54 protein-coding genes and 1 riboswitch (1 of these 55 only partly in view) are annotated in these 57671 nt (G+C 41.3%); of the genes, 34 read left to right on the top strand and 20 right to left on the bottom strand.

Annotation, left to right across the window (positions count from 1 at the left end; all coding sequences use genetic code 11):
- Positions 1 to 462, bottom strand: the 5' portion of a protein-coding gene (modE, locus tag G6Q48_RS10685; RefSeq protein WP_166266349.1) for a molybdenum-dependent transcriptional regulator. It extends 327 nt beyond the left edge of the window; only the first 462 of its 789 coding nucleotides appear in the window; its start codon is at positions 460 to 462; the stop codon falls past the left edge of the window.
- Between the two features lie 218 nt (positions 463 to 680).
- On the opposite strand from modE, the gene G6Q48_RS10690 reads away from it, so the two are divergent.
- Positions 681 to 833, top strand: coding sequence for an AcrZ family multidrug efflux pump-associated protein (locus tag G6Q48_RS10690; protein ID WP_004256731.1), 153 nt, complete (start codon positions 681 to 683; stop codon positions 831 to 833).
- 53 nt (positions 834 to 886) lie between these two features.
- Here the strand turns inward: G6Q48_RS10690 and G6Q48_RS10695 are convergent, their stop codons facing one another.
- Positions 887 to 1912 carry an ElaD/SseL family deubiquitinase gene (locus G6Q48_RS10695; RefSeq protein ID WP_166266352.1) on the bottom strand — a complete coding sequence of 342 codons (1026 nt, stop codon included), beginning with the start codon at positions 1910 to 1912 and terminating at the stop codon, positions 887 to 889.
- 274 nt (positions 1913 to 2186) lie between these two features.
- Here G6Q48_RS10695 and modA point away from each other — a divergent pair, with 274 nt between their 5' ends.
- Genes modA through modC form a run of 3 tightly spaced genes read left to right on the top strand, consistent with a single transcriptional unit; the run spans position 2187 to position 4747 of the window.
- On the top strand, positions 2187 to 2963 hold the full coding sequence (gene modA, locus G6Q48_RS10700) for a molybdate ABC transporter substrate-binding protein (protein ID WP_166266355.1): 777 nt from the start codon (positions 2187 to 2189) through the stop codon (positions 2961 to 2963).
- Between the two features lie 25 nt (positions 2964 to 2988).
- Entirely contained in the window at positions 2989 to 3678 is a 690-nt protein-coding gene (gene modB / locus G6Q48_RS10705; protein ID WP_004256724.1) for a molybdate ABC transporter permease subunit, read from the top strand.
- Position 3679: 1 nt separating this feature from the next.
- Positions 3680 to 4747, top strand: coding sequence for a molybdenum ABC transporter ATP-binding protein ModC (modC, locus tag G6Q48_RS10710; protein WP_102138350.1), 1068 nt, complete (start codon positions 3680 to 3682; stop codon positions 4745 to 4747).
- 209 nt (positions 4748 to 4956) lie between these two features.
- Here the strand turns inward: modC and G6Q48_RS10715 are convergent, their stop codons facing one another.
- The gene (locus tag G6Q48_RS10715) at positions 4957 to 5775 is read right to left on the bottom strand and encodes a pyridoxal phosphatase (RefSeq protein WP_166266358.1); all 819 of its coding nucleotides are present in this window, start codon (positions 5773 to 5775) and stop codon (positions 4957 to 4959) included.
- 851 nt (positions 5776 to 6626) lie between these two features.
- Between G6Q48_RS10715 and G6Q48_RS10720 the strand changes: the two genes are divergently transcribed.
- The 3 genes from G6Q48_RS10720 to pgl all read left to right on the top strand — a co-directional run bounded on the left by G6Q48_RS10720 (position 6627) and on the right by pgl (position 8984).
- Complete coding sequence (locus tag G6Q48_RS10720; protein WP_166266361.1) at positions 6627 to 7055, top strand: NUDIX domain-containing protein; 429 nt, start codon at positions 6627 to 6629, stop codon at positions 7053 to 7055.
- 31 nt (positions 7056 to 7086) lie between these two features.
- Positions 7087 to 7881 carry an inositol monophosphatase family protein gene (locus G6Q48_RS10725; protein ID WP_102138354.1) on the top strand — a complete coding sequence of 265 codons (795 nt, stop codon included), beginning with the start codon at positions 7087 to 7089 and terminating at the stop codon, positions 7879 to 7881.
- Between the two features lie 116 nt (positions 7882 to 7997).
- Positions 7998 to 8984, top strand: a complete 987-nt coding sequence (gene pgl / locus G6Q48_RS10730; RefSeq protein ID WP_166266364.1) for a 6-phosphogluconolactonase — start codon at positions 7998 to 8000, stop codon at positions 8982 to 8984.
- 163 nt (positions 8985 to 9147) lie between these two features.
- On the opposite strand, the gene bioA is transcribed toward pgl, so the two are convergent.
- Complete coding sequence (gene bioA, locus G6Q48_RS10735) at positions 9148 to 10416, bottom strand: adenosylmethionine--8-amino-7-oxononanoate transaminase (protein ID WP_102138356.1); 1269 nt, start codon at positions 10414 to 10416, stop codon at positions 9148 to 9150.
- Between the two features lie 93 nt (positions 10417 to 10509).
- Between bioA and bioB the strand changes: the two genes are divergently transcribed.
- The 5 genes from bioB (at position 10510) to uvrB (ending at position 16782) form a co-directional block, all read left to right on the top strand.
- A complete protein-coding gene (bioB, locus tag G6Q48_RS10740) occupies positions 10510 to 11547 on the top strand; it encodes a biotin synthase BioB (protein ID WP_102138357.1) in 1038 nt (345 codons plus the stop codon).
- Complete coding sequence (gene bioF / locus G6Q48_RS10745; protein WP_166266367.1) at positions 11547 to 12704, top strand: 8-amino-7-oxononanoate synthase; 1158 nt, start codon at positions 11547 to 11549, stop codon at positions 12702 to 12704. The genes bioB and bioF overlap by 1 nt, the downstream gene beginning before the upstream one ends.
- Positions 12682 to 13467: a malonyl-ACP O-methyltransferase BioC gene (bioC, locus tag G6Q48_RS10750; protein ID WP_166266370.1), complete on the top strand. Its 786-nt coding sequence runs from the start codon at positions 12682 to 12684 to the stop codon at positions 13465 to 13467. Before bioF ends, bioC begins: the two co-directional genes overlap by 23 nt.
- Positions 13460 to 14137, top strand: a complete 678-nt coding sequence (bioD, locus tag G6Q48_RS10755) for a dethiobiotin synthase (RefSeq protein ID WP_166266373.1) — start codon at positions 13460 to 13462, stop codon at positions 14135 to 14137. Before bioC ends, bioD begins: the two co-directional genes overlap by 8 nt.
- A gap of 626 nt (positions 14138 to 14763) precedes the next feature.
- A complete protein-coding gene (uvrB, locus tag G6Q48_RS10760) occupies positions 14764 to 16782 on the top strand; it encodes an excinuclease ABC subunit UvrB (RefSeq protein WP_102138361.1) in 2019 nt (672 codons plus the stop codon).
- Positions 16783 to 16986: 204 nt separating this feature from the next.
- Here uvrB and G6Q48_RS10765 read toward each other — a convergent pair whose 3' ends face one another.
- Entirely contained in the window at positions 16987 to 17895 is a 909-nt protein-coding gene (locus G6Q48_RS10765) for a gluconeogenesis factor YvcK family protein (protein WP_004909155.1), read from the bottom strand.
- 292 nt (positions 17896 to 18187) lie between these two features.
- On the opposite strand from G6Q48_RS10765, the gene G6Q48_RS10770 reads away from it, so the two are divergent.
- The 8 genes from G6Q48_RS10770 (at position 18188) to G6Q48_RS10805 (ending at position 26013) form a co-directional block, all read left to right on the top strand.
- A complete protein-coding gene (locus G6Q48_RS10770) occupies positions 18188 to 18685 on the top strand; it encodes an RNA polymerase sigma factor (protein WP_102138362.1) in 498 nt (165 codons plus the stop codon).
- A 2-nt stretch (positions 18686 to 18687) separates the two neighbouring features.
- A complete protein-coding gene (locus G6Q48_RS10775) occupies positions 18688 to 19629 on the top strand; it encodes a FecR domain-containing protein (protein ID WP_166266376.1) in 942 nt (313 codons plus the stop codon).
- A gap of 134 nt (positions 19630 to 19763) precedes the next feature.
- On the top strand, positions 19764 to 22430 hold the full coding sequence (locus G6Q48_RS10780) for a TonB-dependent hemoglobin/transferrin/lactoferrin family receptor (protein WP_166266379.1): 2667 nt from the start codon (positions 19764 to 19766) through the stop codon (positions 22428 to 22430).
- Between the two features lie 431 nt (positions 22431 to 22861).
- Positions 22862 to 23001: riboswitch (molybdenum cofactor riboswitch) on the top strand.
- A complete protein-coding gene (gene moaA / locus G6Q48_RS10785; RefSeq protein ID WP_102138365.1) occupies positions 22991 to 23971 on the top strand; it encodes a GTP 3',8-cyclase MoaA in 981 nt (326 codons plus the stop codon). Its footprint overlaps the riboswitch before it by 11 nt.
- Positions 23972 to 23996: 25 nt before the next feature.
- Positions 23997 to 24473: a cyclic pyranopterin monophosphate synthase MoaC gene (gene moaC, locus G6Q48_RS10790; RefSeq protein WP_094962424.1), complete on the top strand. Its 477-nt coding sequence runs from the start codon at positions 23997 to 23999 to the stop codon at positions 24471 to 24473.
- Positions 24473 to 24718 (top strand): molybdopterin synthase sulfur carrier subunit, encoded by a 246-nt coding sequence (gene moaD / locus G6Q48_RS10795; protein ID WP_102138367.1) that lies wholly within the window; start codon positions 24473 to 24475, stop codon positions 24716 to 24718. Before moaC ends, moaD begins: the two co-directional genes overlap by 1 nt.
- Position 24719: 1 nt before the next feature.
- On the top strand, positions 24720 to 25172 hold the full coding sequence (moaE, locus tag G6Q48_RS10800) for a molybdopterin synthase catalytic subunit MoaE (RefSeq protein WP_166266382.1): 453 nt from the start codon (positions 24720 to 24722) through the stop codon (positions 25170 to 25172).
- Positions 25173 to 25305: 133 nt separating this feature from the next.
- Positions 25306 to 26013 (top strand): Bax inhibitor-1/YccA family protein, encoded by a 708-nt coding sequence (locus G6Q48_RS10805; RefSeq protein ID WP_004256664.1) that lies wholly within the window; start codon positions 25306 to 25308, stop codon positions 26011 to 26013.
- 212 nt (positions 26014 to 26225) lie between these two features.
- On the opposite strand, the gene G6Q48_RS10810 is transcribed toward G6Q48_RS10805, so the two are convergent.
- The 5 genes from G6Q48_RS10810 to cecR all read right to left on the bottom strand — a co-directional run bounded on the left by G6Q48_RS10810 (position 26226) and on the right by cecR (position 32073).
- On the bottom strand, positions 26226 to 27332 hold the full coding sequence (locus G6Q48_RS10810) for an ABC transporter permease (protein ID WP_166266385.1): 1107 nt from the start codon (positions 27330 to 27332) through the stop codon (positions 26226 to 26228).
- Positions 27333 to 27341: 9 nt separating this feature from the next.
- Complete coding sequence (locus G6Q48_RS10815) at positions 27342 to 28481, bottom strand: ABC transporter permease (RefSeq protein ID WP_102138370.1); 1140 nt, start codon at positions 28479 to 28481, stop codon at positions 27342 to 27344.
- Positions 28478 to 30217, bottom strand: a complete 1740-nt coding sequence (locus G6Q48_RS10820; protein ID WP_166266388.1) for an ATP-binding cassette domain-containing protein — start codon at positions 30215 to 30217, stop codon at positions 28478 to 28480. The genes G6Q48_RS10815 and G6Q48_RS10820 overlap by 4 nt, the downstream gene beginning before the upstream one ends.
- 9 nt (positions 30218 to 30226) lie before the next feature.
- Entirely contained in the window at positions 30227 to 31222 is a 996-nt protein-coding gene (gene hlyD, locus G6Q48_RS10825) for a secretion protein HlyD (RefSeq protein ID WP_166266390.1), read from the bottom strand.
- Between the two features lie 152 nt (positions 31223 to 31374).
- Entirely contained in the window at positions 31375 to 32073 is a 699-nt protein-coding gene (gene cecR / locus G6Q48_RS10830; RefSeq protein ID WP_195698358.1) for a transcriptional regulator CecR, read from the bottom strand.
- A gap of 282 nt (positions 32074 to 32355) precedes the next feature.
- Here cecR and rhlE point away from each other — a divergent pair, with 282 nt between their 5' ends.
- From rhlE to G6Q48_RS10845, 3 genes are all read left to right on the top strand, one after another.
- The gene (rhlE, locus tag G6Q48_RS10835; protein WP_166266396.1) at positions 32356 to 33693 is read left to right on the top strand and encodes an ATP-dependent RNA helicase RhlE; all 1338 of its coding nucleotides are present in this window, start codon (positions 32356 to 32358) and stop codon (positions 33691 to 33693) included.
- Between the two features lie 168 nt (positions 33694 to 33861).
- Complete coding sequence (dusC, locus tag G6Q48_RS10840) at positions 33862 to 34803, top strand: tRNA dihydrouridine(16) synthase DusC (protein ID WP_102138375.1); 942 nt, start codon at positions 33862 to 33864, stop codon at positions 34801 to 34803.
- Between the two features lie 161 nt (positions 34804 to 34964).
- Positions 34965 to 35213 carry a GlsB/YeaQ/YmgE family stress response membrane protein gene (locus G6Q48_RS10845; RefSeq protein WP_004256598.1) on the top strand — a complete coding sequence of 83 codons (249 nt, stop codon included), beginning with the start codon at positions 34965 to 34967 and terminating at the stop codon, positions 35211 to 35213.
- An 81-nt stretch (positions 35214 to 35294) separates the two neighbouring features.
- On the opposite strand, the gene sseA is transcribed toward G6Q48_RS10845, so the two are convergent.
- Positions 35295 to 36134: a 3-mercaptopyruvate sulfurtransferase gene (sseA, locus tag G6Q48_RS10850; protein WP_166266399.1), complete on the bottom strand. Its 840-nt coding sequence runs from the start codon at positions 36132 to 36134 to the stop codon at positions 35295 to 35297.
- Between the two features lie 38 nt (positions 36135 to 36172).
- Complete coding sequence (locus G6Q48_RS10855; RefSeq protein WP_004256593.1) at positions 36173 to 36334, bottom strand: hypothetical protein; 162 nt, start codon at positions 36332 to 36334, stop codon at positions 36173 to 36175.
- 258 nt (positions 36335 to 36592) lie between these two features.
- Between G6Q48_RS10855 and dinG the strand changes: the two genes are divergently transcribed.
- Positions 36593 to 38701: an ATP-dependent DNA helicase DinG gene (gene dinG / locus G6Q48_RS10860; protein ID WP_166266402.1), complete on the top strand. Its 2109-nt coding sequence runs from the start codon at positions 36593 to 36595 to the stop codon at positions 38699 to 38701.
- Between the two features lie 128 nt (positions 38702 to 38829).
- On the opposite strand, the gene dps is transcribed toward dinG, so the two are convergent.
- Both dps and rhtA read right to left on the bottom strand, forming a co-directional pair.
- A complete protein-coding gene (gene dps / locus G6Q48_RS10865) occupies positions 38830 to 39333 on the bottom strand; it encodes a DNA starvation/stationary phase protection protein Dps (RefSeq protein WP_102138378.1) in 504 nt (167 codons plus the stop codon).
- A gap of 338 nt (positions 39334 to 39671) precedes the next feature.
- Entirely contained in the window at positions 39672 to 40559 is an 888-nt protein-coding gene (gene rhtA / locus G6Q48_RS10870) for a threonine/homoserine exporter RhtA (RefSeq protein ID WP_102138379.1), read from the bottom strand.
- A gap of 313 nt (positions 40560 to 40872) precedes the next feature.
- Between rhtA and G6Q48_RS10875 the strand changes: the two genes are divergently transcribed.
- The 3 genes from G6Q48_RS10875 to G6Q48_RS10885 all read left to right on the top strand — a co-directional run bounded on the left by G6Q48_RS10875 (position 40873) and on the right by G6Q48_RS10885 (position 43769).
- The gene (locus G6Q48_RS10875; RefSeq protein WP_166266405.1) at positions 40873 to 41448 is read left to right on the top strand and encodes a TIGR00730 family Rossman fold protein; all 576 of its coding nucleotides are present in this window, start codon (positions 40873 to 40875) and stop codon (positions 41446 to 41448) included.
- Positions 41449 to 41478: 30 nt separating this feature from the next.
- Positions 41479 to 41937, top strand: a complete 459-nt coding sequence (locus tag G6Q48_RS10880; RefSeq protein WP_166266408.1) for a GNAT family N-acetyltransferase — start codon at positions 41479 to 41481, stop codon at positions 41935 to 41937.
- Between the two features lie 233 nt (positions 41938 to 42170).
- Positions 42171 to 43769: an ABC-F family ATPase gene (locus tag G6Q48_RS10885; protein WP_102138382.1), complete on the top strand. Its 1599-nt coding sequence runs from the start codon at positions 42171 to 42173 to the stop codon at positions 43767 to 43769.
- A 66-nt stretch (positions 43770 to 43835) separates the two neighbouring features.
- On the opposite strand, the gene G6Q48_RS10890 is transcribed toward G6Q48_RS10885, so the two are convergent.
- The 3 genes from G6Q48_RS10890 to moeA form a co-directional block, all read right to left on the bottom strand.
- Positions 43836 to 44171, bottom strand: coding sequence for a zinc ribbon domain-containing protein YjdM (locus G6Q48_RS10890; protein WP_004909208.1), 336 nt, complete (start codon positions 44169 to 44171; stop codon positions 43836 to 43838).
- Positions 44172 to 44380: 209 nt separating this feature from the next.
- On the bottom strand, positions 44381 to 45133 hold the full coding sequence (gene moeB / locus G6Q48_RS10895) for a molybdopterin-synthase adenylyltransferase MoeB (RefSeq protein WP_195698362.1): 753 nt from the start codon (positions 45131 to 45133) through the stop codon (positions 44381 to 44383).
- A 5-nt stretch (positions 45134 to 45138) separates the two neighbouring features.
- Entirely contained in the window at positions 45139 to 46380 is a 1242-nt protein-coding gene (gene moeA, locus G6Q48_RS10900) for a molybdopterin molybdotransferase MoeA (RefSeq protein ID WP_166266411.1), read from the bottom strand.
- A gap of 449 nt (positions 46381 to 46829) precedes the next feature.
- Between moeA and folE the strand changes: the two genes are divergently transcribed.
- Together folE and yeiB are read left to right on the top strand one after the other, a co-directional pair.
- Positions 46830 to 47489, top strand: coding sequence for a GTP cyclohydrolase I FolE (gene folE, locus G6Q48_RS10905; protein ID WP_004256561.1), 660 nt, complete (start codon positions 46830 to 46832; stop codon positions 47487 to 47489).
- A 3-nt stretch (positions 47490 to 47492) separates the two neighbouring features.
- Positions 47493 to 48638, top strand: coding sequence for a DUF418 domain-containing protein YeiB (gene yeiB / locus G6Q48_RS10910; RefSeq protein WP_166266414.1), 1146 nt, complete (start codon positions 47493 to 47495; stop codon positions 48636 to 48638).
- Positions 48639 to 48658: 20 nt separating this feature from the next.
- Here yeiB and sanA read toward each other — a convergent pair whose 3' ends face one another.
- Positions 48659 to 49363 (bottom strand): outer membrane permeability protein SanA, encoded by a 705-nt coding sequence (gene sanA / locus G6Q48_RS10915; protein ID WP_004256559.1) that lies wholly within the window; start codon positions 49361 to 49363, stop codon positions 48659 to 48661.
- Positions 49364 to 49730: 367 nt separating this feature from the next.
- Here sanA and G6Q48_RS10920 point away from each other — a divergent pair, with 367 nt between their 5' ends.
- From G6Q48_RS10920 to G6Q48_RS10940, 5 genes are all read left to right on the top strand, one after another.
- A complete protein-coding gene (locus tag G6Q48_RS10920) occupies positions 49731 to 50426 on the top strand; it encodes a sugar-binding protein (RefSeq protein ID WP_166266417.1) in 696 nt (231 codons plus the stop codon).
- A 168-nt stretch (positions 50427 to 50594) separates the two neighbouring features.
- Positions 50595 to 51512: an N-acetylmuramic acid 6-phosphate etherase gene (gene murQ / locus G6Q48_RS10925; protein ID WP_102138387.1), complete on the top strand. Its 918-nt coding sequence runs from the start codon at positions 50595 to 50597 to the stop codon at positions 51510 to 51512.
- 60 nt (positions 51513 to 51572) lie between these two features.
- Positions 51573 to 52934 (top strand): PTS transporter subunit EIIC, encoded by a 1362-nt coding sequence (locus tag G6Q48_RS10930; protein ID WP_102138388.1) that lies wholly within the window; start codon positions 51573 to 51575, stop codon positions 52932 to 52934.
- A gap of 15 nt (positions 52935 to 52949) precedes the next feature.
- The gene (locus G6Q48_RS10935) at positions 52950 to 53795 is read left to right on the top strand and encodes a MurR/RpiR family transcriptional regulator (protein WP_102138389.1); all 846 of its coding nucleotides are present in this window, start codon (positions 52950 to 52952) and stop codon (positions 53793 to 53795) included.
- Entirely contained in the window at positions 53795 to 54577 is a 783-nt protein-coding gene (locus G6Q48_RS10940) for a sulfite exporter TauE/SafE family protein (protein ID WP_102138390.1), read from the top strand. Before G6Q48_RS10935 ends, G6Q48_RS10940 begins: the two co-directional genes overlap by 1 nt.
- Positions 54578 to 54641: 64 nt before the next feature.
- On the opposite strand, the gene G6Q48_RS10945 is transcribed toward G6Q48_RS10940, so the two are convergent.
- Both G6Q48_RS10945 and G6Q48_RS10950 read right to left on the bottom strand, forming a co-directional pair.
- The gene (locus tag G6Q48_RS10945; RefSeq protein WP_166266420.1) at positions 54642 to 55523 is read right to left on the bottom strand and encodes a rhomboid family intramembrane serine protease; all 882 of its coding nucleotides are present in this window, start codon (positions 55521 to 55523) and stop codon (positions 54642 to 54644) included.
- 161 nt (positions 55524 to 55684) lie between these two features.
- Positions 55685 to 57382, bottom strand: coding sequence for an NAD-dependent malic enzyme (locus G6Q48_RS10950; protein WP_102138392.1), 1698 nt, complete (start codon positions 57380 to 57382; stop codon positions 55685 to 55687).
- Positions 57383 to 57671: the final 289 nt, after the last annotated feature.

Here is a 57671-nt window from a genome sequence, read left to right on the forward strand (position 1 = left end):
ACTGTTATCTGATAAGCGAATTTGCACATGTTGCTGAACTTGCATGTGGTCACGGGAAATTAAAGTACCAAAAAATTGGTTACGAGCACTGGTTTGCAATGAAAACCGTGAAATAGCTGCTAATAAGCTGTCTAAAGGGAGATTGTCTTCTTTTAGAACATCAAAGGCTTTTTGTTGGATTTGTGCTAGTAAATCATACAGTTGAAGTAATCTTTCACCGTAATGTGTGAGTGTTGTACCGCCACCGCCTTTACCCCCTGTTGCTCTATCAACAAGGATATCATCAGTGAGTTGATTCATTTCATTGATGGCATCCCAAGCACTTTTATAGCTGATCCCAGCAAGTTTAGCCCCTTGGCTGATAGAGCCTGTCGCTTTAATTTGTTTGAGTAGCGCGATACGGCGAGGATCAGCAAATAAACTGCCCTGTAGTTTCAGTGTGAGTAAAATTTCGGCCTGCATAAATTCCTCCCTTCCGGTGTGGCTGGTGATGACAGACGTAAAAAGCACGTTTAGTATGTCGTTAGTATAATATTTTGTCTAAAATAGTCTCCATTATAACGTAATTGTGCGTTATTATTTTGATTTGATCTATACTCAATGTATTGAGAGTCAAGTTTTCCCTCGTCAGCGTATCTTGTAGGCTGGTGGGTACAGTATCACTGAAGAGGTTTTTTCCTATGTTAGAACTAATTAAAAGTCTGGGTTTTGCCCTGATGATGGTTCCAGTTGTTATGTTTTTGATCATGGGTTTGATCTATGGTTTGGGCGCGTTCTTTAACTTACTGTCTAAAGCACACGTACCTCATCATCATAATACTGAGAATAAGTAACGCTTAGCGAATACTATTCGAATTAATTATAGACCCCTTGATGGTAAATGCTGTCAGGGGGTTTTTCTTTTTGGTTTTAGGCTATCTAGGTAGCTAGAATATAATTGCCTGCGCTTTTGAATATTAAATTGTTGTTGTTCTTCACTGGTTTTCTCTGAAAAAGAGGATTGGAACTGCATTAGGGCTTCAATGGGGTCCGTTGGTGTCTGTTCTGTAAGTTCTTTGATTGCTTGATGAACAAAAAGCCCACATCCATTAGGGACATATTGTTGAATATTCTTTTCAATATAATGAATTTTTTTTGCTCCAGCTAATTCAGCTGCTTGTGCAATTTTCTGTTTAGCTTCCAAGTCGAGCTCGTAAAAAGAATTAAAAACCATCCCCTGTATCTCATTTTTTACCTCATCCTGGTAAAGCACAAATAAGACCCAATGGTTATTATTAATATTGACAGGAAATAGTTCCAGTTGGCTAAGAGGTTGTTGGCTTATAATTTTCTGAGAAACTATGTCATATAATAGGTTTTCATTATTTTGCATGAGGCCAATAGGGCTATTAACCGTTAACATTGTCGAGGATCCCGTTTCTCTCTTATCGGTAGAGCCAATTTCATCGCTTGTTATCATCCGGTTATTACCCCAGAGATCTGATTCATTACCTAACACTGGTGGTAGGTTTTGCGCAAATAAATGGGTTAATTCGATTTTATCGTCGAGTTTTTCTAGGGTTGAGCCAATGATATACAACAGTTTAGAAGGGTGTTTAAAAGCCTCTCTATGGTGTTTGGATTGATACAGAACCTGACTGGTTTTTTGTATTTCTTTATCGATTCCTTTTACTGCGGAACGTTTTCCACTAAATAAATCAAATAGGATGTTTTCTGCATTTTTTCCTGCAGAGTCTTGCCTAAGAGCAATGTTATGCAATAAATCAATACTCTCTAAGTTTCCATCACTCGCCGATTTTGCTAAAGAATCTAAGGTTTCAGGTGCTATTTCTTTATCAAATAACCCATTAAATTGTTCAATTGTTAACTCAGCCATAAGGTGAGTCGTTAGTTTTGTCGAAAACGTCTCCATATAATTACCTTTGCTATGTCGTTTGTAAAAGTAGAATGAAATACTGAAATATGCACAATTTGTGCCGATAAAATTACAAAGGAAATAAATTGTTCTCTACATAAAAACGATTTTACGGTTGGGGGATTTTTCATCGCTCGTGGAGTTTTAGGGAAAACATGCAACAAAATTGCATCATTTCTTGAGCCAGCACACTTTTATACGTAGTTTGACTTTAAGTTATCGCTGTGTCCTGTTATATATAGCGTGTTGATTAATACTATGGTGAATTAAAATGAAAAAAGGTTTGGTATCACTTCTTGCTGGCGCAACATTGACATTAACTCTGGCTAGCAATAGCTTTGCAGCTGATAAAATTACGGTTTTTGCAGCGGCTTCTTTGACGAATGCATTGAATGAAATTTCAGAGCAGTATAAAAAAGACACGAAAGTTGAAGTTGTTGCTTCTTATGCGTCTTCTTCAACTTTGGCTCGTCAAATTGAGCAAGGCGCACCCGCTAACTTGTTCATTTCTGCTGATCAACAATGGATGGATTACGCCATCGATAAAAAGTTGATGGTGGAAGATACGCGCTATACATTATTAGGTAATGAATTGGTGTTAATCGCACCGAAAGATGCAAAAATCGATAAAGTTGAAATTAATAAACAAACTGATTGGAAAAAACTGTTAGATGGTGGCCGTTTAGCCGTTGGTGACCCTGATCATGTTCCTGTTGGTATCTATGCGAAAGAGGCATTAAGCAACTTAGGTGCATGGGAAACGGTTGACCCGCTCTTAGCACGTACGAATAACGTGCGTAGCGGTATGGCATTAGTTGAACGCCAAGAAGCCCCTTTAGGGATTGTTTATGGTTCTGATGCTGTCGCTAGCCAAAAAGTGAAAGTCGTTGGTGTTTTCCCAGCAGATACCCATAAACCTGTTGAATACCCAATGGCGATTGTTAAAGATCAAGATAACCAAGCAACGCGTGATTATTATGAATACTTAAAAACCCCAGCGGCTTCAGAAGTATTCAAACGTTACGGTTTTGAACCTCGTACTCAATAAACGTTAAGAGAGCATTTTTTTGCAGATGTTAAGTCCTTATGAATGGGAAGCGATTTACCTAAGCCTAAAAGTATCCAGTGTGGCTGTCATTTTCAGTTTACCGTTAGGTATTTTAGTGGCATGGGTGCTAGTTCGCTGTAATTTTCCTGGAAAAACACTGCTCGATAGTATTATCCATCTACCACTGGTGCTGCCGCCAGTGGTAGTGGGTTATTTACTGTTGATCAGTATGGGAAAACGCGGTTTTATTGGTGAATGGCTATATAACTGGTTTGGTTTTAGTTTTACCTTTAGTTGGCGGGGGGCTGCGCTTGCGTCTGCCGTGGTCGCATTTCCACTGATGGTGCGTGCAATTCGTTTAGCGCTTGAGGCGGTTGACCAAAAATTGGAATTAGCCGCGAGGACATTAGGTGCAACACCGTTGCGTGTTTTTTTCACGATAACCATTCCGCTTTCTCTTCCCGGCATTATTGTCGGAACAGTATTAGCATTTGCACGTTCGCTTGGTGAATTTGGCGCCACAATTACATTTGTTTCGAATATACCCGGTGAAACACAAACCATCCCATTAGCGATGTACACCTTAATTGAAACGCCGGGAGCGGAGGTAGACGCTGCGCGTTTATGTGTCATTGCGATTATTTTAGCCTTGATTTCATTATTGATCTCAGAGTGGCTCACCCGTTGGGGTAAAAAGCGTTTGGGGGTGGCTTAGCATGTTAGAACTCGATTTTTCTCAAAAACTAGGGGACTTACAGCTTGAAGTCACAACACAACTGCCAACGGAAAGCATTACTGCGGTTTTTGGGCTTTCAGGTGCAGGTAAAACCTCGCTTATCAATGTGATAGGTGGGTTAACGAAACCCAATACAGGGCGAGTTGTGCTAAATGGCCGTACATTGGTGGATATGGAAAAAGGTATTTGCTTACCACCGGAACAACGCCATATCGGTTATGTGTTTCAAGATGCACGGTTATTTCCTCATTATCGGGTGAAAAGCAATTTGCGTTATGGCATGTCACCTATAATGAAAGACCGCTTTGATGATATTGTCGGCTTGCTTGGTATAGAAAAACTGCTAAATCGTTATCCAATTACACTATCTGGCGGTGAAAAACAGCGTGTAGCTATTGGTAGAGCCTTGCTCACAGCACCTGAAATTCTACTGATGGATGAGCCTCTAGCCTCTTTGGATTTGCCCAGAAAGCGCGAACTCTTACCGTATTTAGAAAAACTGTCCCAAGACGTTAAAATTCCAATTTTATATGTCAGCCATAGTTTGGATGAAATTTTACGCCTTGCGGATAAAGTCATTGTGATGGCGCAAGGAAAAGTAAAAGCGTTTGGCCCTTTGGAAGACGTTTGGGCAAGTAGTGCTTTGCGCCCTTGGCTACAGCAAGAAACGTTAAGCAGTGTGGTGAGTGCAACGGTGCATAGCCAACACCCTGATTATGAAATGACAGCGGTGATTGTAGGTAGCCAAAAACTGTGGATCCCACGCGTTGAGGCACAGCAGGGGGCTGATGTACGGATACGTATTGACGCCGCTGATGTTTCTTTGGTACTCGAAAAGCCACAAGTGAGTAGTATTCGCAATATTTTAGCCGCAGAAGTCGTTGAATGGATTGAAGATGGCGAACAAGTGGATGTGAAGCTAGATTTAGGCGAAGAACATTATTTATGGGCGCGGATCACTCGCTGGGCAAGGGATGAGCTTTCTATTCGTAAGGGTCGCAAGGTGTATGCGCAAGTGAAGGCGGTATCATTATCACGTCATCTATAATTACTCGTCGTCCTTGTCGCTGTGGCGTTGTTGGCTACATTCAGCTACCCAAGTCACATACTTCTGTACGCTCCTTGGGATAGCTTCATTTGCCGCCTAGCCACAACACCAATGACTTAGAGTAAAAGGTATCGTTCTTGTCGGTGTGGCAATAGAAAATAGAAAAAGGAAAGCGGGGCTTTCCTTTGAATTGAGAATTCACGAGAAGATTACAGAACGTATTTACGGATTACTTCAGCAATACCGGGTTCGGTATTAATGCGAGTGACTAATTTGGCCTGCTGCTTAATTTCATCAACCGCATTGCCCATGGCAACACCTAAACCTGCGGTGGTCAGCATACTTAAGTCATTGAAGTTATCGCCGAAAGCCACAACATCATTCATCGTCATCCCTTGGGATTCGACCCACTCTTTTAAGCGTTGGCCTTTGCTATTGCCTTTGCGACCGACGTCCACTTGATCCATCCAAGACCATTCACAATCTAAACCAAAGTCATTTTCAATTTCACTAACGATTTGATGGAGTTGTTCCGTATTTGGCGAGCTAACAGCAAATTTCCAAATAGAATCATAGTGATGCATTACATCAGCATAGTCTTCAACAAATTCAATGGTTGGGCGCTGTGCAATAGGCAAGGATTCGGCCCAATTTAATGTACGTTTAATGCCTTCTGTTTGTGCGTTATAAAGCATTGCATTATCAACATACATTAAATGTTGGATATCCGTCCCTCGCAGTTTATCGATCATTTGGGTGACTGAATCGAGGGTCATTGGATTGGATTTTAGGACTTTTTTGCCTAAATAATCGTATAGATAAGTTCCGTTGCAACAGATCGCTGGCGTATCAAGGTCTAAGGTTTGGTAAAATGGATGAATCGCAACATGGTGGCGACCAGTGACGATGATCACTTTAACGCCTTGGCGACGAGCCTCTTGTAAAGCAGCTAATGATTCCGGCAGGATTTTTTTCTGGTGATCAAGCAGTGTTCCATCAAGATCGAGCGCAATAACGCGGTATGACATAAACGGCTCCACGTGATTTAGTTGTTACCTATCTTACTAAAGGGCTAGAGATAGGGAGATGATGAATTTAACGAATAACGAGAAATTATTGCTATAAAAACAGTCAACTTGGTATGTTTTATCATCATAACGTTAACTGAACCGTTTTAGTATCATTATTATTTGTTCTTTGTGTCATCCTTACAATTAAAGCGAAATCAAACTAATAGCTGCGATAAACAGAAACCTACAGAATCTTTGCTCACATTAATTCTAAAATTTACGCTCATATCAATAACTCCACTTGTGTATACTACGTTATCAGTTAATAACTAAGTGCTCGGATGCCATCCAGTATTAGAGAAAGTAAAATCAGGGGATAATATACAGCTCAATGTTAAATATTATGTAGTTCAACATCCTCACTGATTTAAGATCTTGGAGATAGCTAATCATCCAAAACCTCAAGATACAAGTAGCCAATAAAATTTTGATATGAAATTAAAAAATAAAATTGAAATAATATACTTCGCTATTTATTAAAAATGGATAAGCATAATATGAAAGCTTGATGAGTCTAAATTTTCAATTGGTCTGCATAAATTCGTAGAGAAACTAAACCAAGCTGGTGCACTTGAAGCTGATATACCTGGCTCAACGTGCCCTATGAATGAATATTTTCTCTTTCATTCACCAAATAAAATCTCTCGTGACTATGATGAGAAAATTCGAGTTAATAAAGCTCATTTCGAAAATGCTATAAAATTTCACAATAGCATGTTTAAGTTGGATATTTGGTATGGAGAAGAGCGTTTCAATTTTATTGATAATTATTTATCAATCATTTTATCTGTTGCAGAGAAGTATCGAAGATGATAGAGAAATATATTCCTCATTCAGTAATATCCAAACTTAAAAACTATGATCGTGTTGTTGTAGGCGGTTTAATCAAAGCTGGACATGATTCAAAAATTCTGTTTTTGAAGCGTTCAGAAGGCGAGTTCATGCCAAATGTATGGGAGATTCCTTCTGGTGGCATGGAGTATGATGAAGATATGCAGACAGCGCTTAGTCGTGAAATTGCAGAAGAAACCGGAATGATAGTTATTGAAATTTCTGGTTTTGTCGGTGCGGTTGAGTACCAAGCAATTGGCCAAAGTTGTATTCAATTAAACTTCAATGTTTTATGCTCTGGTCATATTTGTTTAAGTTCTGAGCACTCAGATTTTGCATGGTCTACTATTGAGTCATTCAAGGGTAATCTTGATGGTTTTATGTTGAGAACGTTCGGATTGCAATGAGTGACAAAAAAACTAGTCAAGGAGTTCTACAGTGTTAAATATTGCTTTAGAAGCCGCTAATACTGCTAGTAAATATTCACTAAAAGGCTTTTACGAAGCTGGTACATTTACAAGAAAAATAGATAACACCATTGTTACCGCTACAGATCTTAAAGTAGAAAATGTGATAAGAGAAGTACTTCAGGTGAAAACCCCACATATTTCTATTTTAGGGGAGGAGCTCGGAACAAATATTGAAGGTGAATTTTCTACCGGATGGATAATAGATCCTATTGATGGAACACGCGCATTTTTGTATGGCGTTCCATTATTTAGTACTTTGATTGCTTATGTTGAACGTGGCATCCCCCTTGTCGGTGTTATATCATTTCCCGCCATTGATACTATGTATTATGCATCGTTAGGAAACGGGTGTTGGTCTAAAAAAGGTGATCTTGCACCAAAACGGATATGTACTCAGATAAAAAAAACGAAAAAATTAAGTGAAGCTGTTGTTTCGATATCAGGAATTCACAGTACTAATTTTGATAGTAGAGAAGGTAACAAAGCTTACAATCTATCAAATGTCGTTAATTCTGCTCAAGATATGGTTTTTATAAATGATTGTTATCAGCATTCAATGGTAGCAACAGGAAGGATCGATTGTGCTATTGATACGTTAATGAAACCATGGGATATCGCTGCTATTTTACCTTGCCTTACTGAAGCTGGAGTTTATTATGCAAATATTAATGGTAATAAAACAAACGTGATCAATGGGGGAAGTTTGGTGTCAGCATCCTCCTCTGAGTTATTGGATGAAGTGATTGTAGCTTTAAACTTATGATACTGAACCTTGGCGCTATTTACTCAGCGTAATTTGCATAATATAGGGTATAGTGAAGCCAATGTAGTAGGCTATAGATACGGTTTTGTATTTTTATCATGAATTAAGGAGTCAGGATGAATCAGGTTGTTTATATTGCGAGCCCCGAGAGTCAGCAAATTCACGTGTGGTCGATGAATGAGGTTGGTGAACTTACTCTTTTACAAACGGTAAAAACACCAGGCCAAGTGCAACCTATGGTACTAAGCCATGATAAAAAACACCTTTATATTGGCGTGCGCCCGAATTTTCGTGTTGTAACCTATGAAATTGAAGAGAAAGGGTTACTGCGTTTAAAAGCAGAAACATCCGTTCCGGGAACGCCAGTTCACTTATCATTGGATAACACGGGCAAATATCTATTTGTTCCTTCATATCATCAACACAATCTATCGGTGCTGGCCATCAATGGCGAGGGCGTGCCAAATCAAGTCGTCCAAGTTATTGAAGGCTTGCGTAATCCACACTCTTCCCATGTCGATGTTGATAATCAACAGCTTTGGGTTCCTTGCTTGGGCGAAGACCATATCCGTTTATTCGATTTACATGAAAATGGTTATTTAACCGAAGCAACTGCGGATCAAATTACTACAGCAGCGAAATCAGGCCCTCGTCATCTGGCCTTCCATCCAAGTGAAAAAGTCATTTATTGTGTGAATGAGTTAGACTCAACGGTAGGCGTGTATCGTAAATTTACTCGCTATCGTAATATGCAAACTTTGGCAAATTACCCATTAGGTAACGAAAGCCAGCGCTGGGCTGCCGATATCCATATTACGCCAGATGGCCGCCATTTGTATGTTAGTGAGCGCTCAGAAAGCTACCTCAGCCACTATCTGGTTTCTGATGACGGTTGCGAGCTAACATTAGAAGCACGCTACCCAACAGAGACGCACCCAAGGGGCTTTAATATTGATGTGACAGGCCGTTTTTTAATTTCGAGCGGGCAAAAGTCAGACCATATTTCAGTCTCTGAAATTGACCCAATTACGGGGAAATTGACGCAAATAGGAAGGTATAGGGTCGGGAAAGGTCCTATGTGGGTCATTTCAGTCATCCTTTGAGCCGTAACTGTGTTGGCTACGTTTACTAACCCTAGTCACATACTGGTGTATGCTCCTAGGGCTTAGTTTCACTTGCCGCCTTGTTACAGCTCAAATGATTTATGAAATACTCTAGATTAAAAATTCAGTTAGAATCACTTCGATTATCATTGAGTTTATCGTGCTATCCCAACACTTTTGCCATTGCATTTGTCACTTTACTGAGTTGCTCGGGGGTGATGATATACGGTGGCATCACATAAATCAGCTTGCCGAATGGGCGAACCCAAACACCATTTTCCACAAATACTTTTTGCAAAGCGGCTGTGTTTACGGGCTGCTTCATTTCAATTACGCCAATTGCACCAAGAATGCGCACATCTGCAACACTAGGGTGGGATATTAAAGGCATCAATTCAGCCTTAAGTTGTTGTTCGATATCGGCAACTGTTTCCTGCCAAGGGCTATTGAGTAATAAGGTCAAACTGGCATCCGCTACAGCACAGGCGAGAGGGTTACCCATAAAGGTTGGCCCATGCATAAAACAACCTGCTTCACCATTGCTAATGGTTTCTGCCACATGGCGAGTTGTGAGGGTGGCTGAAAGTGTCATATAACCACCTGTTAGTGCCTTACCTAAACACATAATATCGGGTGATATATCAGCATGCTGGCAAGCAAACAATTTCCCTGTACGACCAAAACCAGTCGCAATTTCATCAGCAATCAATAGCAAACCATACTGATCGCACAAATGGCGGACTCCCTTTAAATATTCAGGGTGATAGATGCGCATACCACCGGCACCTTGGACGATCGGCTCAAGGATGATCGCTGCAATTTCATCACTATTTTCGGCAAGTTGTACTTCAAGAGGATGCAAATCGGTGCTGTCCCATTCGTCGTAAAAACCGCATTGAGGCGCTTCCACAAAAATATGCGGAGGTAAATACCCCTTATACAGGCCATGCATTGAATTATCAGGGTCACAAACGGCCATCGCACCGAAAGTATCTCCATGATATCCATGACGTAATGTGAGGATCCGCTGGCGCTTTTCCCCTTTGGCTTGCCAATATTGCAATGCCATTTTCAGAGCAACTTCAACCGCCACGGAGCCGGAATCGGCAAGAAAGACACATTCCAGCGGCTCTGGTGTGATGGCAACCAATTGCTTACATAGGTTCACAGCAGGTGGGTGTGTGATCCCGCCAAACATCACATGGGACATTTTCGCTAATTGCGTTGTTACCGCTTGGTTTAATACAGGATGATTATAACCATGAATAGCAGCCCACCATGAAGACATACCATCAATTAATTTTTTTCCATCGGCCATGATTAGCTCAGCGCCATGGGCTTCAACTATCGGGTAAGCCGGAATTGGTTGGCTCATCGAGGTATAAGGGTGCCAAATATGTTTGGCATCAAACTGAATATCTACATTATCCATTTGCTATCATCGTCAACTTTTTTAGATCATTTTAGTTGACATGATAGTCGCAATATTTAAACTGGCAACAACTTTTTCAACTGGAGAGTTTCCGTGAGCCAATTAAAACAGTGGACAATAAAACAAGCTAATGAACTGTTTTCAATGCCTTTTTTTGAATTATTATTTCAGGCACAGCAAATTCATCGCCAACATTTCGACCCGCAGCAAGTGCAAGTGAGTACGTTGTTATCGATTAAAACCGGGGCTTGCCCTGAAGATTGCAAATATTGTGCGCAAAGTGCGCGCTATAAAACAGGGCTAGAAACTGAAAAGTTAATGGAAGTTCAGCAAGTGCTGGAATCCGCGAAAAAAGCGAAGCAAGCAGGCTCAACCCGCTTTTGTATGGGGGCTGCGTGGCGGAATCCGAAAGAACGCGATATGCCTTATCTTGAGATGATGGTAAAAGAAGTGAAGTCATTAGGGATGGAAACCTGTATGACATTAGGGATGATTGATAATTCCCAAGCTCAACGCTTAGCAGAAGCCGGGTTAGATTATTATAACCATAACCTTGATACCTCTCCTGAATACTACGGCAATATTATTACGACTCGCAGTTATCAAGACCGCTTGAATACACTCGAAAATGTCCGAGATGCAGGGATCAAAGTCTGCTCTGGTGGGATTTTAGGTTTAGGTGAGAAAGTCAGTGACCGAGCGGCATTATTAGTGCAATTGGCAAATTTACCGAAGCCACCAGAAAGTGTGCCGATCAACATGTTGATGAAAGTTGAAGGAACCCCAATGGCCGATAACGAAGATGTCGATGCATTTGATTTTATTCGCACTATTGCCGTTGCACGTATCATGATGCCAACGTCATACGTTAGGCTATCGGCAGGTCGTGAATATATGAATGAGCAAACTCAGGCATTATGTTTTATGGCCGGTGCGAACTCCGTATTCTATGGGTGTAAATTATTAACGACGCCAAACCCCGATGAAAACAAAGATTTAGCACTATTTAGAAAACTGAATATTAACCCTGAGCGAATTGAAACTGACGAAGGGGATAACCATCAAGCTGCTAAGTTAGCCGAAACGCTGTTAACCGCTGATAACCATCAATTTTATAACGCAGCAGTATAATGACTTGGCAATCATTTATACAAAACCAGATAGAGCAGCGTAAACAGGCTTCTATCTGGCGTCAACGGCGCTGTATTGATAGTGCTAATGGTCGTTCACTTTTTCTAGCTGGAAAAGAATTTCTTAATTTTTCATCCAATGATTATTTGGGGCTATCTCACCATCCTCAAGTAATTGCCGCGTGGCAACGCGGTGCTGATGAATATGGTGTGGGAAGTGGGGGATCGGGGCATATTACCGGGTTCACCAAAGCACATGATAAATTAGAGCAAGCGCTCGCTGATTGGCTAGGCTACCCGAAAGCCTTATTGTTTATTTCAGGTTTTGCTGCGAACCATGCGGTGATCACGGCATTAATGACGGCAAATGATCGTATTTTAGCGGATAAACTTAGCCATGCATCGATTATGGAGGCCTCGATTCATTCAGGGGCTCAATTAAGGCGCTTTCAGCATAATAATCCTCTATCACTTAATAAGTTAATTCAAAAAACCGTTTCAGGAAAAACGCTTGTCGTTACGGAAGGGGTTTTTAGTATGGATGGTGATAGTGCTCCCCTTCAACAATTACAGGAAATAGCTAGAAATCAGCAAGCTTGGTTGATGGTTGATGATGCTCATGGGGTTGGCGTTATCGGAGAGCAAGGCCGTGGCAGCTGTTTTGCGAGTGGAATTAAACCTGAAATTTTAGTCGTGACATTTGGCAAAGCATTTGGTTTAAGTGGCGCAGCGGTGCTGTGTGATGAGCCAACGGCTGACTATTTTGTACAGTCCGCACGCCATTTAATTTATAGCACGTCAATGCCACCCGCTCAGGCTGTCGCACTGCTAGCAGCCGTTGAGCAAATTAAGCTCGCAGATCACGCAAGAGAAAAGCTTAACCAACATATTAAATATTTTAGACATAATGCTGACTTTGATGGTATGCAGCTAACTGATTCAACCACGGCCATTCAGCCACTAATTGTTGGTGAAAACCAAGCGAGCCAACAGTTAGCCAATTTTTTACGCAAAAAAAACATTTGGGTGCAAGCGATCCGACCGCCAACAGTTCCACCAGGGAGTGCTAGGTTACGGATCACGTTAAGTGCTGCACACCAACGTCAAGATATCGATCAATTATTGGAGGCTTTACATGACTTTATCGCTCAGTCGTGAAAAGCATAAAATTGCGGCGGCATTTGGCCGTGCGGCTAAAAGTTATGACGCAGTGGCAAGTTATCAACGATCAACAGGAACACAACTGCTTGGTCAACTGGCTTCAGCCTTAAATCACTCACAATCAGCGGTGCCATTGCATATCTTAGATGCAGGGTGCGGTACGGGGTATTTCAGCCATAAACTGAAAAATCAAGGGCATCGCGTCACCGCATTAGATCTTTCTGTGGGAATGCTCGAAATGGCGCAAACGAAAGCCGTTGCCGATCATTATTTATGTGCGGATATAGAATCCATTCCATTGGATCCACAACTCTTTGACGTGGTTTTTTCCAATTTGTCGGTCCAATGGTGCCAAGATCTGAGCAAAGCATTAAGCGAGTTATATCGAGTGACAAAACCGGGGGGAGTAGTGGTGTTCACCACACTTGCAGAGCATTCTCTGACAGAATTATCCTCAGCTTGGCATTCACTTGACGGCTATTCACATGTGAATGCCTTTCTCAGTGTTCAGCAGATACGAAATAGTTGTCAGTCATGGAGACATGAACTTATTTTTCAGAAGGATACACTCTATTTTCCTGAGTTAATAGCGCTGCTTCATTCACTGAAAGGGATTGGCGCGACACACTTGACCACGAAGCGTAAAGCGGGGCTAATGACCCGCCAGCATTTGCAGCAACTTGCTTTGCTCTATCCAATGACAGAACAAGGCTTACCTTTAACTTATCATACGGTGTTTGGAGTGCTTTACCGTGACTAAAACGTACTTTGTAACCGGAACGGATACTGAGGTCGGAAAAACTGTGGCGAGCTGTGCTTTGTTGCAAGCCGCGGGAAAACAAGGCTGGAAAACAGTGGGTTATAAACCAGTCGCTTCAGGAAGTGAGATGACTGAGCATGGCCTGCGAAATAGTGATGCATTATTATTACAAGCCAATAGCCAGGTTAAATTACCCTATGAGGCGATTAACCCGATTGTATTTGAGGCGCCAACTTCACCGCATATTATCAGTGAAGAACTAAATCAACCCATTGAATTTTCAGTGATAAATAAAGGCTTGGCTTATTTGAAGTCCCAAGCTGATTGGCTATTAGTGGAAGGTGCTGGTGGCTGGTATACCCCGCTATCCAGAGAAAAAACGTATGCAGATTGGGTGATTGAACAGCAGCTACCCGTTATTTTAGTCGTTGGGGTTAAGTTAGGTTGTATAAATCATGCACTGTTAACCATGGAGTCTATCAAAGCTTCAGGTTTATCTGTGGTAGGCTGGGTGGCCAATGAAATAGAACCCGCAGGTGTTTTCCAAGCGCAATATTTGTCGACACTTAATCGAATGATTAAAGCACCTTGTTTAGGCGTGATCCCGCACCAAAAAACACTTAGCGGCAAATTAGGACGCTATTTGGATCTTTCTTTATTAACTATTTGATTATATAAAAATAGACATGTTTTCCCCAAGCAGCGCTAATGGCTTGGGGTTGATCGATTGTTAAATAAGGATCCGATCTTTTTTAACGTTCTCAACTTAAATACTGTCAAGTTTTTCAGTAAAAATACCACTCAGATCTTAATAAAAAAGATAAAATCTGTTTTTCATCGCGGTTACTACGTAAAAATTTTTTCATTAAACTGCCATCTTTTTGTCATTTAGCCTTCATTGAACAAATCTTCAAGATCTCGTGAATCCATGAGCCGAAAGGGCTTCAAGAGTTATCCACCATTTCTGTGGATAACCTTGTGTATTAACGTTATAAAACAAGTTCTACGCTAGGTGGCAAGCGGCTTTGACTTTATTTGATGTGATTCTGGACTTTAAATTAATCTATAATAAATACAAATGGTTAAATAAAATCAAGACTTCAATTTGTATTTGAGATACGGCATAAAAATGCAATAGCATAAAATATAAAGTTTCAAAAAGGTCAAGTACTTTTTTGGGGATAACATTTTTATAAACATATTAGAACGGAGAATAACAGAAAATTTAGCTTCAATACTTGAAGCTGGTTTTTTATCCAGTATCATAATGGGAGAAACTAGTTAAGGGGCGTTAATATGAGTAAGGATTTTAAGCTGTATTCTGATTTTCAGCCGGGAGGGGATCAGCCCGAAGCTATCCATAAGTTAAGGGAAGGGCTACAAGATGGACTTGCTCATCAAACTCTATTAGGCGTAACGGGGTCCGGTAAGACGTTCACAATTGCCAATGTTATTGCGCAAGAGAACCGGCCTACCATGTTAATGGCACATAATAAAACCTTAGCTGCACAGCTTTATAGCGAAATGAAAGCCTTCTTTCCAGATAACGCGGTGGAATATTTCGTCTCTTACTATGACTATTATCAGCCAGAAGCATACGTTCCAAGCTCAGATACTTTTATTGAAAAAGACGCCTCTGTAAACGAACACATTGAGCAAATGCGTCTATCTGCAACCAAAGCCTTACTCGAACGCCGAGATGTGATTGTGGTGGCTTCTGTGTCCGCTATTTACGGTTTGGGTGACCCGGATAGCTACTTAAAAATGATGTTGCACCTCACCGATGGCATGATCATCGACCAGCGCTCAATTTTAAGGCGTTTAGCGGACTTGCAATATTCGCGTAATGACCAAGCTTTTACACGAGGGACTTTCCGAGTCCGTGGTGAGGTTATCGATATTTTTCCTGCGGAATCAGACGAATATGCCTTACGTGTAGAGCTATTTGATGACGAAGTTGAACGGTTGTCATTATTTGACCCATTGACAGGGCAAATACAGCATCGTGTTCCCCGTTTTACCGTTTATCCAAAAACGCACTATGTCACACCAAGAGAACGTATTCTTGAGGCCATGGAACAGATTAAGGTTGAATTGGCAGACAGGCGAAAAGTATTACTGGAAAACAATAAATTACTTGAAGAACAACGCATTGCTCAACGAACACAATTTGACTTAGAAATGATGAATGAGCTCGGTTATTGTTCAGGTATTGAAAACTATTCACGCTACTTATCGGGTCGTGCTCCTGGCGAGCCACCACCGACATTATTTGATTATTTACCTGCTGATGGCTTACTGGTGGTGGATGAGTCTCACGTTACTATTCCGCAAATAGGTGCGATGTACAAAGGGGACCGTTCAAGAAAAGAAACCTTAGTGGAATACGGTTTTCGTCTCCCTTCTGCATTAGATAACCGCCCTATGCGCTTTGAAGAATTCGAGGCTTTAGCGCCGCAAACTATTTATGTGTCGGCAACACCGGGTAACTATGAGCTCGATAAATCAGGCAATGAAGTGATTGAGCAGGTTGTTAGGCCAACAGGTCTACTTGATCCGATTATTGAAGTTCGCCCAGTTTCTACGCAAGTGGATGATTTACTATCTGAAATTCGTATTCGTGTGCAAAAAAGTGAACGTGTGTTAGTGACCACCTTAACAAAGCGCATGGCAGAGGACTTAACGGAATATCTTGAAGAGCACGGGGAGCGAGTGCGTTATCTTCACTCCGATATCGATACAGTGGAGCGCGTGGAAATTATTCGTGACCTGCGACTTGGCGAGTTTGATGTACTAGTTGGGATCAACTTATTAAGAGAAGGTTTAGACATGCCAGAGGTATCTCTGGTGGCTATTTTAGACGCGGACAAAGAAGGTTTCTTGCGTTCGGAACGTTCGCTGATTCAAACCATAGGGCGTGCGGCCCGTAACTTAAATGGTAAGGCAATCCTCTATGGAGACAGGATCACCAACTCCATGCAAAAAGCGATCACAGAAACAGAGCGTCGCCGTGCTAAACAAATGGCGTTCAATGAAGAACATGGCATTGTTCCGCAAGGTTTGAATAAGAAAATTGGTGATATCCTGCAAATTGGTCACAAAGTGGGCGGTAAAGGAAAAAGCCGTACGAAAGACAATGGTAAAAATAATAATTCGGTTGATATTCAATCACTGTCGACAAAAGAGTTGGAGCAACGGATTTCACAGCTTGAAGCGCAAATGTATAAGCATGCTCAAGACCTTGAATTTGAAGCGGCTGCGCGAGTCAGAGACGAATTGCAGGAGATACGCTCTCAGTTTATCGCTAATTCCTAATTTTCCTCATACTTCACGCTGTGGGGGTGTTGGCTACGTTTAGTCACTCGGGTCACTATGCTCCCCGAGCTGCCTTCACTTGCCGCCTACCCACAACGCAAAGTATTTTGAAAATAGATTTAGTGGAAATACGGGAAACATAGGGCTAATTTTAGGGAAAGTTTTCCGCTGCGAGTATTTAGCAGCGGAATGGCAGGTGGGGGGTTATAACAAGTTGATGGTTTCTTCGATGGCTTGTAGTAACAGCTTTCTATCATGACGATATGGGATATCGTCTGCTTCGAGTACTCGTTGGATTATTTTGCGTTCTGGGCTGATATTGCTTGTTTGTGTCCGTGGGCCAAGGATTAACGCATCAATTTTTTGGCAGCCAATATAATGTTCCATCATTTTTAGTTTGTCAGGCAAAGACAGGTTGGCTGCAGGGGAGCTAATTTCTTTCGCTAAATTGCCAATATAAATCATCGGAGCTTTACATTCGCGCAGTGCAGCCGCAATTTCATCCAAAAGCAGTAATGGCATTAAACTGGTAAAAAAACTGCCAGGGCCGATAATAATTAAATCTGCTTGGTGAATGGCTTGTAAGGCTTCTTTCGTCGCCTTGACGGTCGGGTACAAACGTAACTCTTGTGGGATTTCATGTAAGGCATCAACATTCACCTCACCGTATACTTCATTGCCCATTTCATCGATAGCCATTAAATCAACAGGGGATTCCGACATTGGGATCAACTGCGCATCAACTTTTAGCATATTACGGATAAGATTTATGGCCTCTAGCGGGCGCACACTTAGGTGGTCTAATGATTTTAACATTAAATTACCTAAATTATGGCCTGAAAGCTCGCCATTACCGCTGAAACGGTATTCAAACATCGCTGAAGCAATAGACGGCTCAGTAATTAGCTGATTTAAACAGTTACGCATGTCTCCCCAAGCGATCCCGCCTTCGGAACGACGAATACGACCTGTCGAGCCTCCATTATCGGTTGTGGTAACAATACCCGTTAAACGAGAACCTAAAGAAGAAAGTGAAGACATCACGCGACCAAGTCCATGCCCGCCACCTAGAGCGACAACATGTCTGAGATCCGCCAGACTGCAATTCGGCATAGTGTTCCTATATCAGTTAATTTCCAGTACTTATAAAAGCAAGTAAACCAGCGAGTTACGAATGCGGTTTTTTACGCTAAAGCCCGTTTTATGGCGACTAAAATAAATTGGGCATTAATCTACCATAAAACATCATTCTTAGCTTAAGTACTGTGACAAAAAACAATAAAAGAGATGATTCTGTATTGATGTGGGCCTTAGACGGAAAAATGCGCGAGAGAGTTTTCATTTCAAATTATTATCTATATTATGTAAATAATTCTCATTTTCATTGTTTATTTTATGGATCAATATGTCTGATTCAGAATTACAGCGCCTGTTTGCTCGCCATTCGTCGTCGTTATGTCGTTATCTGAACATCTACCTTAAAGACCATAGTTTAAGTATGGATATCACGCAGGAAAGCTTTGCTCGGTTGGCCGAGTTGATGAAAAACCCTGCCATTCAAGATTTTGATGCTTATTTGTATCGAATTGCGAAAAACCTGATGGTCGACCATTTCCGCCTACAGAAAAAACAACGATTAATGGCTATCAGTGACCAACAGTGGGAAGAGATCCCATCGCGGGTGAAAGGCCTAGAAGCCACTGTCATTCATGATCAACAACTAGAACAAATTCAAAAAATTATCCAAACTTTGCCATTCAGGACTCAGGAGATATTTCGCTTGCATCGAGAAGAAGGACTAACCCAAACGGAAGTGGCGCAGCATTTAAATATTTCATTAAGTACAGTCGAAAAACATTTAGCCAGTGCATTGGCAATGCTAATTCATAAATGGAGAGACTAGTCATGAAGCCATCTGATAGTCCATCTGAAATTGAAAACAAAGCCGCAATGTGGGTTGTGAAAACAACGCATCGCGAGTTGACATCACAAGAGAATGCAGCGTTCCAGTCTTGGCTTAATGCGTCAGAACAACATGCATCAGCTTACTTCCGTGCTCGGCAATTATGGGCACTAACGGCGAATAAACCACGACAAAAAACAGCTGAAAATCAACAGGGAATGAAAAAAAAGAGACGCTCTCGCTATGTTGGTTTATCGATCGCCGCGGCTGTGCTAGTGAGTGTGTTATCCATGTCAATTTGGTATTTTCAATATACACAGCAAGTGGATTACTATGCGAAAACCGGTGAAATACAGCATATCACCTTACCGGATGGTAGCCGTGTAGATCTCGACAGTGGCGCACAGTTGCAATTAGCGTTTAATTCGCAGTACCGGCAAGTCAATTTATTACGGGGACGCGCTTACTTCACCGTCGCACCAAAAACGGATACGGAACCAAGGCCTTTTCAGGTTATGGCGAAAAATGGCATAACTCAGGCGCTTGGTACTGAATTTTCAATTGATAATGAAAATAGCGAAGTGGTGGTCAGTGTTTATCAACACAGCGTAAAGGTGTCGCTATTATCAGGGCAGGAAATGCTTATTCCAGCAGGAAACTTCACACAATATCAATCAGAGATAACGCCTATGGCTTCCATGGTTAATTCGCATTCTACAGTATGGCGCGAAGGGCAAATTATTTTTCAACAGCAAATATTTCCAGAAGTTATTGCTGAAATAAATCGTTACCGTGACAAGCAAATTATTTTATTGGCTGAGGAGCCAGTAGGGCACATTAGTGGTGTATTACAGATTAACGCACTCGATAGTGGGCTGACGCATCTGGTGTCATCGTACGGTTTATCCGTTTATGAAATCCCATTTTTTACTTTAATCTATTGATTATGAATAAGTAGTATAGATATTAAGTGATACCGAATTATTTTATAAAAATTTATTTACGGGTTTTCCTAATTTTCGCGTCTTAACCTAAGTGATTATGATTTTTATTACCATTATCATTTTAGGGATGGGAAATGACTCAAAAAAAGCACCACTATAAAAAAGCGACACTTTGTGTTCACCTTGCATTATTTACGTTACCTGCATTTTCATTTTTTAGTCTAGCACAGGCAAACTCAGCGGTAGCGCCTGCACAACAGGAAATCATATTTTCTGTTGCTGCGGGTTCGCTTGAAAACAGCTTGCTGCAATTCGCCCAGCAAGCAAAGGTAGAAGTTATCATTCAGAGCCGAGAAGTTAATGGTTTACAAACTCAAGGCTTGAAGGGGAGTTTTACGCTACAGGAGGGGTTACGTCGATTAATTGCTTCAAACCCTGTGCAATATCAGTTGCAAAATAACCGGATAACCATTGAGCGTATCGCGCCTGCTACCAGTGATTCAGTGATCAAATTGGATAATATTACTGTCACAGCAAGCCAGCTCCAACAAGGGGATTGGGTATATAGCAGTCCATCATCCGTCAGTGTGATTAGTAAAAAACAAATTGATGACCGCCCACCAAAGCACATAGCCGATGTGTTAGAACTCACGACAGGCGTCTATTCGAGTGTTAGCCAGCAAGACCCTTCTTTGTCTGTGAATATCCGTGGGATACAGGATTATGGTCGCGTGAATATGAATATCGATGGCATGCGGCAAAACTTTCAAAAAAGCGGACACGGTCAGCGCAATGGTTCTATGTATATCGACTCAGAACTGCTTTCTGGAGTGGAAATACAGAAGGGCAATACGAGTGGGATGGGGAGTGGTGGAACTTTAGGAGGGGTGGCGACTTTCAATACTGTCAACGCGTCTGATTTTTTATCGAAAGATAAAACCTTTGGTGGGAAATTGCATGCGAGTACAGGGTCAAATAATACGCACTTTATTGGTAGCAGTGTGCTGGCATTAGGGAATGAAAAAGCGGATTTACTGTTTGCGGCAAGCGAACGGCGCCTTGGGGATTATAAACCGGGAACTCACGGTAATATTGGTAATATACGAGTCAACAATGGGGCCGGACATTACGATGAACTTGCACACCAATTAAAACACACTCGCATTAATGACAGTAATTACCGAATGACCTCTTATTTAGCAAAAGCTGGTTGGAATATAAGTGATGAGCAGCGTTTGCAATTTAATTACTTAGAAACCAAAGTGGCAACGCCAAATGCAGGAACATTAACGAACTTAGGTGGTACATGGCCCTACAAGTTAGGGTGGAAAAGTAGCGGTTTCAGTGATGTAACCGCCAAAAATTATTCTCTTGATTACACTCAATTTAGCGATAACCCATGGAGCACTGAGTTAAAGGGAAAAGTGTATTTTGTTGATACTAAAGACAATACAGACACCTATTCCACGAGCCAAATTTATAATAATGGCTACCAGATGGATACTCGAGTCAAAACGGTAGGGGTACAGCTTGAAAATCATTCAGAAATTGAATTTAACCATAACAATGTATTAAAAGCGCATTATGGTTTGGAAACCTTCCAAGACAAAGCGAGTAGTAGTTCAACACGTGAAGCAGCTAGTGGCGTGACACCGGACGGAAAACGTTCATTGAGCTCATTATTTACTAATTTGGCTTATGAATACGATGATTGGTTAACATTAGAAGGGGGAGTGCGTTATGACTACTATTCTCTCAAAGGCCAAACCAGTATGCGTTATGGCGTACTTCCTTATACCAAAGACAACCCATGTACAGGCAGAAGGTTACGTGATTGCAAAGTTGTTATGACGACTGAGAATTGGGATGTTGATAACTCAGAAGGGGCATTTTCACCCCACATTCGTTTAGCGGTACGTCCTAATCTTGAGTGGATGGAATTATTTACCAGCTATGGGCGGTCATGGCGCCCGCCAGCCATTACAGAAACGTTAACCACAGGTAGTGCTCACAGTAGTTCGACCCAATTCCCGAATCCGTATTTAAAACCTGAGCGTTCAAATGCTTGGGAAGTGGGAATGAACATCAACTATCCGCAATTATTTATCGAAGAGGACCGATTTGTGGCGAAAATCGCCTATTTTGATACTCGAGTAGATAACTACATTAATTTAGCGATTGACCGTAAAAAACCCGGAATGGTTAGCCCTAATATTGGTAATGCCGCATACAGCAATAACTTGGTTGCAACCCGTTTTAGAGGGTTTGAATACCAACTGAATTATGATGCAGGCTTTGTGTATGCAGACCTGACCTTTACCCACATGATCGGCAAAAATAAATTCTGTTCACGGCCCGCATGGTTAGGTGGCGTATTGAAGTATGGCGAAGATGTTGGTCCCGGTAACTGGTATGTTGAGCCAAATGAGGCATCAAATAACCATGTGGATTGTGATAGCAGCGCTATTTTCAGTAGTGCCGCGAACTTACCTGGAGATCGTGGTTCCTTTACATTAGGTGGGCGAGCGTTTGACAGAAAACTCGATGGGGGAATGGTCATTCGCTTTACACCTGGTTTTCAAGACTATTCAACGGGCTCTAATTCCCCTTACTTAGCCGATTGGCCTAAATATACACTGATTGATTTATATGCAAGTTATGCATTAACCGACAATTTAACTATTCGTGGAAATGTTGAGAACTTAACCAATCGAGCGTATGTGGTTAGTTATGGGGAAAGTTTGGCTAATACATTAGGTCGAGGTCGAACAGTGTCGGGAGGGATAGAGTACCGTTTCTAAATACACGTCATACTTTACGCTGTGGCGTTTTGGTTAATAAATTTTGTGCCTTACTATTTATTTTTAATTGATATGCCAATTATTTAATTTGAAATACCGGTTTTGATAAGCGTTAAGTGCTGTTATTTACAACGTAAACAATTAGATGGGGAACTTGCTCCCCATTTTAGATCTATATCAATAAATGTTTAATTAAATAGTTAGAGATGTTAATCAATTAACATGAAATTATGCGGTTTAAAGCGAATTAAAACAGAAAATTGTCAGTGATAATAATAGCTTCGGTGATCCAACTATGTTTTTCGTAAGTCGTTGTATATAATGGTATATATCGAATTGCAATTCGCTTTTTCAATTTCTATCGGCTAGAATCCTTACATAAATTAAGTGAACAGAGTGGCGTATTTTATAGTTTAAAACCAGTAACTCGGTTCCAAATAAAACTCCTAGCCTTTGCGTCTAAGTTTGAACGACTGAATATGATGCACTGGCCGTGGCCTAGAGCCACCAGGGTGCAAGATAGAAATGTCTGCATCTCCCGTACTTGGAAAGGTGTGATTATGCAGCAACTTGTCGATCAATTTGACCGGAAATTTTACTATCTTCGGCTTTCTATAACAGATGTTTGCAACTTTCGTTGCACATACTGCCTACCCGATGGCTACAAGCCAAGCGGTCGTCATGAATTCCTAACACTCGATGAAATTCGTCGTATTAGCACGGCATTCGCAGAATTAGGCACAGAAAAAGTGCGTATTACGGGCGGTGAGCCGACTATGCGCAAGGATTTCAGTGATATTATTGCTGCCATCAATGAAAATGAATCAATCAAAAAAATAGCCGTGACAACTAACGGCTATCGTATGGCGCGAGACGTGCAAGAATGGAAAGCCGCAGGGTTGAACGCGATTAATGTGAGCGTTGACAGCTTAGATCCACGCCAATTTGCGGCCATCACAGGGCAAGACAAATTCTTTCAGGTGATGAAAGGCATTGATGCTGCTTTTGAAGCAGGCTTCGAAAAAGTAAAAGTTAATGCCGTGCTCATGAAAAATGTCAATGACATTGCGTTGAAGTCATTCCTAAATTGGATCAAGCACCGTCCAATTCAATTACGTTTTATTGAACTCATGGAAACCGGTGATGGTAGTGATATCTTCCAACGTTTTCATATTTCAGGTGAAACTATTCGCGAACGTTTAATCGAAGAAGGCTGGTATATGCTTCCTCGTTCTCGTAGTGATGGGCCAGCGCAAGTCTTTAGTCATCCAGATTACCAAGGCGAAATCGGGCTTATCATGCCGTACGAAAAAGATTTTTGCCAAAGTTGTAACCGTTTACGCGTTTCCTCATTAGGAAATCTGCATTTATGTTTATTTGGTGAAAATGGCATTCCGCTTCGTGATTTATTGGGCGCAGATGATCAAAACGAAGCGTTGAAAGCCCGTATTCAGCGAGGCTTACACCATAAACGAGAAACCCATTTTCTGCATATGGGTGATAGCGGAATTACACCAAATTTATCCGTAATTGGCGGTTAATCCTTTTTTGATTTCAGGAGAAAATATGTCCCAACTGACTCACCTTAATGCGTCGGGCGAGGCGCATATGGTTGATGTTTCAGCCAAAGCTGAAACTGTCCGTGAAGCTCGCGCAGAAGCTTATGTCACTATGAACCCAGCAACCTTAACGATGATTGTTGATGGTAGCCATCATAAAGGGGATGTGTTCGCTACAGCGCGTATTGCGGGTATTCAAGCGGCAAAAAATACCTGGCAGCTTATCCCATTATGTCACCCACTATTGTTAACTAAAGTTGAGGTAACCCTGAAAGCGGAACCTGAACATAACCGTGTCCGTATTGAAACTTGTTGCCGGTTAACAGGGAAAACAGGGGTAGAAATGGAAGCGTTAACTGCTGCATCTGTTGCTGCTTTGACGATTTATGACATGTGCAAGGCAGTGCAAAAAGATATGGTGATTGGCCCTGTTCGTTTGTTAGAAAAGACAGGCGGTAAGTCTGGACATTTTAAGGTGGAATAATGATCACAGTATTATTTTTTGCTCAAGTCCGTGAGCTAGTTGGAACGGATCGCTTAGAACTTACAGAGACTTACCAAAAAGTGGAAGACTTACGCCAAGCCCTTTCACAAAAAGGCGATCGCTGGGCGTTGGCACTTGAAGATGGCAAATTACTTGCCGCTGTTAATCAATCATTTGTTTCACTAGACCACCCACTCTCAGAAGGGGATGAAGTGGCCTTTTTCCCACCAGTCACTGGGGGGTAATATGGAAAACACTCATATTGCAGTACAAACAGAAAATTTTAGTATTGGTGAACAATATCAATGGCTTGCACAGTGTGATAGTGATGGCGCTGTTGTGACTTTCACAGGGAAAGTACGTAATCATAATTTAGGTGATAGTGTGGCGGCATTAACGCTCGAGCACTACCCAGGAATGACCGAAAAAGCGTTAGCAAAGATAGTTGTAGAAGCAAAAGAACGTTGGCCATTGCAGCGAGTTAGTGTGATCCACCGCATTGGTACCTTACAACCAGGTGAAGAAATTGTTTTTGTTGGGGTCACGAGCGCCCACCGTAACGCTGCATTTCAAGCCGCTGAATTTATTATGGATTACTTAAAGACCAAAGCCCCATTTTGGAAAAAAGAAACCTTACCTGAAAATGAACGTTGGGTGGAAGCGAAAGAAACTGACGAAGCGTCTGCAAACCGCTGGTAATCGCATTTTTTCCGCTAAAAAATACGAATTTGCTGAATGGTATTGTCAAAAGAATGTGTTAGACTTTGGTTAATTTCTCCGATTGCAGTATTTTTACTGGGTCGATTTTTCTTTTAGCGAAAGGGTAACCATCATGGGTCAGTTTGATCAACGTAATGATTCTCTTGTCCAGGGTGCCAATACTGGCGTTCAGGCATTTATGTCGCAAGTATACGGCTGGATGACAGTCGGTCTACTGCTGACAGCTTTTGTGGCATGGTATTCAGTTAGCAGTGGTTTGTACTACACCATTGCAACCAATAAAATCCTCTTTTTCGGAATGATTATTGCTGAACTTGGTTTAGTGATGGGCATTTCATTTCTGCTACAAAAAATTAGTGGCATGGCAGCAACGGGCATGTTTATGCTCTATTCATTGCTCACAGGCTTAACAATTTCAGTTATTCTTGCCGCGTATACTGGTGAGTCCGTTGCGGGCACATTTGTTATTACCGCAGTGATGTTTGGTGCATTAAGCTTCTACGGCTATACCACTAAACGTAGCTTAACAGGTATGGGTAACTTCCTGTTTATGGCGCTGATCGGTATTGTTGTCGCTTCTTTGGTTAACATCTGGCTGCAAAGCACCATGATGTATTGGGTGATCACCTACGGTGGTGTTTTACTGTTTGCTGCTTTAACCGCTTATGACACTCAAAAACTGAAAGAAATGGGTTCACAAATTGATGAAGACGACAGGGAAACAATGCGTAAGTACTCTATTATGGGTGCACTGTCTCTGTATTTAGACTTCATTAACCTGTTCTTAATGTTACTGCGTATCTTCGGTGACCGTCGCTAAATTCAGTGACTCTCCTCATAATGCGATGAAATGAGGAGATAGAAGTCGTTAAAATTGAAAACCCTTGTTACTTCGGTAACAAGGGTTTTTTGATTTAAATACTATCGTAAAATATGATTTGGATATTATTAGCTTGCTTGTTATTCAAAGCGTTAATGGTAGTTCCAATGCTTTAAATTGTGCTTCCAAAGCGTAATGTGATTTCTTTATGATCACGCTATTTTCTTCCTAAATAAATAATAAGCCACTGAGCTGGTGATTATCGCAATGATAAATAGTGGCCATAAGCTGTGAAAGATAACTGAAAAATCAGCATTTTTTAGGTATATCTGTTTGGTGATTTCAGTGAAATGGCGAATAGGGTTAATCCACGTGATTTGTTGCAGCCAAATTGGCATGTTCTCGACTGGGGAAATGTACCCCGATAACAGCACTGCTGGCATCATAAATACAAATACCCCAATGAATGCTTGTTGCTGAGTTGAACACAGTGCTGAAATGAGTAAACCGAACCCTACCAATGACAACCCGTAAAATAACATGGTGGCATAAAAGAGGAGCAGGGAGCCAGCAAAAGGAATTTGATAGCAAAAGATCCCAATAACTAGGACCAAACTTGCTTGTGCTGTCGCTACTATCAATGCAGGCACCGCCTTACCAATAAATATTTGCCAAGTAGTCAGGGGGGATACTAGCAATTGGTCAAGGGTACCTTGCTCCCTTTCCCTCGCGATAGAAAGAGATGTCACAATCAACACCCCAATTGTGGTTATCAACGCTACCAATGAGGGCACAATAAACCACTTATAATCTAAATTTGGGTTGTACCAATTGCGAACAATTAATTCACTGTTGTTTGGCAGAGCCTGTGCTTGCGTTAGCTCATGTTGGTATTGAGTGACAATTTGTGCAACATAGTTTGCTGCAATTTGCGCGCTATTTGAATTACGCCCATCAAGGAGTAACAGCATGTTAGCGCTATGGCGACTTGCAACATCGGCACTAAAGTTTTGCCCAAAACGGACAACCAGCAGCGCTTTGCGGTTATCAAGCGTTTCACGAATTTCGTGTTCATTCTTCAATAATAAAACCTGAGAAAACGCACTGGCTTTGGCGAGACGTTGAGTCAGCTCGATAGAATGTTCACCATTGTCTTGGTCAAAAATAGCAATGGTTGTGTTAGTCACTTCAAGCGTGGCTGCTAGGGGAAATAAAATCATCTGAAATATCACGGGTAAAATCAAAATAACCCGTGTTTGTGGTTCTTGAAGTAATGATTGAAGCTTTTTCATAATTAAGGTGTATAGGCGATAAAACATAACTTCACCTCAATCCAAACGACGGCGAGTTTTTAGCGCCGTCAGTCCAATAAATAGTATTGCAGAAGCGATTAGCAGCAGGAAATCTATCAATAAAACAATATAGATATCACCCGCAAGGAATAGCGTTTGTAGGCTGCTGACAAAGTAACGGGCAGGGATAAAATAAGTTACAGCCTGAATGATTGCAGGCATGCTATCAATTTCAAAAATAAACCCAGAGAGCATAATTGCCGGTAAGAAGGCGGCATTTAGAGCGACCATCGCTGCGTTAAATTGGTTGCGAGTAATTGTTGAAATCAATAACCCCATCCCCAGTGCGGTTGCTAAATAAAGGCTGGTAATGACAAATAATACGAATAAAGAACCACGATAAGGCACCCCTAAGATAAATGTGGTGACAAGCATGCATAACACCATCACAAAAGACCCAAGAACTTGATAAGGCAATAATTTTGAAAGCAATAATTCAGTTTTAGTAATTTGGGTTGAAAGCAATGCTTCCATCGTGCCACGTTCCCATTCTCTTGCGATAACTAAAGAGGTCAAAATGGCACCAACTACGGTAATAATGATACTAATTGCTCCTGGAATAATAAAATGCTGACTAATTGCAGCTTCATTAAACCAATAGCGCATATTGAGCTCTATTAATGGGTCTGTTGGGTAGCCTTGATTTTCCCCTTGCTGTGCCAACCATGTTTGCCAAACACCTTGGGTATAAGCTTGCACAAAGTTAGCTGTATTTGGTTCGCTACCATCAGTAATAACCTGAATAGCTGCATGGCCTTGTTTTTGCAACAATTGAGCTGAAAAATTGACAGGAATGACGATAATGCCGCGAATTTCACCCGCTTGCATTTTGTCGATTAATAAATGGCGGTTATGACTAATAGTCGCATCGATAAATGGCGAACCCGTGAAGGTATCAACCAATTCACGTGCTTGAGAGCTTTGTTGATCAAGTAAAATACCAACGCGTAATTTACTTGAGTCTAAATTGATACCGTAACCAAAAATAAATAATAACATCAATGGAATAAGTACAGCGATAAGGGCACTGCTGGGGTCACGAGTAATTTGTTTACTTTCTTTCCAGCATAGTGCTTTAAGCCTACGCCACGAAAAATGAGAAGCGGAATGCGTCATTTTGCCTCCTGTTGCTTATCATAATCCATAATCAAGCCAATAAATGCATCTTCCATCGATGGGTCGGGATTATCGGTAGTCGTCACTTGCTGTTTGAGCTCGTCAGGCGTGCCAGCTGCAATAATTTTTCCATGGTAAACCAGCCCTATACGGTCACAATATTCTGCCTCATCCATAAAGTGAGTCGTGACCATTACAGTGACGCCTTTATCTACCATTCCATTGATATGTAGCCAAAATTCCCGACGAGTGAGTGGGTCAACGCCTGAGGTTGGCTCATCTAAAAATAAGATATCAGGCTCATGCATCAATGAGCAGGCGAGGGCTAAACGTTGTTTATAACCCAGAGGGAGGGATTCAGTAACCTGATTGATAATCGGTTTGAAATTAAAAGCCTCAACCATTTCGTGGATTTTTTTGGCTTGTTGCTGATGGTGTAACCCATAAACACCTGAAAAGAATTTCAGGTTTTGTCCCACTTTCAGGTTGCCGTACAGCGAGAACTTTTGTGCCATATAGCCAAGTTGTTGCCTGACTTTGTTTGAACTCGTTTTTAAATCCATTCCAAGAACGAGTGCTTGCCCACTTGTGGGTTTCATTAACGCACACATCATTTTAAAGGTCGTTGATTTCCCTGCACCATTTGGCCCCAATAAACCAAAAATCTCCCCGCGTTTCACTTGGAAATTTACGCGATCAGTTGCGGCAAATTGGCCAAATTTTTTGGTTAAATTACGCGCTTCTATGACGGTTTCTTCAGGAGCAGGTGGAATTTGCGGCACGATAGCGGCTAATTCCGAACGATGAGATGGGCCTCCACCTAATAAGTCAATAAATGCATCTTCGAAACGAGGCTGCGCTTCAATGAGTTTCCCATCTGCCATATTTAATGCGGTTAATAAATTCGTTTGGGATGCATTCGGCTTCAAAATTAAGCGAACATAGCGGCCTTGGATCACGCCATCGGTAGTTTCTGGTAATACGAGTGCATTTTGCAATACTGTGCGTTTTTGTGTGGCAGGTACATCGAGTAAAAAGGAACGTCCCGCCATTTTTTCAGTCAATAATTCAGGTTTGCCTGCATAAAGCTGTTTGCCTTTATTTAATAGCAGTACATTTTTACACTGTTGTGCTTCATCTAAATAGGAAGTACTCCAAAGGATCAGCATTCCATCATCAGCAAGGGTATGAACCATTTGCCATAGTTCCCGCCGAGCGATGGGGTCAACGCCAACACCGGGTTCGTCGAGTAAAAGAACCTTGGGTTTTCCTAGTAATGTACAGGCTAACCCGAGTTTTTGTTTCATCCCCCCTGATAATTTACCCGCCAGCCTACTGGTAAAAGGAGCTAAGCTAGTGAAAGAAAGCAGCTGCTGATAGGTTTTTTGCCGCTCTTCGCCGAGTACTCCACGCAAATCTGCGTACAAATTTAAATTTTCCTGTACAGTCAGGTCTTCATATAAACCAAATTTTTGGGGCATATAGCCTAGGTCTGCTCGCATAGCAATGCTGTCGTCGATGGGGTCGAGCCCCATCACGCTAATTTTCCCAGCATCTGGTTTTAATAGCCCTGCAATCATGCGCATTAAGGTTGTTTTTCCAGCACCATCAGGGCCGACAAGGCCAGTTACAGAGCCCCCATGAATATCGATTGTTAAGCTTTCAACGGCAGGTGCACCTAAGCCAGCAAAAGTTTTCTCGACGTTGGATAGGCGAATACTGTAATCATCACTCATAGCAAACTCTTACTGTTTATTATCAGCAAACTGAATAGTCACAGGCATTCCTTGGCGTAAAGCATCGTCAGCATCATTGACAACGATACGCAGTCGATAGACTAAATCGGTTCTTAAATCAGGGGTTTGTACGCTTTTAGGCGTAAACTCAGCGGTAGGGGAAACAAACCCGATGGAACCATGATAAGGCTGATTCGGGCGGCTATCGGTATACAGCAAGACCTCTCTACCAGGGATGGCATCTCCGAGGTGTGGTTCGCTAACATAGGCTCGAACCCAAACGGGGTTTGTTAATGTGACGCTAAATACGGTATTACCTGCACTGATGATTGTGCCCGGTTCTATTGCTCGGGTTAAAATAGTCCCAGATGAAGGTGCAGTTAAAATGGTGTCTTTCAAGTCGAGTTCAGCTTGGGCAACAGCCGCTTCAGCTTGTAACCATTCACCTCGTGCAGCGGCTATTTCTTCTTGGCGAAAGCCACTTTGGTATTGATTCAGCTTGTCTTGTGCTGCTTGAAGAGCGGCAAATGCTTGGTTTCGGTTGTTTTTCGCGTTGTCTAAATCATTAGCTGAAATAACGCGAGATGCTGCAAGCCCTTGCTGACGTTTATAAAAGTTATCGGCATATTGCCAAGCTGCTTGTTTTTGAGCCAACTCCGCTTCAACTTGTGCGATTTCTTGGGTGCGGTAACCACTTTCTTTCAAAGCGAGTTGGGCTTTGGCGCTGTCGCGCACCCCTTTGGCTTTATTTAACGCGTTAATGTAGGGAGCGTCATCCAGTTGACCAAGCTGCTGGCCTGCAATAATTTTTGCGCCTTCATCAACGCTTAGGGATGCAAGCTTGCCCGGGACACGAAAACCGAGATTTACCGTGCGGACATCAACATTGCCGTAGAGTGTTAATATCTTGTCTTGCTGTGATTGATAGTAGTAATAACCGCCAATTGCAGCGCCGATTAATATGAGAATAATGAAAACAACAACAGAACGGTTTTTATTGCTCATAGCTAACCTTACTTAAAGAATCCACGATATGAAAACAAATTTGTTGTTAGAGGCCGCTGTTTTTAGTGGAAAAATGTGGCATAAATTACAATAAAATCATCAGCCTCTAGTTATTATCAATGTGAATAAATCACTTTAATATTTTTATCATATCACTTTTCATATTGTTTGCGATGGCGTAAGCCTGCTAATAATATATTTGTATGCTCAATAAGAACTTGATTAATAATTTTAAATTCATTTTCATTAATATGCTTCCAACCGGTTTGACGTAATAACGTCTCTCTAGCAATACGAAATGACAGCGTTTCGCCAAGGATAGCGTGAGTGTGAATTAGCGTTGTTAAATGATTGGGATCAGCACCAATGTAAATGGCAATCAAACGGTTTAGACGCGAATGTATTGGGCCTAAAGCCTGTTCGTGGATGATTGTATAGGCTTCGGTTGGGTTGAGTTGTTCACGTGCTAATATGCGAGAAAAACTTAAATTTTTCTTTTCCAACTGAAAGTGATTATAGGCAATGACTGTTTTTTGTAGTAAACCAAGCGCATCATCAGTGACTTGAACTGATAAAGGTTGATTTAGAAAGTTGTCAATTTCTTGAAAGACATCATGGAAATCGTCCCGGATTGTTTGTGTGATAAGCTGAGCAACAGCTAAGTAAAGTCCTTCTTTTGAGCCAAAATAATAAGAAATTGCGGCAATGTTTTGCCCTGATGCCTGTGCGATTTTGCGTGTGGTAGCGCCATCAAGCCCTTGTTCTCCATATACATCAGCAGCAGTGAGAAGCAATTGCATTTTCGCATTTTCTCCTCGCAATGTTGACGATGAATTTGTATTCATAACCATTCCTTTAAAAATTCAGAATTAAATAATATCTAATTAGCTCTTGGTGGCTTTTCATTTTTATAAAAATCAAAAAACGACATCTCATAGTACCATGTAAGTATATATACTATACGAATGAGATTTTATATTAATTTATTAACCAAACTAAATTAATATATTTATCATCAGCAAATGATGTTAGAATTTTACACAGTGTCGCACGGCAGTTTGCGCTTTTCTTCTGACTCACTTCCCCATAACTGCCACATTCAATTTGAAGCGGTGAAGCCCGGAGTAATTAATTTGACTACTTTTTCAGACCTCGCGTTAAACGAGGAAATTTTGCTTGCCATTAATGAATTAGGCTATGAAAGTCCTACGCCTATTCAACAACAAGCTATCCCAGCCGTGCTTGCAGGAAATGACCTTTTAGCTAGCGCCCAAACAGGTACAGGTAAAACGGCTGGTTTTACATTGCCAATTTTACAAAAGCTTATTACAACTCCTCGAGCAGGGAAGGATCGCAAGCCTATTCGTGCGTTAATTTTGACGCCAACAAGGGAGCTTGCAGCACAAGTAGCTGAAAATGTAAAAGAATATAGCCGTCATTTACGTATTCGTTCTTTTGTGGTCTTTGGTGGGGTAAGCATTAACCCACAAATGATGAAGTTACGTGGCGGGGTTGATGTCTTAATTGCAACTCCGGGGCGCTTATTAGATTTAGCGCACCAAAATGCGGTAGATCTTTCTCAAGTCGAAGTTTTCGTACTTGATGAAGCTGACCGTATGTTAGATATGGGGTTCATTCATGATATTCGTAGGGTGATTAATAAGTTACCTAAAAAGCGCCAAAACTTATTATTCTCAGCAACGTTTTCTGACGAAATCAAACAACTGGCGAATAAATTACTCAATAATCCAGTGACTATTGAAGTTGCTCCACGAAACTCAGCTTCGGAGCAAATTACCCAGTATGTGCATCTGGTTGATAAAAAAAGAAAAGCAGAGCTGCTTTCGTTTATGATTGGCCGTGAAAATTGGCAACAAGTCCTCGTCTTTACACGTACAAAACATGGCGCAAACCGTCTTGCTGAGCATTTAAATAAAGATGGCGTTAAAGCTGCGGCTATTCATGGCAACAAGAGCCAAGGGGCGCGTACACGTGCATTAGCTGACTTTAAATCTGGAGATATTCGTGTTTTAGTGGCAACGGATATCGCAGCTCGTGGTCTTGATATTGAACAGCTTCCTTATGTGGTGAATTTTGAGCTACCTAATGTTGCAGAAGATTATGTTCACCGTATTGGCCGTACAGGCCGTGCAGAATCAACTGGAATGGCTGTTTCCTTAGTCTGTATTGATGAGGCTAAGTTACTCAAGGATATCGAGAGATTATTGAAAAAATCGATTCCATTGATGGCGATTGAAGGCTATGAGCCCGACCCATCCATCAAAGCGGAGCCTATTCAAAAAACACCACAACGGAATGAACGTCGTTCAGGCGGTTCAGGTGATAGGAATCAAAGTAAAGCACCACGTCGTAGCAATGCACCATCGTCAAAGCCGAGTTCAGGAAAGGGGGCGGGTTCCCCATGGAAAAACGCACAGAAAAAAGTCAAACAAGGGCGTAGTGATAGTTAACCTCCCGTAATCTTGTAGCTCTTTTTAATGTTAATAGCATTGACTAGAGCTATTTGAAAAAACATTTCAAGCCAGTCTCTGGCCACTCCTGTCTTAGAATTTTTCCTGCTTATCAATTAAATAAACGGTATGATAAGCAGGAATTATTACGTTTTTTGTGAGTCACTTATGCGCGTTTTATTAGCTCCTATGGAAGGGGTTTTAGATCCTCTAGTTCGTTGTTTATTAAGTGAAGTTAATGACTATGACCTATGCATAACAGAGTTTGTTCGTGTGGTTGATACCCTTTTACCCGCAAAAACATTTTACCGTTTATGCCCTGAGCTAAAGCATGAAAGTCGTACCCTTTCAGGGACACTTGTCCGTGTACAGTTGCTAGGGCAGCATCCTCAGTGGTTAGCAGAAAATGCAAACCGAGCGGTCGAGTTAGGATCTTGGGGGGTTGATTTAAATTGCGGGTGTCCATCAAAAACAGTCAATGGCCATGGCGGTGGTGCGACATTATTGAAACAACCTGATTTAATTTATCGAGCTGCTAAATCAATGCGAGAAGCGGTTCCAAAAGAATTACCTATTTCGGTTAAGGTCCGTTTAGGGTGGGATAGCTCTGAATTTGCTTATGAAATTGCAGATGCGGTTCAACAGGCAGGGGCCACAGAGCTCACTGTTCACGGTAGAACGAAAGAAGACGGTTATAAAGCAGAGAGTATTAATTGGTCTGCTATTGGAGAGATCCGCCGTAAATTATCGATCCCAGTGATTGCTAATGGTGAAATTTGGGATTATGCGAGCGCACAGCGCTGCCTTGAAATCACAGGTTGTGATGCCGTGATGATTGGTCGTGGAGCACTAAACACCCCAAACCTTAGCCGGGTGGTTAAATTTAATGAATCTAAAATGCCTTGGGAGCAGGTTGGCAGGTTGTTATTAAAGTATACGGAGCTTGAAAAACAAGGAGATACAGGCCATTACCATGCTGCTCGAATCAAGCAGTGGCTAGGTTATTTACGTAAAGAATACCATCAGGCAGATGAACTGTTTTCTCAGGTTAGATCGTTAAAAAATGCCCAACAGATTGCGCAAGTGATAACTGAAATTGTGAGTAATTAGTTATGAATAATGTTAATTAGCAAAATTTTATAGTTGCGAAATTAACTCATAGGGTCTTTACTTAATTGGTAGGAGAGCGATTTAATTTATTTAAAGCTCATACTGTTGTCTGAGAATATTTTGATGTATGTCGTGAAATTACCTAGTCTGGGAGGCGTAAGATGGGTGTAATAGCTTGGATTATTTTTGGTCTAATTGCTGGTGTTTTAGCTAAGTGGCTGATGCCGGGTACTTACCACATGGGGTTCATTATGACCACCGTGTTGGGGATTGTTGGTGCTGTTGTGGGTGGTTACATCAGCACTTTCTTTGGTAAAGGAAAAGTTGATGGCTTCAACTTTGGTAGCTTTGTTGTCGCGGTTATCGGAGCGATAGTCGTGCTGTTCTTAGCTGGGATATTTGCCAAATAGCTATTTTCTCTACTTGATAAATCTTTATTCTATAAGCCACTTGAATATTAAGTGGCTTATATTTTTATGGCGGTGGGGAGGCTACGACTCAATTGGCAGGCCGTTATCTTGCCCCCATTGGGCCCATGAACCATCATACAAACGTACGTTTTGGTTACCTAATAATGTTAATGCCATTAATACCACCGCAGCGGTCATTCCTGAACCACAGGTCGTCACAGAAGGTGCATGGATATCCACACCTTGTTTAGTAAAGATAGCTTTAAGTTGCTCTGGTGATTTGAATTCACCCTTTTCAACGAGAAGATCCCATGGGACGTTTTTGCTCCCAGGAATATGACCCATACGCAAGCCTGGACGAGGTTCCGGCGCTTGCGCAAGAAAGCGTGGCTCTGCACGAGCATCAATAATTTGAATTTTGCCTTGATTCACAATATCAAGCATTTGCTCTTGATTCAGTGCATTACTGTCTTTGCGTGTTGCATGGAACTGTTTCGCAGCTGGTGGAGTGACTTCCCCGGACTGAACATCAAACCCAGCAGTTTTCCAAGCATCGATACCACCAGCTAAAATTTTAACGTTTTTGCAGCCCATTGTGGTAAAAGTCCACCATGCTCTTGGGGATGAAAATAAATTATTCTGCGAATAAATAATAACTTGGGTGTCATTGCCAATGCCCATGGCACTAACGGCTTGGCTAAAAATATCGGCACTTGGCAGCATATGGGGTAAATCACAGCTTTTGTCTGCAATTTCGTCTTGATGAAAGAACTGAGCGTTAGGAATGTGTTCTTCTAAATATTGCTGGCGGCAATCATAAGGTGCAGTCGGTGGTGGAGAGGATGCATCGAGTACAACGATGTTGTCATCAAATAGATGTGAATTTAACCATTGTGGGGTGACGAAATAATCGTTGTACATAAGCTATCTCCATCCTGGGCTGATAAATTATTTTAAAATTACTGAATTTGATTGGGTGCTGGCAGTGCTGAAGGGGATTGCGGCTGCCCTTGTTCAAGGGGAGTTGTTGAACGTGTATAAATGTTCATACCCGCTAAAACAATACCGCCAACAGAACCAAAAGCACATAATGCGCAAAGTGCGATAACAACCTTTTTCATTTTTTATAGCCTGCCTAGTGATAAAAATTCAAAATAGTATAAGAACTCAAAGTATAACCGGATGAGTGTTGCAAACAAGTTAAAAGCTATTTTTTCTGTTGCATAATGGGCGTTTTGCAAAAAGCTTCCCAATTTTTATGTATAATGGGTATTAATACAGTAGTTTTGCGAAGCGGTTGGCAAAAAATTTTTTTTCCTATTTCGTATTGTTGTCGGTTTCGTTATCTTTCATCTTAACTTTGGTCACCTGCATAATTTATGTCCCTGTCAAATAAAACTAAAGAACAAATAACTCAGTGGTATAAAGGGTTATCCGTACAAATTGACGGGTTTGTTTCTCGAGCCCCACAGCGGGAGATGATCGCGCAAGTCGCAAAAAACCTAGCGGATGATGATGGTCGCCATTTGGTCATAGAGGCACCTACAGGGGTGGGGAAAACGCTATCTTATTTAATACCGGGAATTGCAGTTGGCAGGGAAGAAGGAAAAACCTTAGTAGTCAGTACGGCAAATGTGGCGCTACAAGACCAAATTTATAGCAAAGATTTACCGTTATTAAGCAAAATTATTCCTGATCTAAAATATACGGGTGCATTCGGGCGTGCTCGTTATGTTTGTCCTCGTAATTTAGAAGCTATCTGCGCAGCAGAAGGCGAACAAATTGATTTAATGTTATTGGTGGAAGATAAAACAGAAATTGCGAATAGTGAAGAACGGGCAATTTGTCAGCAGCTGCGGCATGATTTTCAGAGCTTTGCATGGGATGGGTTAAGGGATCATCACAAACGTGCATTTAGTGATAGTTTATGGCGTAAAGTTAGCACTGATAAAATGAATTGTTTGGGTCGTAATTGCCAATTTTATCAGCGGTGTCCATTTTTTATTGCTAGGCGGGAAATCGAAGATGCCGATGTGGTGGTCGCTAATCATGCATTGGTTATGGCCGCAATGGAGAGTGAGTCGGTTTTGCCGGACCCGAAAAACTTATTATTAGTGCTTGATGAAGGCCACCATGTCCCAGACGTTGCGAGGGATGCACTTGAAGTTGAAGGCGAAATTACGTTAGTTCAATTAACGGCACAGCTCGATAGCTTTATTCAGCATGTTGGGCAATATATGGGGCAATTTCGTCCAGTGAAGCCACCAAAGCTCGCTAATCCTGAACGGTTACAGCAACATGCAGAAAAATTACGGGAAACATTTCGCGATTTCTCATTATTAGCGAATGCATTATTACCAGAAACATCAAAAGAAACTGAATATTTATTTCCACTAGGTGTATTACCTGAAGCAATGCAATTAAGCTGTCAGGTGTTGTTCAAGCAGACTGATGCGTTACAAGGGCTGGCTGAAGCTATCTTAAATGATTTAACGGAACAAACTGCGAAACAAGATATCGTTCGCTTACATCGTTCCATTATTGTGACTAGCAGGGCTATGGGGTACTTTGAAAATATGTCGAAGCTATGGCGGCTGGCGGCATTAGAGCAAAGTTCAGGAGCTCCTGTGTCAAAATGGTTAAGTCGGCGTTATGAGAAAAACCAATCTCGTTTCTTTATGCATTGTGCGGGGATCCGAGTAAGTGAGCAGTTACAACATTTGTTATGGCGCAATGTGCCTCATATTGTCATTACCTCGGCAACACTGAGGTCGTTGAACAGTTATTCACGTTTTATGGAGCTCACAGGGCTATCCGAAAAAAGTGATGACCGCTTTGTGACATTGTCTTCCCCTTTTAACCATGTTGAGCAGGGTAAAATTATTATTCCTAAAATGGAATATGAGCCAACTATCAATAATGAAGCTGAACACTTAGCAGAAATGGCGGTATTTTTCCGTGAGCAATTTACTCAAAATACTCATCGTGGAGTATTGGTTTTATTTAGTAGCCAAAGAGCGATGGAAGGCTTTCTCGAACACGTAAAAGATTTGCGCTTGCAGCTTTTGGTCCAAGGAGATCAACCTCGCTACCGGTTAGTTGAAACACATTGCGAAAGAATTAACCAAGGGCAAGCTAGTGCCTTAATTGGCTTACAATCGTTTGCTGAGGGGTTAGACCTCAAAGGGGAATACTTAACTCAGGTCCATATTCATAAAATTGCGTTTCCACCAGTAACAAACCCAGTGATTATCACAGAAGGGGATTGGTTGAAATCATTGAAGAGATACCCATTTGAAGTACAAAGTTTACCGAGCGCTTCATTTAATTTGATACAGCAAGCGGGCAGGCTAATTCGTAGTCATGAATGTTATGGTGAAATTATTATTTATGATAAACGTTTACTGACTAAAAATTATGGTAAAAGGCTATTAAATGCATTACCAGTATTTCCGATAGAACAACCCGAAATACCTAAAAAACAGTAAATAATTAAATTAACTCATTTTATTTTTAGATATTTAAATAACAGTTTGATTTATAGTTATTTACTCGCAAATAAAATGGCCACTTTTCAGTGGCCATTGGTCAATTTTAATTGACTCTATTTACGACATTACTCAATATTTGCTTCTAAGAACCAGAGGAATTTATCCATATCGCGGGAAGCCGCAGTAAACATATCCGCAGTGTCTTCGTCTTCCACTTCGTCAATGGCTTTGCGGATATCATTCGCGACAATAGCATAGCGGTCGGCTAACGCTTTCAAGTGGTCTTGTACGCTATGGATATTAATTGGGTAAGCTTCTAACGAGGTGAAGCGGTTAACTTCTTGGGTTGTACCAATAGCAACCCCACCCAATTGAACCGCGCGTTCTGCGAATTCATCTAAATGTTCAACTAACGTGGTTCTAAAGCCATCTAGCATTTCATGTACAGCGATAAAATTGCGACCACGCATATTCCAGTGGGCTTGTTTAGTCATTAGAGAGAGATCGGTAAAGTGGACAACCATAACATTAAGAATTCCAATGGTTTCCAATTTTACGCTGTCTTCCATATCATTACGTGTATATAAAAGTTCATTTGAAGATGCTTTAAATAATTTAGCTGTGCTCATGATTCATCCTCTCTTAAATATGAATTTGTTTAGTAACCTCATCTGTCAATAAATATAAAATAACCAAACTAATTTGTCATAATGTAATAAACGATTAATTTAATAGGTCTATTCGATAAACTTTATTAACCGTTAATTAATTGTGGATCTTCGATACTAATCGTTTTTGACAATAAGTGCGATAGAGATAATTAATTTTTATTTAAAGCATAAACTAGAAATAAAAATAGATTATTTCAAATTGATGAATAAAACTTTACACGAAAAAAGGTTAATAAATATCAATATATCGAATTTATTAACCTTGACTGTCTTTGTTTGCTTCTAGCTTTTAGTGGCTAGGACACTTTTTCAATTTTTGACTTTGGTACCGCTGTTGAGGTGGAGCCAATAGAAGCACAGACAATACATAATAAGGCTAACCACTGAGTCATCGTTAAGTGCTCATTTAGGAAAACAATTCCTAAAAATGCACCCATACAAGGTTCAAGGCTCATCAATGTACCAAAAGTTCGGGCAGGTAAACGCGTTAGCGCGATCATTTCTAAAGTATAAGGAAATGCGGTTGATAAAATCGCGACTGCTAGTGCAATAGGTAAAATTGAGGGGTCGAACATCACCTCGACACCTGTTTGCATTAAACCGATCGGGAAGAAAATCATCGCAGAAATAAATGAACCGATAGCCACGGTGGCAGCGCCATAGCCCGCTCCCGCTCGTTGGCCAAATATAATATACAACCCCCAACAGACACCGGCTCCGAGAGCATAGATAGCACCGAGTGTATCAATGGATTCAATATTATCGCCAATTGGGAGTAAAAATAATAACCCAACTATAACAAGGGCTATCCACAAAAAATCAATTGGGCGGCGAGAGGAGAACATTGCGACAGCTAAAGGACCAGTAAACTCTAGTGCAACGGCTATTCCTAATGGAATGCGCTCAAGGGAAAGGTAAAACAAATAATTCATCGTACCTAGGGACAAGCCGTAGGCTAGCAGTGGAACTAGCGAGCTTCTTCTGAATTTTAAACGCCAAGGTTTAAAAATAACAAATAATATAATTGTAGCAAGCAATAAACGTAAACCAGTAACACCGGGAGCGCCGATAACAGGAAATAAAGTTTTAGCTAAAGAAGCCCCGCTTTGAATAGAGGTCATAGCAAGCAGTAATAACCCGATAGGTAATAGCGGAAATGCGCTCTTTTTAGTGTCGGCAGACATAAATAAGTAAACCTCAGACAACGTAACTTAATTGGCAATAAATATTTAGAAAAATAAGTATTTGATGATGAAAAATAATTTCTGACAGATTATCTCATAAAACCCTGCTGCTTTATATTTCTTTATTTTACAGCTAACAATAACAAGGTGATAAATGTGCTCTATGGGTATTCAAGGTGTTGTTTTAACTGAATGGCGATGTTATAAACATGGATTAATTTTATGGTGGGAAGGATGATGCTTGAGCTTCTACACTAGGCTCGTATAATTCCATTCTCTAAAAAGCCACTATAAAAATGGAAATGAAGAACAAATGGGAAAAATTAAAAGCATTGCAGTGTATTGTGGTTCAAGCATGGGAAAAAACGAAATTTATCAGCAAAAAGCCATTGAATTTGCTAAAGAAATGGTTAGTCGCGATATCGCATTAGTCTATGGTGGGGCGAGTGTGGGGATTATGGGAACGGTTGCTGATACTGTTTTGTCATTAGGTGGTAAGGCGATTGGTGTGATCCCTTCATTGCTAGAAGAACGCGAAATTTCTCATAAGAATTTAACTGAACTGTATAAAGTTGAAACGATGCATCAGCGTAAAAGTAAAATGATTGAACTTGCCGATGCTTTTGTCGCTTTACCAGGCGGTTATGGCACGCTTGAAGAGTACGCAGAAGTATTTACTTGGAGCCAAATTGGTTTACATACTAAACCATGTGCCTTGTTTAATATTAATAATTATTGGCAACCATTGATTGATATGACAAATAAAATGGCGGATGAAGGTTTCCTACATGAAAAATATCGTCATATGGCGATTGTGAATGATTCGCCAGCTGAATTACTAGAAAGCTTCGAAACGTATATTGCGCCACCAATTAAAACTTACGATTAGCATTAATATCGAAATCACAGAGAGGTATGCATGATAAGGGAAGCTATAAAAAGTGATATAGACTCTATTTTATCGCTTTATCAAATTTTGTTTTCGGAAATGGCATTACTAGACCCCGAGCGCTTACAACCTGCAGAGCAGGCTAGGGAATTTATTGAAAATGCGATTATCGATGATAAATTTTATTTGTTAGTTGCTGAATTTAACGGTGAGATTAAAGGATTTTGCATCGCGCAACAACAAGTTGCTGATCCTTATAGCTGCATTGTTCCTCGAAATTTTGGTTATATTTTTGACTTAGTGGTTGACCCCAATTTCCGTGGTGAAAAAGCGGGGCAAAAATTACTCGATGGCATGAAAGCATGGGCGAAGAGTAGGCAGTTTAGCCACTTGGAGCTGTCGGTATTAGCGAAAAATCATAAAGCCATTAAGTTTTATGAGCGAGAAGGGCTAACAGAAATCAGCCGTACTATGGGGATCACGCTTTAGTTTGGCATTTAGTCAGACTTTCCTTCCGTGTTAATCAATTTGCTGAAAACAGCACAAGATCTAAGCGGTGTAATATGGCATAATGCGCCGCTATTTATACCTGCCATACTCTAATGACCATGCATGGAATGTATTTTGCTGCTCAAATCACTATTTTGGGTTGTTTTGCACGCTGTAGTCATGGACCCAAATCATCGCAGGCTATTTTACACCGTTTAATTTAAGGCATAGCAGTGTTAACAACGAACAATATCACTATGCAGTTTGGCAGTAAGCCACTGTTTGAAAACATTTCAGTTAAATTTGGCACAGGCAACCGTTATGGTTTGATCGGCGCAAATGGCGCAGGTAAATCCACATTTATGAAGATCTTAGGGGGAGACTTAACCCCAACAGCGGGTAATGTGAGCACGACTGATCCAAATGAGCGTATTGGTAAACTTCGCCAAGATCAGTTCGCATTTGAAGAATTTACCGTGCTTGATACCGTGATTATGGGGCATAGCGAACTGTGGGATGTAAAACAAGAGCGCGATAGGATCTACGCCTCACCTGAAATGAGCGAAGAAGACGGCTATCGAGTCGCTGACTTAGAGGTCGCTTATGGTGAAATGGACGGCTATAGCGCAGAAGCACGTGCAGGTGAATTATTACTGGGTGTAGGTATCCCTGTTGAACAGCATTATGGGCCGATGAGTGAAGTCGCACCTGGCTGGAAACTGCGTGTGCTGCTGGCACAAGCCCTATTTTCTGACCCAGATATTTTATTACTCGATGAGCCGACGAACAACTTGGATATCGATACGATTCGTTGGTTAGAGCAAGTGCTGAATGATCGTAACTGTACTATGATCATTATTTCCCATGATAGGCACTTTTTAAATACCGTATGTACGCACATGGCTGACCTAGATTATGGTGAATTACGTTTATTCACGGGTAACTATGATGAATATATGATCGCGGCAACCCAAGCTCGTGAACGTCTATTGTCGGATAACGCAAAGAAAAAAGCGCAAATTGCTGAGCTGCAATCTTTCGTTAGTCGTTTTAGTGCGAATGCTTCTAAGTCGAAACAAGCGACTTCCCGTGCACGTCAAATTGATAAAATTCAATTGGATGAGGTGAAAGCGTCTAGCCGTCAAAACCCATTCATTCGTTTTGAACAAGAGAAAAAATTGTTCCGCAATGCACTGGAATTAGAAGCGGTAACGAACGGTTATGACCAAGGGCCATTATTTAAAAACGTCAATTTATTACTGGAAGTTGGCGAAAAAATGGCGGTTATTGGTGCTAACGGTATCGGTAAAACGACATTCTTAAAAACGCTGGTGGGTGAACAACCTGCAACGAGCGGAATGGTTAAATGGTCAGAAAACAGTAGCATTGGTTACTATGCTCAAGACCACGCAGAAGATTTTGAAACAGATTTAACCGTGTTTGACTGGATGAGTCAGTGGAAAAGTGAAGGAGATGACGAGCAAGCGGTGCGCAGTATTTTAGGCCGTTTACTGTTTTCTCAAGATGACATTAAAAAGAAAGTTAAAGTGTTATCCGGTGGTGAACAAGGGCGCATGTTATTTGGTAAGTTAATGATGCAACAACCAAATATTTTGATTATGGATGAACCAACCAACCACTTGGATATGGAATCTATCGAATCATTAAACTTAGCTCTCGAATTATACAAAGGAACGTTAATTTTCGTTTCCCATGACCGTGAGTTTGTCAGCTCGTTAGCGAGCCGTATTTTGGAGATTAAAGAAGATAAAGTCATTGATTTCAAAGGTACTTATGATGAATACCTGACAAGCCAAGGTGTCGTTCTTTAAATCTGGTTTTTGGATGAAAAACAAAAAGCCCTCAATTCTGAGGGCTTTTTAATGGGCGAAGTAAACTTAGTTTTTCTTCACAAATTCAGATTTCAATTTCATTTGGCCGAAGCCATCAATTTTACAGTCGATATTGTGGTCGCCTTCGACCAAACGGATACCTTTAACGCGGGTACCAATTTTTAGCATAGAAGAGCTGCCTTTGACTTTAAGATCTTTAATAACCGTGATGGTATCACCATCAGCTAACAGGTTGCCATTGGCATCTTTTACAATCAATTCATCAATATCAGCTACAGGCTCGGCATCATTCCATTCATGCGCGCACTCAGGGCAGATATACATATCGTTATCAGTATAGGTGTATTCAGACTGGCATTTCGGGCAAGGAGGGAATTGCATATTCATACTCTCAGTAACTTTATCAAAAGAATAAACAGTGGTGATATTTAAACCATCAAGCACCACAAAAGAGAGATAGTATAAGGTGAAAGGAGAATTAAATTATTTTTTCGGATTATTCCTAATTTTGATGTGGTGAAAATGGGAAAAAGGCGAGAAAAGCCTCGCCTGAATGATGAGAAAAAACAACTTGCCCGAAAATTTAGTCGTTAGCCTTTAGCACAGACTTCACAATGGGGATCTTTGCTAAGTTTAAATTGGCGAAAATCCATAGTCATTGCATCAAATAACAATACTTTTCCTGAATTAACTTTCCCATAATTAGCTAATAATTTAATTGTTTCCATTGCTTCTAGCGTACCAATGGTACCAACTAAAGGGGACATAACTCCGGCTTCAACACAAGTTAAGTTATTTTCACCAAATAAACGGCTTAAACAGTGATAACAAGGGGTGCTTTCTTCATAAGTAAAAACAGATAATTGCCCTTCCATGCGGATGGCAGCACCTGAAACCAGTGGTTTTTTCTGTGGTAAACACAGGCGATTAAGCTGTTCACGAATGGCAACGTTATCGGTGCAGTCTAAGACCACATCATGGTGCATGATTAATTCATCAAGTTGAGCATCATCTAGTTGTGCATTGACGGTGTCAATTTGGATATGTGGGTTAATGGCAGCAAGTTGCACTTTAGCTGAATCAACTTTGGGTGTACCAATGGTGGCGTCACGGTGCAAAATTTGCCGTTGCAAGTTAGACAACGACACAGTATCGAAATCCACCAATGTCAGATGACCGACACCGGCAGCAGCAAGGTATTGTGTTGCAGCGCAGCCTAAACCGCCAAGGCCAATAACTAGCACTTTGCCAGCCTTAAGTTTTTCCTGCCCATCGAAATCAAACCCACGGAGGATAATTTGGCGGTTATACCGCAACATTTCCAGATCGCTAAGCTCTTGCACAGTTATTATTCACTTTTTAATAAATAGTTAAACATTTCGACTTCAACCATTTCACCTGCTTCAACACGCCCACGCTCTCGTTCAAGGACAATAAAGCAGTTAGCTAAACTAAATGAACTAAACACGTGTGAGCCTTGGTGACCCGTTGTGGCGACTTGTAACTGTCCTTGCTCATTGGTGCTTAGAATTCCTCGTTGAAAATCTAAACGGCCCGGGCTTTTCTTCAATGTGGTGGTAACTGGAACTTTAAAGCGTAGCGGGGCACGCCATTGGCTGTGCCCTGAAAGACGAGCAATCAGCGGTTGAACCAATTGGTAGAAGGTGAGTGCTGCGGAAACGGGGTTCCCCGGTAGCCCACAAAACCAAGCGTCACTCAGCTTGCCAAATGCAAAGGGTTTTCCTGGTTTTATAGCTAACTTCCAAAAACCAATCGTGCCTAATTCATCCAAAATTTGTTTGGTATAGTCGGCTTCACCCACGGAAACTCCACCACTACTGATCACTAAATCCGCGTGTTGGTTAGCTTCGATAAAGGTTTGTTTGAGTTTTTCTGGCGAGTCCGGTATCACACCTAAATCGAGCACTTCGCAGTTAAGTTTTTCAAGCATCAGACGGACGGTAAAGCGGTTAGTATCATAAATTTGCCCATCTGCTAAAGGAAGGCCGACCGCTTGCAGTTCATCACCTGTTGAAAAAACGGCAACTTTAAGGCGACGATATACGGCGACATCTGCAATACCCAGTGAAGCAATTAAAGGTAGCTGAGCAGTGGTAAGTAAGGTTCCTGCAGGGAACACCGCACTGCCTTGGGCAATATCTTCCCCAGCTTTACGAATATTACTGCCTTGTTTGATGGGGTGGGTGAATATAATCCCTTGCTCGGTTTGTTCTGTAGACTCTTGCATGACAACAGTGTCCACACCTTGTGGAATTGGAGCACCCGTCATAATACGCACGCAGCAACCCGCTTTGAGCTCACCTTCCATCGGGTTGCCAGCAAATGATTTACCTGCCACAGGCATTGGCGTTTTACCATCCCAATCGGCAAAACGTAAGCCATAACCATCCATCGCAGAATTATCAAATGGTGGAACATTGATAGGAGAAATTAGGTCTGTCGCAATGATGCGCTGTGCAGAGGAGGTCAGTGGAATGATTTCTGTATCTGTGACGGTTTTCGTTTGAGATAGTAATTTTTCCAATGCAACATCTAGAGAAATCAAATCGTTAGTATGACACTGATCCATAAATAATGACCCTCATTATTGTTATCTGCCTTGAGGCTTTAAAATGTGTTCGTAATGCATATTATGGCAGAAATCCATTAGTGGGTGAATGAATAGAAATTGATTACAGATAGCTTTTGGTCAGATTTAACCAGTAAGGTGGCATTATCACAAACAAAATTATGCACAGAATGGTTAATGCTTAGGTTATGTATTGTGTTACTTATTGGCGGGTTATTGGTTTTTCACCATTCAAGGTTAAAGGATTGAGAAAAAGTGTGATAAAAATCACGTTATATAAGGTGTTAAACCGTTTAAAGAAAGTAATCATTGGGTGAATGAATTACAGGGGTAAATGCAATTATTTCACGGCAATTATCTATGTTGTGCTGGATTATCTGTACCTGCTGTTTTAGAGTACCGCACACCTGCATTTTATAAAAATAGTAATACCATTTGTGGAGGCTCACATGTCATCTCTGAGTAAAGAGGCCGAATTAGTTCATGCCGCGCTGGAGGCTAGAGGCTTAGAAACGCCTTTACGTATCCAGCCAAAGTCAGGCGACGAACGTAAGAAACTGATTGAAGGGCACATGACAGAGATCATGACGCTGCTGAATTTGGATTTAACCGATGACAGTTTAGCTGATACCCCTCGTCGTATCGCAAAAATGTATGTTGATGAAATTTTTTCAGGGCTTGATTACGCAAACTTTCCAAAAATCACTTTGATTGAAAATAAAATGAAAGTGGATGAAATGGTCACGGTGCGTGATATCACGCTAACAAGTACCTGTGAACACCATTTTGTTACGATCGATGGAAAGGCTACGGTTGCTTATATTCCAAAAGACAAAGTGATTGGTTTATCGAAAATTAATCGCATTGTGCAATTTTTCTCACAACGCCCACAAGTGCAAGAGCGCTTAACTCAGCAAATTTTGGTTGCTTTGCAAACATTATTGGGAACAACAAATGTGGCAGTTTGCATAGATGCGGTGCATTATTGCGTGAAAGCTCGTGGTATTCGTGACGCGACAAGTGCAACAACAACAACGTCACTTGGTGGGTTATTTAAATCAAGCCAAAATACACGGCAAGAATTTTTACGTGCAGTTCGTCACTTATAATTTATGACAACAACGACACCGTCAAGCCGCATTGACCAACTTGACGCTGTTCGTGGTATAGCAATTTTAGGTATTCTGCTAATGAATATCTTTGCATTTGCTTTACCACAAGCAGCGTATTTAAACCCTTACTATACCGATACAACATCCGATTCAGAGGCTTACCTCTGGGGTGTTTTCAATGTCCTTTTTCAAGGTAAAGTTCTCGCGATTTTTTCAATCCTATTTGGGGCAACGCTTGCTTTATTACACTCTCGCTCTCTTCGTTGGAACCAGTGCCGTTTATCTGTTTTAGCCCTATTCGGGGTGATCCATGGGGTTGGTTTTTGGGATGGTGATATTCTGTTGGCTTATGCATTAACCGGCTTGTTAGTGACCTATTTGCTTAATCAATATGATGATAGTTTATTATTGAAAATAGCACTATCAATCTATTTGGTTGGGTTAGTTATTTTGCTCGTGTTGGGAAGTAGTATAGATCCCTCCGGTTTTTGGCAAACCTCGGATGAGCAACTGGCATTTGAATATGTGATGCATACCTCGGGGGGAATGGATGGCGTGTTTTATCGGGCGTCAGAGATGCTCAAAATGGTTGAAATGTTGGTTATCCAATATGGCTGGCAATTAGCGGCATTGATGATTATTGGCGCACTGTTAATGAAAAATGGCTGGTTACAAGGGCAATTTAGCGCTCAACACTACCGTAAAATAGCCTACATATTTATCTTGCCATCGATATTGGTCCAAATAGTTTCGCTATACATGCAAAGCCAATTTAATTGGAGTTATTTTTCAACATCAATCATTGGTTACATTATTAATGAGCTAGTTATTCCATTCCAATCTTTAGGATATATCGCTTTGGTGTATGGTTTTTGGGAAAAAATCGCAAATAACAAGGTAATCCATGGGCTGCAATATGTGGGGCGGATGGCGCTGAGTAATTATATTTTGCAAACGCTAATTTGTACCACACTGTTTTACCAATTAGGCTATTTTGGTCAATTCACGCGGGTTGAATTAATTGTCTTGGTTCCCATTATTTGGGGAATAAATGTATTGTTTTCTTATTATTGGCTGATGTTTTTCAGACAAGGCCCACTTGAATGGTGTTGGCGCAAATTAACAGCAAAGTTAATAGGTAGATGAGTATTTATCTACCTATATATCTACTTCAATTTATTGACTTCATCCGGTGAAACCGCCGGATAGCCTTTAATTCCGGCTGGCATTTTAATCGGGGCTGGGATCGATTCTTGTTCACCTAAAAATTTAGGCTCCCGTTTTAAGATATATAAATCTGCCAGAGCGCCTAGCCGCGCAAACACTTCACGCACTCTCACTCTATACATCCCAGAAGGTGTCGGAACCGCTAAACATTGCGCATCAATACCTTTATGTTTGGCGATAAAGACCGCACGTTCACAATGAAAACGCTGGGTAATAATCGTAAAATTATCGGTATCAAACACTTTTTTAGTGCGTACTACGGAGTCTAATGTCCTAAAACCAGCAAAATCGAGCACAATTTTGGAGGCTGGAACCCCTTCTTTAATTAAATCTTTGCGCATGTTGATTGGCTCATTGTAATTATGAGCGCCATTATCACCACTGAGGAGCAAATATTTCACTTTTCCACTGTGGTATGCCTCCGCTGCGCCTTTAATGCGATAGGTATAATAGAGGTTATTAACACCAGAGGCATAATATTTGGATGTGCCGAGTACCATCCCGACATCGCGCGCAGGCAATTTTTCTACATCTTCATAGATATAGGGGGCGGTATCCCAGCTTATCCAGCGATCAAGCAACATTATGGTCGTAAATGCGATCCCTGCAAGAATAATAAGACCAAAAAACAGACGTTTCCTCATGTCCTAGCCTTGATAATAAAGAGTCATAATCCGAAATTGTCAGCCTCAGTAGGCCTGTGTCTCTAGGCTACTTGACTTAAATTAGTGACGCAAGTCGCGTAACGTAAAGTCATGTCAATGTCTGCACACTAATCGAAGTTGACTAATATTAAGCCTAATAATTGAATCAAAATTAATCAGACATTGGATGAAAAAGGTAAATCACGTTCTCATCAAAGAGTGATTCGCTTCACATCATGGTAGTTTTTATGGAATGAAACTATATATTATGAAATTTTAATTCTATATTTTTAATTTGAAGTGAAATATTGTTTCTTTGGTGGGTTTCTGTGAATAGCAGATCTTTAATTAGATAGGTGAGGAAAGTATGAAACTAACGACATTATTAGCCGCGAGTGCTGTGTTTGTTACCGCGAGTGTGGCAGCGAAAGAGTACCAAATCAATCATACCGATCAGTTAAAATCACTCAATGATGCGACTAAAAGTACGGAAGTCTGGGAAAAAGCAGAAATATTAACCGATTTTACGTACCCATGGGAAAAGGAAGCGGCTCCCAAAACAGATTTTCGCGCTTTGTGGAGTGATGACACATTATATTTCCGTTTTATTGCAGATGATAAAGATATTCAGTTAGGTGATAACCCAGATAAAGACCAAGCGGTGTTAGATTCTGACCGAGTCGAACTCTTTTTTGCGACTAGCCCTGAACTAAAACCTTATTACACGGCTGAAATGGACCCGAAAGGACGTACTTTCGATGCAAAAGCTAATTATTACCGTGAAGTTGACCCAAGTTGGAACTGGGAGACATTACAAACCGTGGGTGAAATAACGCCAAATGGTTATGTATTAACGGGAAAAATTGATTTGGATGAATTTACCAAACTTAATTTATGGCAAGACGCAGACAAGCAGACACTAATGTGTGCCATTTTACGTGGGGAGTTCAGCGCGGGTGAACCTAAGCAAGTGCGTAAATGGATTAGCTGGATCAAACCTGATTCTGTTAAACCTGATTTTCACATCCCATCTGCCTTCGGAACCTGTAAGTTCGTAAAATAGAGCTATCGCCGGTGGCTTTCGTCACCGGTATTTTTTTAATACAGACCTATTATTGTGAGAAAGATCATAACCCGCAATTAAGTTGTACAGAATTGCAGTGATTTGAATTGAAATAAAAATTCATTTAATGTATTTTTTAATGAAATTAAATTTCATGAGGGCGTTTTAATGTCTCTAGCCGAAAATACTCTGAGTGACTGCCTACACAATGAATTCAATCAGGAAACACAACAGTTTTCACGGTTGGATACACTCTCGATGGTGAAGGTTATTAACCAAGCCGATAGTACCGTTGCAGGGGCCATTCAGGCCGTTCTACCCGCGATTGCCCAAGTGGTTGACGCGATTGCCGGATGCTTAAAACAAGGTGGGCGCTTGTTTTACATTGGGGCGGGAACCAGTGGCAGGCTAGCCGTGTTAGACAGTGCAGAATGCCCACCCACATTTGGCACTTCACCTGAAATGGTGCAGTCGATTATTGCAGGTGGCCAAAATGCCATGCTAAAAGCGGTTGAAAATATTGAGGATTCAGTAGAGTCAGCGATTGAAGAGCTAAAAAAACGCCAACTCTGTGCCAAAGATGTCGTGGTGGGTATTGCAGCCAGCGGACGCACACCATTTACCTTAGCGGGCATTGAATATGCTAATGAAATCGGTGCGTTAACGGTGGCAATTACTACGCGAGGCCGAGGGCTAGTCAGCGAAGTAGCAAAATTGGCGATTGCCCCCGATGTTGGCCCTGAAGTGTTATCAGGTTCGACTCGCATGAAAAGCGGTACTGCGCAAAAAATGATTTTAGGTATGCTAAGTACTTGTGTGATGGGGAGATTAGGCCGTATTCATACTAATTTAATGGTTGATGTTGTTGCGAGTAATATCAAATTACTGCGCCGCGCAGAACGAATTGTAAGTGAGGTCTGCGGTATTGATGAACACACCGCAGCAGGGCTATTGGCACAAGTGGATTATCATCCACGACGCGCAATTTTAATGCATGAGTTACAAATCAACGCACAGCAAGCGACGGACATCGTTCAACAGCATCCAAATACCACATTGGACAGCATGTTAGATACACACCGTTAATAAATGGGGATAGCGTGATGGAAAGCTAGCATATAGCTTAGCCAACACCGGGGGAATAATATGGCTAATAAGATAGAACATCTGGAAGTACTCGCCAGAGAAATAGAAAAATATGCGGGCGGCTTTGAGAACGTGGCAACATTAACTCATTGTATGACGCGTATCCGTTTAGTTTTAAAAGATAATAGCAAATTCGATGCTGAGGCCTTGAAGCAAATTGAAGGCGTAAAAGGCGTGATTTTCAATGGTGAACAGCAACAAGTGATTGTTGGGATGGGAACCGCAGCAAAAGTCTTTTCAGTGATGAACAAACGTATGCAAGGTAGTTCGTCCTCAACAACAGAAACGGCTAAGCCTACAGAAAAAAAAGCGTTCTCGATCCGTCGTACTTTAAATACGTTAGCCGCTATATTTGTCCCTACCATTCCAGCTCTGATTGGTTGCGGTCTTATTATGGGGCTAATCAATATCGTCCGCTTGGTTGCTCCGGGGGTTGTCGACCAATTCCCTGAGTTATTTAAGTTATTAAAATTGATTGGTAGCGCAGTCTTTGTTTATCTTTCAATTATGATTGGGGTGAATACCGCGAAAGAGCTTGGTGCTTCCACCTCAATTGGTGCGGTCATGGCTGGGCTACTTTCGATGCCAGGTTTAGCGGATATCACCTTATTTGGCTCGAAATTAGTCCCAGGGAGTGGGGGGATTTTTGCGGTACTGATGGTGGTCGTTTTCTCTTCTAAATTTGAAGTGTGGTTTAGAAGTATCATTAAAGAAAGCTTAGATCTTATCGTGACGCCATTTGTGACCATTTTAGTCTCTGCGATGGTCGCAATTGTGGTGTTCCAACCCGCAGGACATTACTTAAACCAGATTTTGGCTCAAGGGGTTTCTGTCGCTTTATTAAATAGTGGCGGTGGCGCCGTGGCGACTGGCGGTATCTTAGGCGGCAGTTTCTTATTCTTATTACTAACGGGTTTACACCAAGGTTTGATCCCAATTCATGCTGAAATTTTGCAAACTTTTGGCCTGAATTACTTGTTCCCAATTTTAGCGATGGGCGGAATGGGGCAAGTGGGCTCGTGTTTCTGGGTTTATTTAAAAACCAAAAACCAACGTTTGAAAAAAACCTTAGTCGGTGCGTTGCCTGTGGGTATTTTTGGTGTCGGTGAACCGTTATTATTCGGTGTGTCATTGCCATTAGGTAAACCATTCATTGCGGGTTGTATTGGTGGCGCGGCTGGCGGGGCATTAATGGCATTCTTCCATGTCGGGATCATCATTCCTTTTGGAACAGCAGGGTTATCATTAATTCCATTAGTGGGTGATGGCCAAATCCTGGATTTCTTAATTGCTGTTGCGGGTGCATGGATTGTCGGGTTCATTGCCAGTATGATAATAGGCTTCACTGATCCAGAAAAATAATTAGAAGGAAAAGCCATGTCGACACTGACGGTAAAACTGGAAAGCATGCAGACACGCGGTAAAGGCACAGAACAACGTATTGCCACATTTTTGTTGGATAATCGCGAAAGCCTTATTGCGATGAATGCAGCGGAATTGGCACAAGCGGCTGGGGTCAGTAGTGCATCTGTTATCCGCTTTTCTCGCCAAATGGGTTACCGTGGCTACCCTGAATTTAAAGTCGATTATTTGTCGGATGAGAAGCAACACAAAGCGGAAAGTTTATACGGTAATCTGAGTCGTCACGATGATACTTCTCAGATTATCGCCAAAACAGGGCAAATGTTTATTTCGGCTATTGAAAAATCACTGGATTTACTTGAGCCATCTGTCGTAGATACCATCGCGCAAAAAATGTTTCAGGCCAAACGTATCGTGCTGTTTGGTGTCGGGTCTTCAGCCATTGTTGCCAGTGATATTTTCCATAAATTAGTTCGCATTAATAAACACGCACTGTTTAGTTATGATTTGCATGTTCAGCTAAGTTATTCGGCAAATTTGGGGCCAGAAGACCTTGCAATTGCGGTAACAGCGCGTGGAAATACTCAAGAAATCAATAGCATGCTTCGAGCTGCAAAAGAAACAGGTTGCCCGACAGTCGCACTGACGCGGTTTGGTCAAGATGAAGCGATAAAGTTAGCGGACTTCGCCTTGCCTTATTTTTATGATGAGCAACATTCCCAATTAGGCATCATCACCCCCCAAGTGTTACAGATGATTACTTTCGATACATTATTTTTTAAATACCTCACGTTAGCAGATAGTGATGCAAATGAAGCATTACAAAAAGGGCGACGCGCACTGATACAAGGCAAGAGTTAATGATTGTAACGGAGTTAGCGATAGGTGCACTTATTGGGCTGATTATTAGCACAACGGGTGTCGGTGGTGGTGTGATTGTATTACCGATACTGACCTATTTTTTTGGGCTGAATGCATTAGCAGCCGTAGCCACGGCCAATTTCCTTTCGATGCTAATGAAGGTTTCTTCTTCTTATATGCATTTTCGCTTAGGCAATATCCCCTTTAAAGGAGCGCTCATTGTATTAGCGATTATGTTGCCGAGCACCTTTCTTTCTAGTTTGCTTGTGACATGGCTTGGGGGATTACCGGGGTATGAAAAACAAGTCGAGTGGGGTATTAACCTGTTAGTGGCTGCTGCCATTATCTTTTCGCTCTATTTATTTGTTCAGCGAATGTTTTTTGTTTCGATCATCAAACAAGAAGCGGCAAAAGGAGATCAGCTAAAATCCATGGCTGTGCCAGCTGTTCTAGCGGGTGTTGTACTTGGTGCAACTGGAGTTGGTGGTGGGGTGGTTGTTCTCCCAATGTTGTTGCGCTATATGCAACTGAATATTAAGCAAGCAATTGGCACATCGATTTTTGTAACAACTGTGTTGTCTGGCTCTTCTGCTTTGGCCTATGCGCAAGACGGTTATACCGATTTAAAATTGGCGCTGATACTGTGTGCGGGGGCATTGATTGTGATGCCACTGGCTAAATATTTACTGATCCGTTTATCCGAGCGCACTTTCCAATACATTACATTGTTATTAATTACCTGTAGCGCAGTTATGATGACAATGAATTTATTCACTTTCTAGATTTATGTCCTACTATTGGCGGTATCAATAATAGGACTGCTCTCTTACCAAAAAACAGTATTTTTTATCGCTGATTAAGTTCTTTTGCCATTTCTTGGTAAATAAACTGGCGCTCATAGTTTAGGTCTTCGTCTTGTAAGGAAGAAAACTGGCTGAGTGTCATTGCCAGTAAGGTGGCAGCTATAAGTACAATTAAGCCACTAGAAAGCAGTTTTGCCCGAAATGTTGCTTGTGGCGCAAGCACAAAAGCACCGCTAATAACCGCACCAAGTACAGCGCCACCAATATGAGCAGCGTTATCAATACCTGACTGCAAACCATTGATGAGAGTTAGCGCAATCATCCCAATAATATTATATAGCGGGCGTTTTAATTGGTTGCGTTCTTCAAGAGAGAGACTCGGGTTATTAATTCTTTTCAATAAATCAATTACAGAAGCGGCAGCTAATCCCATTATAGCGCCAGATGCGCCAATACCCACGGTAATATACACTGTGTTATCAGGTAAATATAAACTATTCCACGCATTCATCGATGCACGGTTCGCTACTGCATTAATGGCTTCACTGTATTGCCAATAAGCACTAAAAAATGCCGCGCCAATACCTGAAAATAGGTATATCGCGAGCATCCTAAATTTCCCATAGGTACGTTCGCATTCAATCCCAATAACAAACAAAGCCAATGTATTCAAAGCAAGGTGCATACCACCTGAGTGCAATACCATACTGACTGGATAGCGCCACCAATCCCCCGTTAATGAAAGTTGGTAAACATTGGCACCAAATAGCAATAAGTTATTTTCTTGAGAATCGAGTGGGGCGGCATAATTGAGTTGATAAAAATAAACAACAATATTCAGTGTTACAATAAAAAGCGTTAGAGCTATTGCCCATAGGGAAAACTTAGGTTTCTGTGGAATAGCAGCATTGAGGTCGCCAGTCATGTCAATATCCTATTAATCAGCCATGGCCGTTATCTTAAATAAGTGATTTGTTTAGCGCAATTTATCATTATCTGAGAAAACAGACATTCGTTTTTCGGGAGCTATAAAAAACAAAAAAGGAGCTCTAAAGAGCCCCTTTCAATCAATACCGTTATGACAAATTAAAACGAAGTACGTTTATAAGTACGGTACTCAGGCTTCCAGAAATTACGTTCAATGGCTTCATCAAGAGCGCTATCCGATGTGACGGTTGCCACACCTTGAACTTGTGCTTCTTTGGCAACTTGTTTAGCAATAATGCGAGAAACATCTTGGATATCAGATAGCAGAGGCAATAGCGCACCTTCACCATTTTTAGCAAGAGGTGAACAGCTGGCGAGAGCGCGGCTGGCGGCCATTAACATGCCATCAGTAACGCGTTTAGCACCAGAGGCGATCACACCAAGACCGATACCCGGGAAGATATAGGAGTTGTTACATTGTGCAATTGGGAACACTTGCTCTTTGTAAGATACTGGGCTAAATGGACTTCCTGTTGCGACCAATGCTTTTCCATCAGTCCAATTGATAATATCTTCAGGGCGAGCTTCAACACGTGACGTTGGGTTCGATAATGGCATCACGATAGGGCGTTCACAGTGTTTATGCATCTCTTTAATGATTTCTTCTGTGAATAACCCAGCTTGGCCAGACACACCAATCAATATGGTTGGTTTGGCATTGCGTACGACATCTAACAGTGAAATTGAGTCACTGTTAACATCCCAGCTGGCTAAATTCTCACTGTTTTGCGTTAACTTAGCTTGGAAATCGAGTAAATTAGGCAGTTTATCGGTTAATAAACCAAAGCGGTCAACCATATAAATGCGTGAACGCGCTTCTTCGTCGCTCAAGCCTTCGGATTTCATCTGGGCGATGATTTGCTCTGCAATACCGCAACCTGCGGAACCGGCACCCAAGAAAGTCACGCGTTGGTCGCTTAGCTTACTGCCTGCAGCATGGCTGGCGGCAATTAAGCTACCTAATGCAACGGATGCAGTGCCTTGAATATCATCATTAAAACAGCAAAGCTCATCACGGTAGCGGGTTAATAAAGGCATCGCATTTTTCTGGGCGAAGTCTTCAAATTGGAGCAATACGTTTGGCCAACGGCGTTTTACTGCTTGGACAAATTCATCAAGGAATTCGTTGTATTCATCACCAGTAATACGTGGGTGGCGCCATCCCATATATAGAGGGTCATTCAGACGCTGTGGGTTGTTGGTTCCTACATCAATAACAATAGGCAAAGTATAAGCAGGGCTGATACCCCCACAAGCGGTATAGAGAGAGAGTTTCCCAATTGGGATACCCATACCGCCGATACCTTGGTCACCAAGGCCTAAAATACGTTCGCCATCGGTAACAACAATCACTTTCACATTTTGTTTGGTAGCGTTTTGTAGCATGTCGTCGATGTATTCACGATTTGGATAAGAAATAAATAAACCACGTGCACGACGATAAATGTCAGAGAAATGCTCACAAGCTTCACCCACGGTTGGGGTATAGATAATTGGCATTACTTCTGTCAGGTGGGCATCTATAAGGCGATAAAATAAGGTTTCGTTGGTATCTTGAATATTTCGCAGATAAATGTGTTTATCAATATCTGATTTAAAATCAATCAATTGACGGTAGGCACGTTCAACTTGTTCTTCGATGGTTTCAACTTGTTCAGGAAGTAAACCATGCAAGTTAAAATTTGCACGCTCTTCTTCGGTGAAGGCGCTTCCTTTATTCAGCAAAGGGAATTCAAGCAAAATTGGGCCAGCGTAGGGTATATAGAGAGGGCGTTTTGTTTCGTACTCATGTTCCATGAAATATCACTCTTCGGACGATTAATCAACAAAGTCAGGGTAGATCCTAAGCTAAACAGCAAATATGTACAGTAAATAATGATAAAAAAGCGTTAAAAAATTTACTGAAAAATATTGTGCATATGATAAGGAGTTTAAGCGCGAAAGGGAATGAAAGCCGATAACAGCATACTCATTACGGTAGGTAGATCACGCTTAGTCAAATGACGAATGTCTCATCGCTATTTTTACGTTTTCAAACGTTAGTTTAGCTTTGTAGCTGGTTCAATTTTTTCATGCTTTTTTCTTA

This window comes from Providencia sp. M-27 (assembly GCF_011077905.1).
In the GTDB taxonomy this organism is placed as follows: domain Bacteria; phylum Pseudomonadota; class Gammaproteobacteria; order Enterobacterales; family Enterobacteriaceae; genus Providencia; species Providencia huaxiensis.

Bases quoted from the DNA above. Each gene is read 5' to 3' on its own strand.
- bioC (WP_166266370.1), top strand. From the start codon at position 12,682: ATGACTTTATCGCTCAGTCGTGAAAAGCATAAAATTGCGGCGGCATTT.
- G6Q48_RS10940 (WP_102138390.1), top strand. From the start codon at position 53,795: ATGATTGTAACGGAGTTAGCGATAGGTGCACTTATTGGGCTGATTATT.
- G6Q48_RS10875 (WP_166266405.1), top strand. From the start codon at position 40,873: ATGGGAAAAATTAAAAGCATTGCAGTGTATTGTGGTTCAAGCATGGGA.
- G6Q48_RS10950 (WP_102138392.1), bottom strand. From the start codon at position 57,382: ATGGAACATGAGTACGAAACAAAACGCCCTCTCTATATACCCTACGCT.
- G6Q48_RS10775 (WP_166266376.1), top strand. From the start codon at position 18,688: ATGAAGCCATCTGATAGTCCATCTGAAATTGAAAACAAAGCCGCAATG.
- G6Q48_RS10780 (WP_166266379.1), top strand. From the start codon at position 19,764: ATGACTCAAAAAAAGCACCACTATAAAAAAGCGACACTTTGTGTTCAC.
- cecR (WP_195698358.1), bottom strand. From the start codon at position 32,073: ATGGTTATGAATACAAATTCATCGTCAACATTGCGAGGAGAAAATGCG.
- dps (WP_102138378.1), bottom strand. From the start codon at position 39,333: ATGAGCACAGCTAAATTATTTAAAGCATCTTCAAATGAACTTTTATAT.
- folE (WP_004256561.1), top strand. From the start codon at position 46,830: ATGTCATCTCTGAGTAAAGAGGCCGAATTAGTTCATGCCGCGCTGGAG.
- rhtA (WP_102138379.1), bottom strand. From the start codon at position 40,559: ATGTCTGCCGACACTAAAAAGAGCGCATTTCCGCTATTACCTATCGGG.
- sseA (WP_166266399.1), bottom strand. From the start codon at position 36,134: ATGTACAACGATTATTTCGTCACCCCACAATGGTTAAATTCACATCTA.
- moaD (WP_102138367.1), top strand. From the start codon at position 24,473: ATGATCACAGTATTATTTTTTGCTCAAGTCCGTGAGCTAGTTGGAACG.
- uvrB (WP_102138361.1), top strand. From the start codon at position 14,764: ATGAGTAAGGATTTTAAGCTGTATTCTGATTTTCAGCCGGGAGGGGAT.
- G6Q48_RS10880 (WP_166266408.1), top strand. From the start codon at position 41,479: ATGATAAGGGAAGCTATAAAAAGTGATATAGACTCTATTTTATCGCTT.
- G6Q48_RS10805 (WP_004256664.1), top strand. From the start codon at position 25,306: ATGGGTCAGTTTGATCAACGTAATGATTCTCTTGTCCAGGGTGCCAAT.
- dusC (WP_102138375.1), top strand. From the start codon at position 33,862: ATGCGCGTTTTATTAGCTCCTATGGAAGGGGTTTTAGATCCTCTAGTT.
- G6Q48_RS10845 (WP_004256598.1), top strand. From the start codon at position 34,965: ATGGGTGTAATAGCTTGGATTATTTTTGGTCTAATTGCTGGTGTTTTA.
- moaC (WP_094962424.1), top strand. From the start codon at position 23,997: ATGTCCCAACTGACTCACCTTAATGCGTCGGGCGAGGCGCATATGGTT.
- G6Q48_RS10930 (WP_102138388.1), top strand. From the start codon at position 51,573: ATGGCTAATAAGATAGAACATCTGGAAGTACTCGCCAGAGAAATAGAA.
- G6Q48_RS10695 (WP_166266352.1), bottom strand. From the start codon at position 1,912: ATGGAGACGTTTTCGACAAAACTAACGACTCACCTTATGGCTGAGTTA.
- pgl (WP_166266364.1), top strand. From the start codon at position 7,998: ATGAATCAGGTTGTTTATATTGCGAGCCCCGAGAGTCAGCAAATTCAC.
- dinG (WP_166266402.1), top strand. From the start codon at position 36,593: ATGTCCCTGTCAAATAAAACTAAAGAACAAATAACTCAGTGGTATAAA.
- sanA (WP_004256559.1), bottom strand. From the start codon at position 49,363: ATGAGGAAACGTCTGTTTTTTGGTCTTATTATTCTTGCAGGGATCGCA.
- G6Q48_RS10890 (WP_004909208.1), bottom strand. From the start codon at position 44,171: ATGCAATTCCCTCCTTGCCCGAAATGCCAGTCTGAATACACCTATACT.
- G6Q48_RS10815 (WP_102138370.1), bottom strand. From the start codon at position 28,481: ATGACGCATTCCGCTTCTCATTTTTCGTGGCGTAGGCTTAAAGCACTA.
- G6Q48_RS10720 (WP_166266361.1), top strand. From the start codon at position 6,627: ATGATAGAGAAATATATTCCTCATTCAGTAATATCCAAACTTAAAAAC.
- yeiB (WP_166266414.1), top strand. From the start codon at position 47,493: ATGACAACAACGACACCGTCAAGCCGCATTGACCAACTTGACGCTGTT.
- bioA (WP_102138356.1), bottom strand. From the start codon at position 10,416: ATGGATAATGTAGATATTCAGTTTGATGCCAAACATATTTGGCACCCT.
- G6Q48_RS10810 (WP_166266385.1), bottom strand. From the start codon at position 27,332: ATGTTTTATCGCCTATACACCTTAATTATGAAAAAGCTTCAATCATTA.
- G6Q48_RS10770 (WP_102138362.1), top strand. From the start codon at position 18,188: ATGTCTGATTCAGAATTACAGCGCCTGTTTGCTCGCCATTCGTCGTCG.
- G6Q48_RS10945 (WP_166266420.1), bottom strand. From the start codon at position 55,523: ATGACTGGCGACCTCAATGCTGCTATTCCACAGAAACCTAAGTTTTCC.
- modC (WP_102138350.1), top strand. From the start codon at position 3,680: ATGTTAGAACTCGATTTTTCTCAAAAACTAGGGGACTTACAGCTTGAA.
- moeA (WP_166266411.1), bottom strand. From the start codon at position 46,380: ATGGATCAGTGTCATACTAACGATTTGATTTCTCTAGATGTTGCATTG.
- bioF (WP_166266367.1), top strand. From the start codon at position 11,547: ATGACTTGGCAATCATTTATACAAAACCAGATAGAGCAGCGTAAACAG.
- G6Q48_RS10935 (WP_102138389.1), top strand. From the start codon at position 52,950: ATGTCGACACTGACGGTAAAACTGGAAAGCATGCAGACACGCGGTAAA.
- G6Q48_RS10715 (WP_166266358.1), bottom strand. From the start codon at position 5,775: ATGTCATACCGCGTTATTGCGCTCGATCTTGATGGAACACTGCTTGAT.
- G6Q48_RS10765 (WP_004909155.1), bottom strand. From the start codon at position 17,895: ATGCCGAATTGCAGTCTGGCGGATCTCAGACATGTTGTCGCTCTAGGT.
- G6Q48_RS10690 (WP_004256731.1), top strand. From the start codon at position 681: ATGTTAGAACTAATTAAAAGTCTGGGTTTTGCCCTGATGATGGTTCCA.
- moaE (WP_166266382.1), top strand. From the start codon at position 24,720: ATGGAAAACACTCATATTGCAGTACAAACAGAAAATTTTAGTATTGGT.
- murQ (WP_102138387.1), top strand. From the start codon at position 50,595: ATGTCTCTAGCCGAAAATACTCTGAGTGACTGCCTACACAATGAATTC.
- G6Q48_RS10920 (WP_166266417.1), top strand. From the start codon at position 49,731: ATGAAACTAACGACATTATTAGCCGCGAGTGCTGTGTTTGTTACCGCG.
- modA (WP_166266355.1), top strand. From the start codon at position 2,187: ATGAAAAAAGGTTTGGTATCACTTCTTGCTGGCGCAACATTGACATTA.
- G6Q48_RS10820 (WP_166266388.1), bottom strand. From the start codon at position 30,217: ATGAGTGATGATTACAGTATTCGCCTATCCAACGTCGAGAAAACTTTT.
- hlyD (WP_166266390.1), bottom strand. From the start codon at position 31,222: ATGAGCAATAAAAACCGTTCTGTTGTTGTTTTCATTATTCTCATATTA.
- G6Q48_RS10855 (WP_004256593.1), bottom strand. From the start codon at position 36,334: ATGAAAAAGGTTGTTATCGCACTTTGCGCATTATGTGCTTTTGGTTCT.
- modB (WP_004256724.1), top strand. From the start codon at position 2,989: ATGTTAAGTCCTTATGAATGGGAAGCGATTTACCTAAGCCTAAAAGTA.
- moaA (WP_102138365.1), top strand. From the start codon at position 22,991: ATGCAGCAACTTGTCGATCAATTTGACCGGAAATTTTACTATCTTCGG.